The sequence below is a fragment of the Streptomyces sp. NPDC091649 genome (assembly GCF_044756785.1).
Taxonomy (GTDB): domain Bacteria; phylum Actinomycetota; class Actinomycetes; order Streptomycetales; family Streptomycetaceae; genus Streptomyces.
Window position 1 is genome coordinate 196,856 of the sequence record NZ_JBIVTR010000005.1, and the last position, 56,868, is coordinate 253,723.

Genomic DNA, 56,868 nt, shown 5'->3' on the forward strand with positions numbered 1-56,868 from the left:
GGCTCAAGCTCGACCGGCAGAAGCACATGCAGCCGATCTGGGGCCTCGGCGACGTCGAGGAGGGCGACCTGATCCGCTTCGTCGCCGAGGAGGCGGGCGTCGACGCCGAGGACGTCACCGGCTGGGACCTGATGCCCCACGCCATCGAACCGCCCTCCTACCTGGGCCGGGACCGGGAGCTGGTGGCCGGTCCCCGGATGGACAACCTGCTCTCGGTCCACGCGGCGACCGCCGCCCTGGCCGCCGTCTCCGGGCAGCCCGACGCCGACATCCCGTACATCCCGGTCCTCGCGGCCTTCGACCACGAGGAGAACGGCTCCCAGTCCGACACCGGGGCCGACGGGCCGCTGCTGGGCTCGGTGCTGGAGCGTTCGGTGTTCGCGCGCGGCGGGACGTACGAGGACCGGGCCCGCGCCTTCGCCGGCACGGTCTGCCTCTCCTCCGACACCGGCCACGCCGTGCACCCCAACTACGCCGAGCGGCACGACCCGACGCACCACCCGGTCGCCAACGGCGGGCCGATCCTCAAGGTCAACGTCAACATGCGGTACGCCACCGACGGCAGCGGGCGTGCGGTGTTCGCCGCCGCCTGCGAGAAGGCGGGCGTGCCGTGGCAGAGCTTCGTGTCCAACAACGCGATGCCCTGCGGCACCACGATCGGACCGATCACCGCGGCCCGGCACGGCATCCAGACCGTGGACATCGGCGTGGCGATCCTCTCGATGCACAGCGCGCGTGAGCTGTGCGGCGCCGACGACCCGTACCTGCTGGCGAACGCGCTCACCTCGTTCCTCGCGGGCTGATCCGCCGCCCAACCGCTCCCCCGCACATGGTTGTTGCCGGGCCGGGTACGCGACCCGTACACCGGCCCGGACGCACCGGGCGGTCGAGGAGGCTGGATTCATGGGACTCGGAGGATGCATTCTCCTGATCGGGGCGGGCGCGATCCTGGCGTTCGCCACCGACTGGCAGATGGACACCGTCAACGTCGACCTGGTCGGCTGGATCATGATGCTCGTCGGCCTCGTGGGGGTCTTCGTCTACATGAGCATCGCGCGGCGCCGCCGGATGGTCGTGCCGCCCACCACCACCGTCGTCCAGGAGGACGAACAGCGCTACCGCTGAGGGCGCCCGGCGCACCGGACGGCGCCGCCGTCGACGGTGGACGCGCGAGAGTTGCGCGGCCCCGCCGTTGACGCCCGCACGACGGGCCACGGCCCCCTGGACGACCGCCACGACGGGCAAGACCACCGTCGACGTCCACGTCGAGCGACGGTCACCGGGACGACCCGCGACGACGGCCGACGTCCGCAACGGCCGGATGCCGCCGCCGGCACGGCCGCACCGCACCGGGCCCCCGATATTCTGGGACGGATCCCGCGCCCCCCACCATGGACGCGTCCCGCCCGGAAGGGGAGCCGCTCATGGAGTTCCGGCTGCTTGGCACGGTCTCGGTCGAAGCACACACCGGACCGCTGCCGCTCGGTCCCGCCAAACGGCGCAGTCTGCTCGCCGCCCTGCTGCTGTCCGCCAACACGCCCGTCTCACTGGGCCGGCTGACGGACTCCCTGTGGGACGACACACCGCCGCTGCACGCCCGGAGCGTCATCCAGGGGCATGTGTCGCGGCTGCGCGCCCTGCTGCTCGGCGCGGACGCCGAGGCGTACGGGGTGGAGCTGGTCACCCTGGGCGACGCCTATCTGCTGCGAGTGCCGGAGACCCTGCTGGATTCACAGCGGTTCGAGGAGCTGCTGATGCTGGCCCGGGAACAGCGCGACCCCGCCGACACCGTGCTGATGCTCAAGGAGGCCCTGTCGCTGTGGCAGGGCCCGGCGCTCAGCGGGGCCTTCGCCGGTCCGCCGCTCCGGGCCGCCGCGCACTCGCTGGAGGAATCGCGGCTGGCGACGGTCGAGCACCTGGCCCGCGCCTACGGGACGCTCGGTGAACACCACCGCGCCGCGGCCCTGCTGGCGTCGGAGGCGGCGGCGCATCCGCTGCGCGAGCCGCTGGCCGCGGAGCTGATGCTCGCGCTGTACCGGGCGGGCCGTCAGTCGGAGGCGCTGGACCGCTTCCACCGTACGAGGCGGCTCCTCGCCGACGAGCTCGGGATCGACCCGGGGCATGAGCTGGCCGACGCGTACGCCCTCATCCTGCGCGGATACACCGCGGCGCAGGAGGGGCCTGCGCGACCGGCCGACGCCCCCCGGACAGCCCCGGCCGCGTCCGCCGCCGCCCTCGCGCTACCCGCGCCGGCCCTCGTCGAGTCCGTGGAGGCCGCTGACGCCGCCCTCGTGGACAGCGGTACCGCGAAGGCCCCGGCCGCCGCGCCGCCGCGTCCGCTGCCCGTACCGCCGCCGGCCGGCGAACCGCGCTCCGCCGATCTGCTGCCCCGCGCCCCCCGGGGCTTCCACGGACGCACCGCCGAGCTGGCCGCGCTCACCCGGGCGGCGGCGGGCGAGGCGCCCGTCTGCCTGGTCACCGGGCCGGCCGGGGTCGGCAAGACGGCGCTGGCGCTCCAGTGGGCGCACCGCAGTCCCGCACTCTTCCCGGACGGGCGCCTCTTCGCCGATCTGCGCGGGTTCAGCGAGGCCGGGGAACCCGCGCTCATCGACGTACTGCGGGAGTTCCTGCTCGCGCTCGGCGTCCCGCCACGGCGTGTCCCGGAGTCCGTGTCCGCCGCCGCCGCGCTCTTCCGATCGCTGACGGACCGGCGCGGGCTGCTGGTCGTCCTCGACAACGCCCGTGACTCCGCCACCGTGCGGCCGCTGCTCCCGGGCGGCACGGACTGCGTCACGCTGGTCACCAGCCGCCACCGGCTGGAGGGGCTCATCGCCTCGGACGCCGCCCGGCCCGTCCCGCTGGACACGCTTCCGGCCGACGACGGCATCGCCCTGCTCTCCGGCGTCCTGGGAGAGGAACGGGTCCTCGCCGAGCCCGTGGCGGCCCGCCGGCTCGCGGATCTCTGCGGCGGGCTGCCGCTCGCCCTGCGCGTCACCGCCGCCCGGCTGGCCGGGCGGCCCCACTGGACGCTCGCCGCGTTCGCCGGCGAACTGGCCGACGAACGGGGCCGACTGGCCTGTCTGGACGTGGACGACACCGGTGTGGCGGCCGCGCTGCGGCTGACCGTCCAGCACCTGCCGCCCGAGGCCGTCCACCAGCTCGCCCGCCTCGGGCACCACCCCGGCGGCCATGTCGACCCGTACACGGCCGCCGCGCTCGCCGGGACCGGCCCGGCCGTCGCGGCGGCGGCCCTGGAGCGGCTGGCGGCCGCCCACCTCGTCACCGAGACGGCCCCCGGCCGCTGGATCCTGCACGACCTGGTGCGCCTCTACGCCCGCGGCCTGGACCCGGCTGCCGGGCGCGAGGCCCTCGTCGGCGTCCTCGACCACTACATCGCCACGGCCCTGGCCGCCGCCGACACCGCGGAGCCCGGCGGGGAGCCCTGCTTCGTGCTCCCGGACGACTACCGGCGGCCCGCCGCCGTACGGGAGTTCACCGGCCGCCCCGAGGCGATGCGGTGGCTGGCGGCCGAGCGCGAGGATCTGACGCTGGCCGCGGTCGCGGCCCGGGACGCGGGGCTGGACGACCGGGCCTGGCGGATCATCCTGCTCCAGTGGCCGCAGGTGGTGTACCGGGTCCGGGACAGCTGGTCGCCGCTGCTCGAACTGGCCCTGGAATCGGCCCGCGCCGGGAAGGACGCGTACGCCGAGTCGCGGGTTCTCACGCTGCTGGGCTGGGTGCTGGCCGAAGAGGGCCGGACCGCCGAGGCGGCGGCCCTGCTGGAGCCCTCGCCCGCCCTCGCCCGGGACGCCGGCGATCCGCTGGGCGAGGCGACCGCGCTGGTCAACCTGGCCGTCGTCCAGGCCGAACTGGGCGACCTGGGCACCGCGTCGGAGGGGTGTCTCCGGGCCGTGGAGCTGTCCCGCCGGGAGGGCGACCGGCACACCGAGATGCTGGCCCTCCAGCACCTGGCGCGGCTCCAGCTCACCGCGCACCGGCCGGCGGACGCCCTCGCCTCCGCCGGCGCCGCCCTGGCCCTGGGCCCCGAGCACGAGGAGGCGGCGCGCCGCTCGCTGTTGCTGGCCGTCTGCGGTGAGGCCCACCTGGCGCTCGGTGACGAGGAGAGAGGCATCGGGCTGCTGGACCGGGCCGCGCGGGAGGCGGAGGACGCCGGCTACGACGAAGGGGCCGTACGCGCGCTGGAGGCGCTGATGCGGGTGACGGCCCGGACGGAGTACCGGCGACGCTACGACCAGGCCCTCCGCCGGCTCTCGGACGACGGCTGAGCACGGTCGGGGCCGGCCCCCGCCCGAGAGCGGGGCCCCGGCCGTCCGGCGGCCTCGGGAGGCGCCGGGCCCGCCGCCGGACTCGGCAGCGCGCTCCCGGCCGGTCCGGCACGGCGTCAGCGCGACGTCAGCGGGACAGCAGGGATACGTGAGCGGCGGCGGACAGAGTCGTCCCTGTCAGCAAGTTCAGGGGCGGCCGTCTTGACCGGGCGTCGGCCTCACCGTCTCTCCCGGGGGAGTCTCCGTGCGTACCTTCCGCAACCGCACCACCGTCCTGGCCGCCACGACCACGGCCGTTCTCGCTCTCGCTCTCACCGCCTGCGGTGACGACGGTACCGGCACCAGGTCGGCCGGCTCCCCGCCGAGCGGCTCCACGGCGGCCGTCGCACCGGAGACGGCGGGGCAGGACACCGATGACGCGAAGGACACGGGAACCGACCGGAGCACCGCTACCGACACGGGCACCGCGCAGACTGCCGGCGAGCCCAAGGGCTCCGGCACGGCCGGCGGCTCCGCCACGGTGAAGAAGGCCCCCGGGGCCGCGCCCGCCTCGGCGCGACTGTGCGCCGTCAAGGACGTCGCCGTCAGCGCCGCCCGCCAGGACGGCCCGCCCTACACCCACCTCGTGCTGACCGCGAAGAACACCTCGGGCACGAGCTGCCGGATCGGCGGCTACCCCCGGATCCAGTTCCTGGAGAGCCACCGCGAGGACGTTCCCGCGGTCGCCAAGAGCAGGCCGGAGGCGCCCATCGTGCTCGCCCCTGGTGCTCCCGCCCACGCGCTGGTCCGGCTCTCGGACGGCGGGGTCGACGAGGACGACGAGGTGGTGACGGACTTCTCGGTGATGCTGGAGGGCGGCGACGGCCAGGCCGCGGTGAGGGCGCCGGGCAAGGGCGGCATCGCCGTCGACCCGGCGAAGTGGGCGACCGGCTACTGGACGTACGAGCTGCGCAACGGCGCCGACGACTTCTGATCCGCCCGTCGGGCGACGCCCCGGCGGCCCGCCGCCGGGAGCGCCTCCGCCCATCGGGCGACGCCCCGGCCGGGACCGCCGCTCGGCGGCCGGTCCGGCCGCCGCCGTCCTCAGCCCTGCTCGTCCATGCCCGCCAGCACCAGCGGCAGCCGGGGCGTTCCCTGCGCGGTCACGCGGACGGGAACGCCCCAGTCCTGTTGGTGCATGTGGCAGGCCGGGTACTCGTTGGCCGGATCGTCGTCGCAGGACGCCGCCATCGCGGAGACGTGCAGCACGCCCTCGGTGACCCCGTCCGCGAGGACCAGGTCGCGCCCCAGGTCCGTACCGGTTCCGGCCCCCTCCGCCAGCAGCTCCGGCGGGGTGGCGGAGACCTGTAGCCGGGTCGAGGGGCCGTAGCGGGTGTCCAGCTTCTGGCCGGCGGGCGCCTGGAAGACGACGTCGAGCCGGAGGGTGCCCGGGGCGATCTCGGTGGCCGCGCGCCGGGTGCGGTGCGCCTGGTCGGCGACCCGGACCGCCTCTTCGGGCAGCCGGAGCCGGGTCAGCCGGTGGCGGGCGGACTCGACGACGACGAGATCGCCGTCCGCCAGCACCGCGTCGCTGGGCTCGCGGAGGTCGGTGGCCAGGGTGGTGACCTCGCCGGAGACCGGGTCGTACCGGCGCAGGGCGTGGTTGTAGGTGTCGCTGACCGCGACGGAACCGTCAGGCAGCGCGGTCACGCCGAGCGGGTGCTGCAGGAGCGCCTGGGAGGCGGCCCCGTCGCGGTGCCCGAAGTCGAAGAGGCCGGTGCCGACGGCGGTGTGCACATGCTCGTCGCGGTCCAGGTAGCGCAGCGAGGACGTCTCGGAGTCGGCGACCCAGAGCCGCTCCCCGTCGGCGGAGACGGCGAGACCGGACGGCTGGGCGAACCACGCCTCGGCGGCCGGCCCGTCGACGAGGCCCTCGTTGGTGGTCCCGGCGGCGACGCGCACGGTCCCGTTCTCCGGGTCGTACGTCCACAGTTGGTGCACGCCCGCCATGGCGATCCAGAGCCGGTCGCCGAACCAGGCGAGGTCCCACGGCGAGGAGAGTTCCACCTCGTGGGCCGGGCCGCTGGTCGGGTTTCCCTGCCACCACTGGCGGCCGGTCCCGGCGAGGGTGCTGGTCACCCCGGTCGTGAGGTCGAGCGCGCGGATCGCGTGGTTGACGGTGTCCGCGACGGCGACCCGGCCGTCCGGGAGCACCGCGAGCCCCTGCGGTTCACTGAACCGGGCCGTCTCCGGTCCGCCGTCGGCCAGGCCGCGTTCCCCCGTGCCGAAGTGGCGCCGTACGGTCTCGCCGTCGGCGTCCAGCTCGACGAGGCGGTGGCGGGTGGTGTCGGAGACGAGGAAGCCGCCGTCCGGCAGCAACAGCGCCTTGCCCGGGAAGCGCAGATGCGTGGCGACGGGTTCGGGCGCGACATAGGGGCCGTCGCCCCGGCGGAGCGTGCCCTTGGCGGCGTGTTCCGCCTCCAGCTCCTCGACGAGCTTCTCGATGGCGTGGGCGTGGCCCTCGCCCGCGTGCTGGGCGACGACATAGCCCTCGGGGTCGATCACGACGAGCGTCGGCCAGGCGCGTACGGCGTACTGCTTCCAGGTGGCCAGCTCGGGGTCGTCGAGGACGGGGTGGTGGACCTCGTAGCGTTCGACGGCGTCGACGACGGCCTGGTGCTCGGCCTCGTGGACGAACTTCGGCGAGTGGACGCCGATGATCACCACGGTGTCGCGGTGCTTCTCCTCCAGCTCGCGCAGCTCGTCCAGGACATGCAGACAGTTCACACAGCAGAAGGTCCAGAAGTCGAGGATGACGATGCGTCCTCGCAGGTCAGCGAGGGTGTACTGCTGGTCGCCTGTATTGAGCCAGCCGCCCTTGCCGATGAGTTCGGGGGCGCGGACCCGTGCACGTGTTGCCATGACACCAGTCAACACCGCAACCGCCTGCACGCATTCCGCCGGACCCCGGGGGAACCTGGGGCGCATGAGACTTCTCGTACGTGAGCGGCTGTTCGCCATCGGCGACGACTACTGGATCGAGGACGACGGGGGCCGCAAGGTCTTCCTGGTCGACGGCAAGGCGATGCGGCTGCGCGACACCTTCGAGCTGAAGGACTCCGACGGCCGCGTCCTGGTCGAGCTGCGGCAGAAGCTGATCAGCCTGCGCGACACGATGCTCATCGAGCGGGGCGGCGAGGAACTGGCCGAGGTCAAGCGCAAGCGGCTGTCGCTGCTCCGCAACCACTACCGGGTGACCCTGTTGGACGGCACGGAGCTGGATGTCAGCGGCAGGATCCTGGACCGCGAGTTCGCGATCGAGTACGACGGCGAACTGCTGGCCCAGATCTCGCGCCGCTGGCTGACCATCCGGGACACCTACGGCATCGACGTCGTCCGGGACGACGTCGATACCGCGCTGCTCATCGCGGTGGCGATGTCCGTGATCGTGCTGGCGGACAAGGAGAACGAGGACTGAGCGCCTGTCCGCGCCCGCGTGCCCCGTACCTGCCCGTGGGCGGGAGTTCGTTGTTTCACGTGAAACGTGGATGCGGCGCTGCTCTGTGCAGCCAGGGCGCTCACCGTGGACAGGGCTTCCCGACCGTCCGCACGGGCAGCTCTCAGAGCGGCGGCGCGAGCCCCAGGCGGCGGTCCTTCAGGGCCGGGAACTGGTCCCGGGTCGCGCGCACCTTCGCCGGGTCCAGCTCGACGGTCAGAATCTCCTCGTCCGCGCCCGCCCTGGCCAGTACCTCGCCCCACGGGTCGACGACGACGCTGTGCCCGGCCTGCTGGACATCGGCGTGGGTGCCCGCCGTCCCGACGGCCAGGACGTACGCCTGGTTCTCCACGGCACGGGCCTGCGCCAGGAGCGTCCAGTGGGCGCGGCGGCGCTCGGGCCAGCCCGCCGCGACGACCAGCGTCTCCGCGCCTGCGTCGACGAGCCCCCGGAACTGTTCGGGGAAGCGCAGGTCGTAACAGGTGGCGAGGCCGAGGGTGGTGTCCGGCAGGGCGACGGTCACCAATTCCTCGCCCGCGCCCATCATGACCGCCTCGCCCCGGTCGAAGCCGAAGCGGTGAATCTTGCGGTAGACGGCCGTGCGCTCGCCCCGGGGTGAGAAGACCAGGCTGGTGTTGTAGAGGGTGCCGTCATCCGCCCGTTCGACGAAAGATCCGGCGTGCAGCCAGGTCCCGGCCTCGGCGGCGGCCTTCGCCATCACCTCGTGCGTGGGGCCCTCAAGCGGCTCGGCCTCCGCCTCGAAGGCGGTGTAGGCGAATGCTCCAACTGGCCAGAGTTCAGGGAGAACCACCAGGTCAACACCTCGCTGGGCGACCACCAAGGAGGCCGCGCGCACCCTGCGGGCATCGACGGATTCGTCCGGGTCCACTGCGATCTGGATGAGGGAGGCGCGCACACTACCACCGTCCTGGCATTCGAGCCGTCAACACGGGCCTACGATCGTCACACGAAAGCACTGCCGGGGTGCCTGCTCGCAGCGTAACTTGGAACCACCGGCGATTGGGGGGTGGGAGAAGAAGCGGGGCTGGGTGCGTGCGGCTGCAAGGCGGAGGATTGAGGCATGGCGGAGCCATGGTGATTGACGACAACGCCGCGGACGCGCGTGCCCAGCCCCGTGACGCCGCCCCCCAATCGCCGGTGGGTCCACCGGTCGAACCTCCCACGCAGCCCGCCGACAGCGCCGTCAGTGCCGGCCCACCCGCCGGTACTCCCTGCTCTCCAGCCCATGCACCGCAGAACCGCACGAGGGGTCCCGTGACCGTCCATCCCAGCCTCCAGCCCTATACCGACGCCGCGACCCACTCCATCGAGGCGATAGCCGAGCTGGTGAAGCCCCTCGCCGAGGGCGAGTGGAACCGCCGTACGCCCTGCCCGGGATGGTCGGTGCGCGACATCGTGTCGCATGTCATCGGCATGGAGTGCGAGATGCTCGGCGACCCCCGGCCGATCCACACCCTGCCCCGCGACCTCTACCACGTACAGACCGATTTCGCCCGCTACATGGAGATGCAGGTCGACGTCCGGCGGCACCACACCGCCCCGGAGATCACCTCCGAGCTGGAGTACGTCCTCATCCGCCGGGCCCGGCAGCTCCGCAACGAGTCCCGCGGCCCCGAGACCAAGGTCCGCGCGCCGCTGGGCACCGAGCAGACCCTCGAAACGGCGCTGAACCTGCGGGCCTTCGACGTCTGGGTGCACGAACAGGACCTGCGCGCCACGCTCGGGCAGCCCGGCAACCTGGACTCCCCCGGCGCCCTGATCACCCGGGACATGCTGCTCGCCGGGCTGCCGAAGGTCGTCGCCAAGGGGGCCGGCGCACCCGCGAATTCGGCGGTCGTCTTCGACGTGCACGGGCCGGTGGAGTTCCTCCGGACCGTGCGGGTCGACGCGGAGGGCCGCGGTTCGGTGGACGGCGCGCCCTCGCTGGGCCCCGCGGTGACGCTGTCGCTGGACTGGGAGACGTATGTACGCCTGGCCTGCGGACGGGTGCGTCACACGGCCGTCGCCGACCGGATCAAGGTCGAGGGCGACCAGGAGCTGGCCACCGCGATCCTGGACAACTTCGCCGTCACCCCGTAACACCCGGCTCCGCGCCCCGGCGGCGTCCGTCCCGCTCCGTGGGCGACGGGCGCGCCGCCGAGCGCGAGCGGGAAGGGGCGCGGCTGAGTCCGGGGACTACGCGGGCACGTGCACGGCCTCCACACGGCTGACCACGTGGTGCTCGCGTTCCCTGAGCGCCGCACGACGGCGCAGCCGCAGGATCTGTGTGACGCCGAACGCCTCCAGGACGAAGACCGAGGCGAACGCGACGCGGTAGTTGTCGCCCGTGGCGTCGAGCAGGACCCCGACGGCGAACAGGGTGGTCATCGAGGCGATGAACCCGCCCATGTTGACGATGCCCGAGGCGGTGCCCTGACGCTCGGGCGGGTTGGCCGGGCGGGCGAAGTCGAAGCCGACCATCGACGCCGGCCCGCAGGCGCCGAGCACGACGCACAGGACGACCAGCAGCCACATCGGCGTGTGGTCGGCCGGGTAGAAGATCGCGGACGCCCAGAGCAGCGCCGTCGCCGCCACCGTGCCCAGCGCGATGGGGACCCGGGCCTCGTGGTGGCGGGCGATGATCTGCCCGTAGACGAGTCCCACCACCATGTTGGACAGCACGACCAGGGTGAGCAGCGTGCCGGCCGTCCCCCGGCTCAGCCCCTGCGCCTCGACCAGGAACGGCATCCCCCACAGCAGCAGGAACACCATCGCCGGGAACTGGGTGGTGAAGTGCACCCACATCCCGAGCCGGGTGCCGGGCTCCCGCCAGGCGGCGGCGATCTGCCGGCGGACGTACGCGCCCCCGGCGTGCTCGGCCGGCGGCGGCGCGTGGCCCTCGGGGTGGTCCTTGAGGAACAGCAGGAGCGGCACCAGCACCACGACGCCGGCCAGCGAGCTGCCGACGAACGTCGTGGTCCAGCCGTAGCTGTGCAGCGCCCGTGCGATGAACAGGGTCGAGACGAGGTTGCCCGCCATCCCGAACAGCGCCGCCACCTGGCCGATCAGCGGGCCGCGCCGGGCCGGGAACCAGCGGCTGCCGAGCCGCAGCACGCTGATGAACGTCATCGCGTCACCGCAGCCGAGCAGCGCCCGCGCCGCCAGCGCCGTCCCGTACGAGGGGGAGAGCGCGAAGCCGAGCTGCCCCGCGGTGAACAGGACGACCCCGATGGTGAGGACCTTCTTGGTGCCGAGCCGGTCGACCATCAGGCCGACGGGTATCTGCATGCCCGCGTAGACGAGGAGCTGGAGGATGGAGAACGTGGAGAGGGCGGAGGCGTTGACGTCGAACCGGTCGGCGGCGTCGAGTCCGGCGACGCCCAGGCTCGTGCGGAAGGTGATGGCGACGAAGTAGACGGCCACGCCGATGCCCCACACCCAGGCGGCCCGACGGCCGCCGGGTGGGTCACCGGGCAGCGACAGGGTGGGGGCGGCGGCCGAACTCACCGTTCCTCACCCCGCACCAGCACGCGCACCCGTCCGACGTGGCGGCGCACGACGTGCGCGGCCCCTTCGGCGTCCCCGGCCCGGATCGCCTCCAGCAGCTCGCTGTGCTCGGTGATGTTGGCCTCGATCCTGCCGGGGTGGGCCTCCATCACCGCGACGCCCATCCGCAGTTGACGGTCGCGCAGCTGGTCGTAAAGGCGCGAGAGGATCTCGTTGCCGGCGTGTCTGACGATCTCGGCGTGGAAGCTGCGGTCCTTGACCGCCACGGCGGCCAGGTCCCCGTCCTCCGCGAGCCGCCGCTGCTCCTGGAGGAGCTGTTCGAGCCGCGCGATCAACTGCGGCGACGCGGGCACGGCCTTGCGCGCCGCGAACTCCTCGACCAGCAGCCGGGTCTCCACGACGTCCTTGATCTCCTGGGCGGAGACGGCGAGGACGAGCGCGCCCTTCTTCGGGTAGAGCTTGATCAGCCCTTCGACCTCCAGCCGCAGCAGCGCCTCGCGCACAGGCGTCCGGGAGACGCCGACCGCGTCGGCCAGGTCCCCCTCGGTGAGCAGCGTCCCTCCCTCGTAACGGCGGTCCAGGACCGCTTCCTTGATGTGCGTGTAGACGCGCTCGGCGGCGGGCGGGCGCTTCAGGGAGGAGGTCGGCGACTGTACGGGGGCGGAGGGCGCGGCAGGCATGCGCACAGCATAGATACAACATGCACGCATCGGGGCCTCCGTCCGGATTCTGGACCTCCGGAACGAACACCTGACAGTTCAGGCTTTCCTGAATTCACGCATCGCTGTACTGTCATGCCATGCTGACCGTCGCTTCCGACATCGAGGTGCTCGCGCGGTTCGGCCGCGCGCTCGCCGACCCGACCCGCTGCCGCCTCCTGCTCGCGCTCCGCGAAGCCCCGGCGTACCCCTCCGACCTGGCCGATTCCCTGGGGATCTCGCGCACCCGGCTGTCCAACCACCTGGCCTGTCTGCGCGACTGCGGCCTGGTCGTCACCGTGCCGGACGGCCGCCGCACGCGGTACGAACTGGCGGACGCGCGCCTCGGCAGCGCGCTGGACGACCTGCGCGCCGCCGTGGTGGCCGTCGAGACCGACCGCACCTGCGCGGACGCGGAGACCGAGGGCTGCTGCTGATGACCACGCTCTCCCTCGGCCCCTCGCCGGCCCGCGGGGACGCGCTCGCCCGCCGGATACGGCTGCTGGTGGCGGCGACCATCGCCTACAACGTGGTCGAGGCGGCCGTCGCCCTCACCGCGGGGACCCTCGCGTCGTCCACCGCACTGATCGGTTTCGGCCTCGACTCCGTCGTCGAGGTCTCCTCCGCCGCCGCGGTCGCCTGGCAGTTCTCCGCCCGCGAGCACGCGGTGCGCCAGGCCAGGGAGCGGACCGCCCTGCGGGTCATCGCCCTGTCGTTCTTCGCCCTCGCCGCCTACGTCGCCGTCGACGCGGTCCGGGCGATGACCGGGACCGGCGAGGCCGAACCGTCCCCGCTCGGCATCGCCATCGCCGCGCTCTCCCTGGCGATCATGCCCTTCCTGTCGGCCGCCCAACGCCGGGCGGGCCGCGAGCTCGGGTCCGCCTCCGCCGTCGCGGACTCGAAGCAGACCCTGCTGTGCACCTACCTCTCCGCCGTCCTGCTGATCGGGCTGGTTCTCAACGCCGCACTCGGCTGGTCCTGGGCCGACCCGGTCGCCGCCCTCGCCATCGCCGTCATCGCGGCCAAGGAGGGCCGGGACGCCTGGCGGGGCAAGGGCTGCTGCGCCCCGGCGGCGGCGGACGCGGAGGGCTGCGGGCGCTGACCCCAAGGGGCGGATCGTGCCCGATGTCCGACATCAGGGCCGATCCCGCGCACATTCACCCGTTCGACAACACATCCATTGCCCCTCCCCAGGAGTCTCATCTTCGAGCGGCACCCTTATGTAGCCGCATATCAGGGGCATTTGGAGCGTTCAGTTGAAACTCGGCATCAAGCGCATCAATCGCGTCACCATCACGGCCACCGTGACGCTCACCGCCGGCGCCGTGCTCGCCGGCAGCGCCTTCGCCTCCACGGCACACGCCGCCACGCCGCCGACTCCGAAGATCGTCGCCAAGGGCGGCTTCGTGATGAACAACGGCACCGGAAAGACCCTCTTCACCAAGTCCGCGGACACCCGCCGTTCCACGGGCTCCACCACCAAGATCATGACGGCCCTGGTAGTCCTGTCGCAGAAGAACGTGAACCTGAAGTCCAAGGTCACGATCCATAAGGCGTACAGCGACTACATCGTCAAGAAGAACGCCTCGTCCGCCCGGCTCATCGTCGGCGACAAGGTCACCGTGGGCCAGCTCCTCTACGGCCTGATGCTCCCCTCCGGCTGCGACGCCGCGTACGCCCTGGCCGACAAGTTCGGCTCCGGCAAGACCCGCGCGGCCCGCGTGAAGTCGTTCATCGGCAAGATGAACTCCACGGCGAAGAGCCTCAAGCTCAAGAACACCCGCTTCGACTCGTTCGACGGCATAGGGGGCGGCAACAACTACTCCACCCCCCGTGACCTGACGAAGATCGCCAGCAAGGCGATGAAGAACTCCACGTTCCGCTCGATCGTCAAGACCAAGTCGACGAAGCAGAAGGTGACCACGAAGAGCGGTGGCTACCGCTACATGGCGTGGAGCAACACCAACAAGATGCTGAGCAGCTACAGCGGCGACATCGGCGTCAAGACCGGCTCCGGCCCGACCGCCAAGTACTGCCTGGTCTTCGCCGCGACCCGCAAGGGCAAGACGGTCATCGGCACGGTGCTGACGTCGTCCTCCGAGGCGAACCGCACCGCCGACGCGAAGAAGCTGATGGACTACGGCTTCAAGAAGTAGCCCGCACGCGCGCGTAGCAGGCGAAGGGGCCCGGCCAGCACGGTGTGTGCGGGCCGGGCCCCTTCGCCGTTTCACCGGTCTACGGCTGCCGGCGGCGCAGGGCGGCCGTGAAGGCGTCCCAGGCGGCGGGCGCGAGGGTGAGGACGGGGCCGCCGAGACGATGCCGACCGCCACGTCAGACTCTTCGACCGGAGCACACGGCCGGGTCTCGCTCAGTATCGCTCTCCAGCCAGAGCGTGCTCGATGCCGTATCCATGTGAACCACGTCGAGCCGCGCGCGGTCGGCAAGACGGTGTACGCCGAACTCGCCGTACGGTGAGGGCCGGACATGCCGGTGGGCCCGTACGGAGAAACGCACGGGCCCACCGGGAGAACGCGTTACGCCCAGGTGATCAGGCGCTTCGGCTGCTCCAGGACGGCCGCCACGTCGGCCAGCACCTTGGAGCCCAGCTCGCCGTCGACCAGGCGGTGGTCGAACGACAGGGCCAGCGTGGTGACCTGACGCGGCTTCACCTTGCCCTTGTGGACCCACGGCTGGAGCTTGATCGCGCCGACCGCCAGGATCGCGGACTCGCCCGGGTTGAGGATCGGCGTACCGGTGTCGACGCCGAAGACGCCGACGTTGGTGATGGTCACCGTGCCGCCCGCCATCGCCGCCGGGGAGGTCTTGCCGTCCCGGGCCGTGGAGACCAGCTCGCCCAGGGCCTCCGCGAGCTGCGGCAGCGTCTTGTCCTGAGCGTCCTTGATGTTCGGCACGATCAGGCCGCGCGGGGTGGCCGCCGCGATGCCCAGGTTCACGTAGTGCTTCCGCACGATCTCCTGGTTGGCCTCGTCCCAGGCGGCGTTGACCTCGGGATTCCGCTTGATCGCGACGAGGAGGGCCTTGGCGATGATCAGGAGCGGGTTGACCCGCACCCCCGCCATGTCCTTGTCCTCCTTCAGCTCGGCCACGAGCTTCATCGTGCGCGTCACGTCGACCGTGACGAACTCGGTGACGTGCGGCGCGGTGAACGCGCTGCCCACCATCGCCTGCGCGATGGCCTTGCGGACGCCCTTGACCGGGATACGGGTCTCCCGGGCGGAGGCGGACACGCCGGCCTCGGGAGCCTCGGCGATCGCCGGCTCGGACACCGGCGGGGCCGTGGCCGTCGCGGGGGCCTCGGCGGCGACCGGAGCCGCCGCCGCGTGGACGTCCTCGCGGGTGATGACGCCGTCCTTGCCGGTCGGCACCACCGAAGCGAGGTCGATGCCCAGGTCCTTGGCGAGCTTGCGGACCGGGGGCTTGGCGAGCGGACGGCCGCCGGCCGGAGCTCCGGCCGGCGCGGGAGCAGCCGCGGGGGCGGGCGCCGCGGCCCCGTTCAGCTCGGCCTGCACCGCCGCCGCCGCGGCGGCGGCCTCCGGAGCGGCCGACGCCCCCTTGCGCGGGCGGCGCTTGGTGGAGGACTCGGCGACCCCGTAGCCCACCAGGACCGGTGTACGGCCCTTCGGCTCGGCTTCCGCCTCGGGCTCCTCCACCGGCTCCTGGACCGGAGCGGCGGCCGGTGCGGGGGCGTCGCCGCTGTCCGGGGCCACGTCGACCGTGATGATCACCTGGCCCACGTCGACGGTCGTGCCCTCGGGGAAGCGCAGCTCGTGCACCACGCCGTCGAAGGGAATCGGCAGCTCGACGGCCGCCTTCGCGGTCTCGACCTCGCACACGACCTGTCCGTCGGTGACGGTGTCGCCGGGCTGGACGAACCACTTGAGGATCTCGGCCTCGGTCAGTCCTTCGCCCACGTCGGGCATCTTGAACTCACGGAAACGAGCAGACGTTTCGGTCATCGTCGTCACGAACCCTCTCCTCAGAACGCCAGCGAGCGGTCGACGGCGTCGAGCACCCGGTCCAGGCCGGGCAGATACTCGTCCTCCAGCCGGGCCGGCGGGTAGGGGACGTGGTAGCCACCGACCCGCAGCACGGGGGCTTCGAGGTGGTAGAAGCAGCGCTCGGTGATCCGGGCCGCGATCTCCGCGCCGGAGCCGTAGAAGACGGGCGCCTCGTGGACGACCACGACGCGGCCGGTCTTCTCGGCCGACGTCTGGATGGCGTCGAAGTCGATCGGGGACATCGAGCGCAGGTCCAGGACCTCGATCGACTTGCCCTCCTCCTGGGCGGCCGCGGCCGCCTCCAGGCAGACCTTCACCATCGGCCCGTACGTGACGAGCGTGAGGTCACCGCCCTCGCGGACGGTGGCGGCCCGGTGCAGCGGGCCGGGGATGGCCTCGGTGTCGACCGCGCCCTTGTCCCAGTAGCGCCGCTTGGGCTCGAAGAAGATGATCGGGTCGTCGCTCTGGACGGCCTGCTGCATCATCCAGTAGGCGTCGCTCGCGTTGGACGGCGAGACCACCTTCAATCCCGCGACGTGTGCGAAGAGCGCCTCGGGGGACTCGCTGTGGTGCTCGACCGCGCCGATGCCGCCGCCGTACGGAATGCGCACGACGACCGGCAGCTTGACCTTGCCGAGCGCGCGGGCGTGCATCTTGGCGAGCTGCGTGACGATCTGGTCGTACGCGGGGAAGACGAAGCCGTCGAACTGGATCTCGACGATCGGGCGGTAGCCGCGCAGGGCCAGGCCGATCGCCGTGCCGACGATGCCGGACTCGGCGAGCGGGGTGTCGATCACCCGGTCCTCGCCGAAGTCCTTCTGGAGCCCGTCGGTGATCCGAAAGACGCCGCCGAGCTTACCGACGTCCTCACCCATGATGAGGACCTTCGGGTCGTTGTCGAGGGCGAGGCGGAGCGACTCGTTGAGCGCTTTCGCGATGGACATCTTTTCCACGGCCATGGCTACTTGCCCTCCTCGGCAGAGTCGGCGAACGATGCCTGGTAGGCGGCGAACTGGGCGCGCTCCTCGTCGACGAGGGAGCTGCCGTCCGCGTAGCCGTGCTCGAACAGGGCCATCGGGTCCGGGTCGGGCATCGCGCGCACCGCCTCCCGTACCCGCTTGCCGAGGGTCTCGCTCTCCTCGTCCAGGGCGGTGAAGAATCCCTCGTCCGCGAGCTCCGCCTTCTCCAGGTAGGTGCGCAGCCGCTGGATCGGGTCCTTGGCCTCCCAGGCGGCCCGCTCCTCGTCGGCCCGGTACTTCGTCGGGTCGTCGGAGGTGGTGTGCGCGCCCATCCGGTAGGTGAACGCCTCGACCAGCGTCGGGCCCTCGCCCCGGCGGGCCCGCTCCAGCGCGGAGCGGGTGACGGCCAGGCACGCGAGGACGTCGTTGCCGTCGACGCGGACGCCGGGGAAGCCGTAGCCCTGGGCGCGCTGGTAGAGCGGCACGCGGGTCTGGCGCTCGGTGGGCTCGGAGATGGCCCACTGGTTGTTCTGGCAGAAGAACACGACCGGGGCGTTGTAGACCGCGGAGAAGGTGAAGGACTCGGCGACGTCGCCCTGGCTGGAGGCCCCGTCACCGAAGTACGCGATCACGGCCGAATCCGCGCCGTCCTTGGCGACGCCCATGGCGTAGCCGGTGGCGTGCAGCGTCTGCGAGCCGATGACGATCGTGTACAGGTGGAAGTTGTTGGTGTTCGGGTCCCAGCCGCCGTGGTTCACCCCGCGGAACATGCCGAGGAGGTTGGTCGGATCGACGCCGCGGCACCAGGCGACCCCGTGCTCCCGGTAGGTCGGGAAGACGTAGTCGTCGTCCCGCAGCGCCCGGCCGCTGCCGATCTGTGCGGCCTCCTGGCCGAGCAGCGAAGCCCACAGGCCCAGCTCGCCCTGACGCTGGAGGGCGGTCGCCTCGGCGTCGAAGCGGCGGGTGAGCACCATGTCCCGGTACAGACCGCGCAGCTCGTCGGCGCTCAGGTCGATGCTGTAGTCCGGGTGCTCGACGCGCTCGCCCTCGGGCGTCAGCAGCTGTACGAGCTGGGGTTCGGAACTCTGCGGCTTCTTCGCGGCGCTGGTCCGCTTGCTGGCGCGTCGCGGTTTACGCGCGGCGGCAGTGCTCTCCACGGTCACGTGCGTGCTCCTCCGTCGGTCCGGCCCCCGGGGTCTGCCGGGAACCAGTGCGGCTCGCCTGAATCCGGCAACCGTGCACGGGGTGGGTGCCGGTCGGCCGGGATCAGGCGGGACAGGTGCCCCGGCGAGCGCCCTGTCATAGGCACGTTACCCAGTGCGTCGCATAACTGCGAAACCCTATCTGACCTGCGATTTTGCTTGGATTTCCAAGTAAATCGAAAAAATCGCGAAGCTCTGCTGGTCAGGGCACTGGAAACAGCCTTGCAGGCCGCCGGAACAACGGCACGTTATCCCGAGGATCAGCCCCAGGGAAGAGCGGAGGGGAGGCGAGTGTGTGAGACTGCGATCGTGCGCGAAGATGGAAAAATCACCGTATTTCTGCTCGATGATCACGAGGTCGTTCGGCGCGGCGTCCATGAGCTGCTGTCCGTCGAGGCGGACATCGAGGTGGTCGGCGAGGCCGGTACGGCCGCGGACGCCCTGGCGCGTATCCCGGCGACGCGGCCCGACGTGGCGGTGCTCGACGTACGGCTGCCGGACGGCAGCGGTGTCGAGGTGTGCCGGGAGGTCCGCTCCCAGGACGAGAACGTCAAATGCCTGATGCTCACCTCGTACGCCGATGACGAGGCCCTTTTCGACGCGATCATGGCGGGCGCGTCGGGATATGTGCTGAAGGCGATCCGCGGCAGTGAACTGCTGAATGCCGTGCGGGACGTGGCCGCCGGAAAATCCCTGCTGGACCCGGCGGCCACCGCCCGCGTCCTGGAGCGGCTGCGCGACGGCGGCAGCGGCAAGGGAGGCGACAAGCTCGCCGGCCTCACCGAACAGGAACGCAGAATCCTGGACCTGATCGGCGAGGGTCTGACCAACCGGGTCATCGGGGAGCGCCTGCACCTCGCCGAGAAGACCATCAAGAACTACGTCTCCAGCCTGCTGTCCAAGCTGGGCATGGAGCGGCGTTCGCAGGCCGCCGCGTACGTCGCGCGACTCCAGGCCGAACGCCGCTGAATCACCCGTGCGAGGCCGGGCGACCGGGACTTAGGTCCCGCGCCACCCGGGGCCGGCGACTCTTACGCCGTCCCTACCGTCGGCGGACAGTGGAAGCCATGTCCTTCGACGAACTCTCCGCGACCGGGACGCTCCGGCGGGTCGTGACCGGCTCCCGCGACCGGAGCGGCCCGATCGAGCTGCTCGGCCGGGTCGCGTACGGCCGCCTCGCGACCAGCGTGCGGGCCCTGCCGTTCCTCGCGGTGGCCCGTCACATCGTGAGCGACGGCCGCATCCTGCTGCGGATGCACAGCGGCTTCGGTCACCACGAGGCGTGCGACGGAAGCGTCGTGGCCTACGGGGCGGACAACTACAACGACGCGGCCTCCCGCACCGGCGACGCGCTGTGGTCGGTGCAGTTCACCGGTCCCGCCGAGATCGTGCGCCCCTGCCCCGAGCAGGAGAAACGGTTCGGGGCGGCCCCCGCCACCGTCAACGGGGAGCCCTTCGCGCCGGCCTACCTCCGGGTCTACCCGCACTTCGTCACGCAGCACACGCTGGACTTCTGAGGCAGTCGGAGTCCGGGACCGGTTCCGGGGCCCCGACCGGCTCCGTGCCCGGTCCCGCCGGTCGCCTAGCGCATCGGGCGGCGTGACCGCAAGTCCGCAGAGCGGCCACACAGAGTGATCTAACATCTGGTAAGTGCCGCGCTCATATGTCACCCGTCCACCTGTTCCCCCGGTCGGCGAGGTGCTGCGCCGCTACCCGGGCGTGGGCGAGCCGCTCGCCTGCGAGCCGATCACCAAGGGCTTGCTGAACCACGGATACCGCGTCTCCACCACGAGCGGCTCCTACTTCCTCAAGCACCATCTCGACAAGAAGCACCTGGACGACACCAGCGGCGAACGCGCCGCGATCGTGCGCCAGCACCGCGCCACCCAGCGCCTTCAGTCGCTCGGCGTGCCCGTCGTGCCACCCCTCGCGGACACCCGCGGCGACACCGTCACCGTGATCGGCGAACGGTGCTACGCCCTGCACCCCTGGGTCGACGGCCTCCACCGGGTCGGCTCCCAGCTGACCCCCGTGCAGTCGCGCCGGCTCGGGACCCTGCTGGGCACCGTGCACACCGGCCTGGAGCAGGTGATGGCACCGCGCGACGGCCCGCCTCCGGCGAGTCCGCCCTCCCGGCCGGGCCACCGCAGCCCGGACGCCGCCGACACCTTCGCGCTGATCGAAGACCTGCTGGCCGCCGCGCTCGGGGAAGACGGCCGGGGGACCCCCCGCGACGCCTTCGACGAGCTCGCCGTGCACCGGCTCGTGGAGCGTCGCGCCCTGCTCGAACGGCACGCCCACCGTCGCCCGCCCACCCCCGACGGCCCCGCCACCGGCTGGGTGCACGGGGACTTCCACCCGCTGAATCTGCTCTACCGGGGCGCCGACCCCGTCGCGATCGTGGACTGGGACCGGCTGGACGTCCAGCCGCGCGCCGAGGAGGCGGTCCGGGCGGCGGCGATCTTCTTCGTCCGGCCGACCGGGCAGCTGGACCTCGCGAAGGTACGGGCGTACGCCCGCGCGTACCGGCGAGCCGCCGGGGCGGCGCCCGCGGAGCTGGCCGCCGCGGTGCACCGGGTGTGGTGGGAGCGGCTCAACGACTTCTGGATACTCCGCTGGCGCTACCGCCTCGACGACCGCAGGGCCGACCCGCAGTTCCCCGCGGTGTCGGCCCTGGCGGTGTGGTGGACGCGGGAGTACGAGGCGGTGTGCGCGGCCTTCACGGGGTGAGCGGGGGCACGCGGCGGTCGCAGGACGGTGCAGCGCGGCTCAAGAGGGCGCGGCGGCATGGCGAAGGTGGTGCACGGCCAGGGCGGCGCGCACGGGCACGGAGGGGCGTACAACGACCGGGCGGCACGCATGGGCACGGAAGGGCGCACGGCCCCGGCGCGAGGCGCGGCCCCCAGCCCCGGTGCACGCCTCCCGACTCCGTGCGCACCACCGCAGGAGCCCGGCGCGCGCCACGAAGGCGCACGCCGGGCTCAGGAGGTGGTGCGGGTGGTGCCGGGGGCTACGGCGTGGCGTTGCCGCCGCCCGTCGGGTCGCCGGGCGTGGTCCCCGTACCGCCGTCGTCCTCCCCGGCCCCGCCGTCGTCGCCGGCTCCGCCCGGGGTGCCCGGGTCGGTGGCCGTGTCGGTGGGGTCGCCGGTGGGCTCGCCGCTGCCGCCCTCGTTGGTGTTGCCGTCGGACGTGCCCGGGTCCGTGCCGGTCTGGGTCGGGGCCGGGCTGAAGGAGGGCCGGCTCGGGGTCGGGTCCGCGGACCACGGCGGCGGGTTCGGCTGCGTCCGACCGCCGCCGGAGGTGTCCGGCTCCTCCGGCTCGTCGCTCTCCTCCTCCTCGGACGGCTCCTCCGAGGGCTTCGTCGCGGAAGGGCTGGCCGAGGTGGACGGCGTGACCGGGTTCTTCTTCCCGCCGTCGTCCTGCGCGGCGTTCACGGCGAAGGCGACCCCCGCGCCGATCGCGACCAGCGCGAGCAGGACGAAGAGCCACATCTTGCCGCGCCCGGAGCCGGGCCGCCGCTGCCCTCCGCCGTCGTAACCCCCGTCGTCCGGGTTGAACGGCGGCAGGATCGGGCCCTGCGAGGTGTCCCCGTGCATCGGGTGGCCCATCGCGCGGGTGGAGCCGGACAGCCCGTGCGGCGGCGTGTGACCGCCCTCGTTCAGCGCGACCGGGCCGGTGTTCCACGTGCCCGTGTGACCGCCCTGCACCTGGAGCATCTGCAGGCTGTACTGGACGAGCCCGCGCATCTCCTCGGCGCTCTGGAACCGGTCGTCCGGGTCCTTCGCCAGCGCCCGCATGGCCATGCCGTCCAGCTCCGGCGGCACCGCGTCCGAGACCTCGGACGGCGGCACCGGAATGTCCTGAACGTGCTGGTAGACCACCGAGAGCGGGGTCTCACCGGTGAACGGGGGCCGCAGCGCCAGCAGCTCGTAGAGCAGGCAGCCGGTGGCGTACAGGTCGGACCGGTGGTCGACGGCCTTGCCGAGCGCCTGCTCGGGGGAGAGGTACTGCGGGGTGCCCATGACCATGCCGGTCTGGGTCATCGTCGACTGCGCGCCGTGCAGCGCGCGGGCGATGCCGAAGTCCATCACCTTGACCGCGCCGGACTCCGTGATGATCACGTTGGCGGGCTTGATGTCGCGGTGCACGATGTTGTGCTGGTGCGAGTACGCGAGGGCTTCGAGCACCCCCGAGACGATGATCAGCGCCTGCTCGGGCGGCGGGGCCTCCGCGGTCAGGAGCAGGTCACGGATGGTGCGGCCCTCGACCAGCTCCATCACGATGTACGGAACGGTCTGACCGCCCACGACGTCCTCGCCGGAGTCGTACACGGCGACGATCGCGTGGTGGTTGAGACCCGCGACGGACTGTGCCTCGCGGGTGAACCGGGCCTTGGACACCGGGTCCTCGGCCAGGTCGGAGCGGAGCAGCTTCACCGCGACCGTACGTCCGAGCCGGACGTCCTCCGCCGCGTAGACCTCCGCCATGCCGCCCCGGCCGAGCCGGTAGGTCATCCGGTAGCGTCCGTCACCGACGACGCCACCGATACCCCAGGCGTCGGAACCATCCGAAACTCCGCCGCCGTTTGCTTCGGAATCGGGTGCCATCAGTCCTCGCCGTCGTATCTGTCCGCGCGTCCGCGGGTTTTCACGGTGCCTTGCTGCATTGCCACGTCACGCTACAGGCTTCGCCGGACACCAAGGTTCCGCTCCGGCAGGATCACCGCTCTCCCCGGCGCGTCCTCCACCCGGTACCGACGCGTTTCCTGTAACGCTTCCGAGAAGCTTCTTGTGCGTAGGGTCACGGAACGGGCACCCGGCTTGACGTGTCGGACCCCTGGGGCAGACTTGGCGCGTAATCGCGTTGTACGGAACCGCGTCGCACGCAACGACGTCAGACAGGAAAGACCGCGTGCGACCGCGCGCCGCCGAGGGGGATGCAAGTCATGAGCCAGGACGGCGCACAGGGCCGCTACGCGGGCGGGGCGGTCGCGGGCGGCCGCTACCAGCTGCGCGACCTGCTCGGCGAGGGCGGGATGGCGTCCGTCTACCTCGCCTACGACTCCGCACTGGACCGGCAGGTCGCGATCAAGACCCTGCACACCGAGCTCGGCCGCGAGCAGTCCTTCCGCGAGCGCTTCCGGCGTGAGGCGCAGGCCGTCGCCAAGCTCCAGCACACCAACATCGTCTCCGTCTTCGACACCGGCGAGGACGAGCTCGGCGGTGCGCTGATGCCGTACATCGTCATGGAGTACGTCGAGGGGCAGCCGCTCGGCTCGGTACTGGCCGCCGACATCCGCAGTCACGGCGCCATGCCGGCCGAGAAGGCCCTCAAGGTGACGGCGGACGTGCTCGCCGCGCTGGAGACCAGCCACGAGATGGGCCTGGTCCACCGCGACATCAAGCCCGGCAACGTGATGATGACCAAGCGCGGCATCGTCAAGGTCATGGACTTCGGCATCGCCCGCGCCATGCAGTCCGGCGTCACCTCCATGACGCAGACCGGCATGGTCGTCGGCACCCCGCAGTACCTCTCCCCCGAGCAGGCCCTCGGCCGCGGCGTCGACGCCCGGTCCGACCTCTACTCGGTCGGCATCATGCTCTTCCAGCTGCTCACCGGCCGGATCCCGTTCGACGCGGACTCCCCGCTGGCCATCGCGTACGCGCATGTGCAGGAGGAGCCGGTCGCACCGTCGAGCATCAACCGGTCGGTCACCCCGGCGATGGACGCCCTCGTGGCCCGCGCGCTCAAGAAGAACCCGAACGAGCGCTTCCCGAGCGCAGCCGCGATGCGCGACGAGATCGCCCGCGTGCTGAACGCCTCCGGGGGCCAGACCGGCGCCCCGGTGATCGTGGCCGGGGGCGGACCCGCCAACAGCGGTTCCGGTGTCGGCTCGGCGGTGTTCCCCCCGGTCGACCAGGGCGCGCCGGCGCCCCAGAGCGTCCAGACGCCGTACCAGCCGCATCCGCACCAGCAGCCCCAGCAGCCCGGCCCGTACAGCCAGCCGACCCCGGCGCCCGCCCCGAGCTACGGCTACCCGCAGGCCGCACAGGCCCAGGGCTACCCGGCCCCGGGCCCCCTGGCCCACCAGACCCCGCCCCCCTACTCGCTCAACCCGCAGCACTCCACGGCCGTCGGCACCGTCGACCGCGGCGGCTCGAAGCGGAACATGCCGGTCGTCGTCGGCGCGATCGTCGTCGCGCTGCTGGCCGTCGGCGGCCTGGTCACCGCGATCGCCCTCCAGGGCGGCAAGGACGACGAGGCGGGCAAGGACGGCGACCCCGGTACCGGCGAGGTCGAGGGATACCGCCCGCCGGAGCGCAACCGGACGATGAAGGAAACGGAGTGCTCGAACGCCTCCGAGGACTCCAACGACCCGAAGAAGGTCCGCGCACCGAGCTTCATCTACAAGGACATCCTGTCGGCGAAGGCGTGCGCGGCCGCCGCCGGCTGGACGGTCAAGGAGATCGAGGAGCCGGGCAACACGTATGCCGAGGGCCAGGTCGTGGGCCAGTTCCCGTCCTCCGGCGCTGCGGTGTCCGAGCGCGGCGCCCACTTCGAGCTGAAGGTCTCCACCGGCAAGCCCTCCTGAGCCGACGGACCCGGTCCGCCGGGCCGGAGGGGCATTGACCCGGCCCGAAGGACCGGCGGCATCGGACCCGAACTGCCGGGCCGGAGGCATCGCGCCCGGGCTGCCGGACCGGAGGCATCGCGCCGGAGCTGCCGGACCCGAGCCGTGCGAGCGCCCCGGCCGGTCCTGGGCCCTACCTCAGCGCAATCGTTCCGATCATCCGACCGGTGACCGTATCGTCCAAAGGTGACCGTTGCGGGTCCACGGAGGGCCACGGATCTTCGTCCCGGACCGGCAGGGGTGCCCGGATGTCCGGATACGGCGTCCGGGATGCCGGATGAGGGGGCCCGTGTGACGCTGATCTCATGGCTCCAGGACTTCCGGCCGCATGGTCGTCGAGGTGTGCGGTCTGTCTGATGGCGGCGGCCGGAGCGGCGCTGGTCCCACTGGGCGGCTCCGCCCACGCCTCATCGGCGCCCGAGCCCCGGGCCCTCACCGCCGTGCCGCCCGGGGTGTCGAGCCCCTCCGCCACGGTGTCCGCCGCCCCGCCCGCCCCGGCCCCGTCCGGGCCTGCCCCGTCGGGCCCCTCCGCGTCGCCCTCGGGGCTTCCCCCGGCCCTTCCCTTGATGTCCGGCGCCCCCGTTCCCGGAGCGTCGGGGGCCGTCCCGACCCCGCCTTCCCCGGCAGCGGCCGGGCTGGACGCCCAGGCCCCGGCGGGGCTCCGGGAGGACATGCCCGAACCCTCCGCCTCCCCTTCCGCTTCGCCCGGCGTATCCGGGTCCACCGCCCCCCTGGCCGGGCGCGAGGCCGGGGCCGGGAAGGCGCGGCCCGGGCGTTCGCTGTCGCCGCTGGACACGGCGCGGGCCGAGACGCCCGTCGAGGAGGGCGAACCCGAGGTGGACCTGGTGGACCCCGTTGACCTGCCCGTTTCCAGCCCGCCGCCCGGCGCCTTCACCGATCCGGGGCAGCGGACCGGGCAGGCGCTGGACGCCGCGGCCGTACGCCGCGTGCAGCAGGTCTCGCTCGGCACGGGGATCGCCCTGGTCGGACTGGGGCTCGGCTTCCTCGCGTTCCGTATGCGCCGGACGAACTGAGCGTCGCGAGCCCCCGCTCAGCGCTCCGACGAAACTTGCCAGGACGAACATACTCGGTATACATACTCAGTATGTCCATTCGCCACGGCCTGCTGGCCCTGCTGGAGCAAGGCCCCCGCTACGGCTCCCAGCTCCGCACCGAGTTCGAGTCGCGCACCGGCTCCACCTGGCCGCTGAACGTCGGCCAGGTCTACACGACGCTCAGCCGCCTGGAACGTGACGGCATGATCGTCCAGGACGGCTCGGACGACGCCGGGCACGACCTCTACGTCATCACCGACGACGGCCGCACCGAACTGCGCACCTGGTTCGGGACCCCGGTCGACCGCACCAGCCCGCCCCGCGACGAACTGGCGATCAAGCTCGCCATGGCCGTGGGGACACCGGGCGTCGACATCCGGGACGTCATCCAGTCCCAGCGCCACCACACGCTCAAGGCGATGCAGGACTACACCCGGCTCAAGGCCCAGGCGCTGGCCGACGTCCCGGCCAACCGGGACGAGGTCGCCTGGCTCCTCGTCGTGGAGCAGCTGATCTTCCAGGCGGAGGCCGAGGCCCGCTGGCTCGACCACTGCGAGTCCCGGCTCGTCCGCCTCGCCGAGGCCGCCGCCACCGAACCCGCCGTCGAGCCCGGCCCCGCCGCCACCCGCGGCCCGGCCCGCTCCCCGGCCGGCCGGGCCCGGTCCAAGCGCTGACGCGGACGCCCGCGGCTCGCTGCGGCGCCGGCCCGGTACCGCAGCCCTTCCCGAACCACATCTGTTCCTAGGGGGAACCACCCGCCATGCCCTCGTCCGCCACACCCCCGCCGCCCTCCGGGACGCCCGGCGGCGGTCCCGTGCTCGAACTGCGGGCCCTGACCCGTACCCATGGCTCCGGCATCGCCGAGGTGCACGCCCTGCGCGGAATCCAGCTCTCCGTGTACCCGGGCGAACTGGTCGCCGTGATGGGCCCCTCCGGCTCCGGCAAGTCCACCCTGCTGACCCTGGCCGGCGGGCTCGACACGGCCACGAGCGGCCAGGTGATCATCGAGGGCCAGGACATCGCCGCCCTCGGCCCCAAGGGGATGGCCGCCCTGCGGCGCCGCAGCGTCGGCTACGTCTTCCAGGACTACAACCTCATTCCCGCCCTGACCGCCGCCGAGAACATCGCGCTGCCCCGCGAACTCGACGGCGTCTCCGTGCGCAAGGCCCGCAAGGAGGCCATCGCCGCGCTGGCCGAGATGAAGCTGGAGGAGATCGCCGACCGCTTCCCCGACGAGATGTCCGGCGGCCAGCAGCAGCGCGTCGCCATCGCCCGCGCCCTCGTCGGCGACCGGCGCCTCGTGCTCGCCGACGAGCCGACCGGAGCGCTCGACTCCGAGACCGGCGAGGCCGTCCTCGCCCTGCTGCGCACCCGCTGCGACCAGGGCGCGGCCGGCGTCATGGTCACCCATGAGCCCCGGTACGCGGCCTGGGCCGACCGGGTCGTCTTCCTCCGGGACGGCTCGATCGTCGACCAGACGCTGACCACCGGAGCCGACTCCCTCCTCTCCGCCGGAACCGCCGGAACCGCCGGAACCGCCGGATCCACCGAGGCCGCCACGTGAGCCCCTTCTCCGGTTGGCGCGCCGCCTTCCGCATAGCCCGGCGAGACGCCGCACGGGCCAAGGGCCGCAGCGCCCTGGTCGTCGCGATGATCGCCCTGCCGGTTCTCGGTGTGACCGCCGCCGACCTCACCTACCGCAGCGCCCTGCCCACCAAGGCCGAGGAGCTGACCGGTGAACTGGGGGCGGCCGACGCCCGGTTCTCCGCCACGAGCATGGGGCCGGTGAAGCTCCAGCAGATGCCCGACGGCGTCAACTGGAACCCGCCCGAGGGCGCCCCGGACCCGACGCCCGAGGAGCAGGAGAGGCCGGTCGACGTGGTCGCGACCTTCCCCGAGGGCTCGCGGCACCTCACCGAGCGGAGCGTGCCCGCGTCGGTGACCACCCGCCACGGCATCACCGACACCGAGATCACCGAACTGCACATCGCCGACCCGATGCTGCGCGGCCGGATCGAGCTGACCGCCGGCGCGTACCCCCGGACCAAGAACGAGATCGCGGCGACCGAGGACTTCATCGAGGCGTCCGGGCTGTCCATCGGCGACCGCGTCACCGTGCGCGGCCCCGAGCAGTCCTACACCCTCACCGGCGCGGTCGAACTCCCCGCCGACCTGCGGGCGGACGCCCTGTACGCGCTCCCCGGCTCGGTCATCGCCCCCTGGCAGAAGACCGCCGACGGCGACAAGGACATCCTCCCGCCCCAGGCGAGCGACCCGAAGTGGCTCGTCCAGGGCCCGCCCGGCGCGGGTGTGACCTGGCAGGACATCCTCGCCGCCAACGAGAAGGGCGTGGTGGTCAAGTCCCGCCAGGTGGCCCTGAACCCGCCGCCGGACTCCGAAGTCCCGATGGCCGGGATGAGCAACGCGTACGACACGGACACAGAAATGACCGCGGCGGTCCTCACCGTGGTCGCCATGGCGGTCCTGGAGATCGTGCTGCTGGCCGGACCGGCGTTCGCCGTGGGCGCCCGCCGCTCACGGCGACAGCTGGGCCTGGTCGGCTCGTGCGGCGGCAGCCGGGGCCAGGTCCGGGCCGTGGTGCTCGCGGGCGGCGCGGTGCTCGGCGGGGTCGGCGCGGTGGCCGGAGTCGGCGCCGGGTTCGGTCTGACCGCCCTGTTCCGTCCGATGATCGAGGACTACACGGGCAGCCGCTTCGGCGAACTGACCGTAAGGCCCTGGGAGATTCTCGGCATCGCCGTGCTCGGCCTGGTCACCGGCGTCCTCGCCGCGCTCGCCCCGGCGATCGTCGCGGGCCGCCAGTCCGTCCTGGAGTCGCTCACCGGCCGGCGAGGCACCCGCCGCAGCTCGCGCGTGCTGCCCGTCATCGGTGTCGTCGCGCTCACGGTCGGCGTCGCGATCGCGGTGTACGGCGGGCTGGCCGGCGACACCGCCCTCGTCGCCGGCGGATCCGTGCTCGCCGAACTGGGCGTCCTCGGCTGCATCCCGGTGATCGTCGGCTTCCTCGGCCGGCTCGGCCGACGGCTCCCGCTGACGCCCCGCATCGCCCTGCGCGACGCGGCCCGCAACCGGGGCCGTACCGCACCCGCCGTCGCCGCCGTGATGGCGGCCGTCGCGGGCAGCGTCGCCATCGCCACGTACACCAGCAGCCACGCCGCCGAGCAGGCGTACGACTACTCGCCCAACCTGACCCCGGGCACCGTCGCGCTGATGGACTCCGGCGTCGGTGACGACACCGATCTGGCGCGTTCCCGGGCCGCCGTCGAGCAGAGCTTCCCGGTCAGCGGCGGGCGCGCCGACTTCGGCCGCGTCTGGGCAGGCAGCGACTGCTCGGTCTATTACGAGGAGGAGGCCGGCTGCGGCACCCTCGAACTCGTCAAGCCCACCGGCAAGGACCACTCCTGCCCGCTGAAGGGCAAGGACGCCAAGGAGCTCGCCCTGCGGATCTCGGCCGACGAGCACAAGCGGCTGATGAACTCCCCGGCCTGCATGGACGAGAACTACACCATGACCGCGTTCGGCACCGACGACGACAAGATCGTCATCGGGGGCGCGGACGTGCTCGACTCGTACGTGAAGCTGGAGGACCCGGCGGCGGCGAAGGCCCTGGCCGACGGCGTTCCGGTCCTGCTGAACTCGGCGTACGCGAAGAACGGCGAGGTCACCCTCAAGGCCACCCACACCTACAACGACCGCGACGAGAAGAACCGGGCCCTGCACCCCGGCAAGGCCCGGACCACCACGGACCGGCTGAAGGTGTACGTCGCGCCGGACCGGTTCGCGGCGACGCCGGGCATCCGGATGGTCCTGCCGAAGAAGACCGCTGAGCGGCTCGGCCTGCACGTCGAGGACTACGGCAGCTTCTACACGCTCACCCGTGATGCCACGGACGCCGAGACCCAGGCCGCCTACGCGGCGCTCCAACAGGCCGGGGACCGCGCGTACCTGATGACGTCGAACGAGATGTTCCGGACGCAGGACGACACGATCCTGCTCATCCTCGCCCTCTTCGCCGGTGTGGTGACCCTGGGCGCGGCGGCCATCACGACCGGGCTGTCCAAGGCCGACGCGGAGGCCGACCTCACCACGCTCAGCGCGGTGGGCGCGCCCCCGGGCGTACGACGGTCGCTGTCCGGCTTCCAGTGCCTGGTCGTCGCCCTGACCGGAGTGCTCCTGGGGACGGCGGCAGGGCTCGTACCGGCGGTCGCTCTGCGGCTGACCGACCTGCGCGCGGCGCTGGCGGACATGCGCGCGGACCCGATGGAGTCGGCCTACACGCCGATCGTGATGCCGTGGGAGACCGTCGGACTGCTGGCCCTGGTCGTCCCGGTGCTCGCCGGACTGCTGGCCGCCGCCCTCACCAGCTCCCGGCTGACGCTGGCCCGCCGGGCGGGGTGAAAGGCCCCTTCCGGCGCTCCCGGAAGGCTTCCGGTGCCCCCGAGGACGGTGGATCATCCGTTCCCGGGGGCACCAACGTGGTGTACGGCACGTGTGCGAGACAATGGCGGCATGGAAATGCCGAGGAATGACCGGTCGCAGGAGCACCCGCAGGTCCTTGTCGTGGGCCAGGACGGAATGGCTATCGGCGGCGGTGCCAGTGACGACGAGTCGCGCGAGGTCCCGGTGACGGAAATGGTGGAACAGCCCGCGAAGGTCATGCGCATCGGCAGCATGATCAAGCAGCTTCTGGAGGAGGTCAGGGCGGCTCCTCTCGACGAGGCGAGCCGCGTCAGGCTCAAGGAGATCCATGCCAGCTCCGTGAAGGAGCTGGAGGACGGTCTGGCACCCGAGCTGGTCGAGGAGCTGGAGCGGCTCTCCCTGCCGTTCACCGAGGAGTCGGTGCCCTCCGAGGCCGAGTTGCGGATCGCCCAGGCACAGCTCGTGGGCTGGCTGGAGGGCCTTTTCCACGGCATCCAGACGGCGCTGTTCGCCCAGCAGATGGCGGCCCGCGCCCAGCTGGAGCAGATGCGCCGCGCCCTGCCGCCCGGCACGGGCGGCGAGGACGAGGAAGGCGGCGCGGACCCGCACGGACCGATCCGCTCGGGCCCGTACCTGTAACCCGTCCACTCCTGGAGACCGACGACCGAGAGGGGCCCGGCGCACATCGCGGTGTGCGCCGGGCCCCTCGTGGTGGGCACGGAGTCTACGGGGCAGCCCCGGGGGCCGGGGGCCAGGGGCTCGGCGTGACCGGTGGCTCCGGGTCAGGCACCGGCCGCCACCGGAGGCGGCGACCAGGGGAGCCAGCCCGCCGAGGGGCCGGTGGCTCCGGATCAGACACGGGCGTCGCCGGGGGCCGGTGACTCCCGGTCAGGCACCGGCCGCCGGGGTGGTCAGCAGGATCTTGCCGATGTGCGCGCTGGACTCCAGCACTCGGTGCGCCTCGGCGGCATCCGCCATGGGCAGCGTCCGGTCCACCACCGGCCGGACCACCCCGTCGCCGATCAACGGCCACACGTGTTCGCGTACGGCGGCGACGATGGCGGCCTTCTCGCGGAGCGGGCGGCCCCGGAGGGAGGTCGCGGTGACGGCGGCGCGCTTGGTGAGCAGGGCGCCGAGGTTCAGCTCGCCCTTGGCGCCGCCCTGGAGCCCGATGATCGCTAGGCGGCCGTTGACGGCGAGGGCCTGCACGTTCCGGTCCAGGTACTTGGCGCCGATGAGGTCCAGGATGACGTCGGCCCCCGCCCCGGCGGTGTTCTCCCGCAGCTCCTCCACGAAGTCCTGCTCGCGGTAGTTGATGAGGATGTCCGCCCCCAGCTCGGCGCACCGGGCGAGCTTCTCCGGGCTGCCCGCCGTGACCGCCACCCGGGCGCCGACCGCCTTCGCCAACTGGATGGCCATCGTGCCGATGCCGCTGGACCCGCCGTGCACCAGGAAGGTCTCACCGGGGCGGAGGTGGGACACCATGAAGACGTTGGACCACACCGTCGCGGTGACCTCGGGCAGCGCCGCGGCCTCCACCAGGCCCACGCCCTCCGGTACGGGCAGGAGCTGGCCCGCCGGCACGGCGACCTTCTCGGCGTAACCGCCGCCCGCCAGCAGCGCGCACACGGCGTCGCCGACCGCCCAGCCGGTCACCCCCGGGCCGAGTGCGAGGACACGGCCGGCGCACTCCAGGCCGGGGTAGGGGGACGCGCCGGGCGGCGGGTTGTAGAAGCCCTGCCGCTGGAGCACGTCGGCGCGGTTCACGGCGCCGGCGACGACCTCTACGAGGACCTCGCCGTCGCCGGGTACGGGATCGGGCACCTCGGCCCACACGAGCGCCTCGGGGCCGCCTGGTTCGGGAATCGTGATCGCATGCATGGCCGCGAGGCTACTCCGGAGCGGCGTGCGTTCGAGCGTGCCGTCAGGGGCGCGGCGGCAGCGAGTTGTTCTGCACGGAGGTGGAGCTGGGGCTCTTGCGCACGATGGTGATGACCCGGTCCGTCAGTTGCAGGGGGCTGGCCGCCGGATCGTCGTAACCGAGCAGCCGGTGACCGCGCAGGACACTGACGACGAGGTCGTCCGTCTCCCGTACGTTCTTGCCCACCTCGGCCTTTATGACCGGCCGTTCCACCAGGTCGAGGCCGCTGCCCTGCTGGATCAGGTCCTCCATCACCGTGCCCGCGCTGGGGCTGAGGACGGAGAGGCCGAGCAGCCGCCCGGCGGCGCTGGCGCTGGTGATGACGGCGTCGGCACCGGACTGCCGCAGGAGAGGCGCGTTCTCCTCCTCCCGTACGGCGGCCACGATCTTCGCCGCACGGTTCAGCTGGCGTGCGGTCAGGGCCACCAGGACGGCGGTGTCGTCGCGCTGGGTGGCGATGATGATCTGACGCGCCTTCTGGAGCTCGGCGCGCAGCAGGACATCGCTGCGGGTGGCGTCGCCGAGCACGCCGGTGAAGCCTTCGGCGTTGGCGGCCTCGATCACCTTGGAGGCCGGGTCGACGACGACGATCTGGTCCTTCCGCAGGCCCGTGGAGATGAGGGTCAGGATCGCCGAGCGGCCCTTCGTACCGAAGCCGACGACGACGGTGTGGTCACGCAAGTTGGATCTCCAACGCTTCAGCCGGAAGTCTTCCCGGGTCCGTTCCGTGAGGACTTCGAGAGTGGTACCGACCAGGATGATCAGGAAGAGGACACGCAGCGGCGTCACGAGCACCACGTTGATCAGCCTGGCCCCGTCGCTGAACGGCGTGATGTCGCCGTACCCCGTGGTGGAGAGGGTGACCGTCGCGTAGTAGATCGCGTCGAGCAGGTCGACCTTGCCGTCGGCCGTGTCGTTGTAGCCGCCGCGGTCGAGCCAGACGATCAAGACGGTGGCGGTCAGCACGAGCAGCGCCATCAACAGCCGCTTGCCCACTTGGCGGGCCGGGCCGTCGACGACCCGGCGGGGGAGCAACACCCGGGTCGGCACGACGGTCTCGTCCGCTCGCCTGGCCATCGCATCGTGGCCGGGAAGTTTCACGTGAAACACCCTTCTGTCCACGGCGTCGCCGGGGCCCATGGCAGATCCAGAATCTCCACCTCGGTGCCGGACCGTACCCCGCCCGGCGGTACGACGGCCAGCCCGTCCGCCGCGGCGATCCCGCGCAGCATCGCGGGCCCGTTGTAACGCAGCGGCGCGACATGGTCCCGGCCGCCCGCCCGGCCCGCGCGGTGAGCCACGGGGACGAGGCGGGTGTCGTGCGGATGCCCGTGCACGTCGGCGTGGACGAGTGCCCGGTACGCGCCCCGGTCGGGGCGGCCCGCGATCCCCGCGAGCAACGGTTCCGCGAGCGTCAGCAGACCCGATACGGCCGCGAGCGGATTGCCGGGCAGCCCGACCAGGTACGGCCCGTCCGACCGTCCCGAGGCCGGCAGCCTCGCCAGCAGCATGGGGTGGCCGGGGCGGACCGCCACCCCGTCCACCAGAAGCTCGGCCCCGAGGGCGTCGAGGACCGGATGCACATGATCGACCGGGCCGGAGGCGGTCCCGCCGGTGGTGACGATCAGGTCGGCGTCGGAGTCGGCGAGGGCGTCACGCAGCGCCCCGGCGTCGTCCCCGAGGCGGCGGGGCCCGGACACCTCGGCGCCCAGGGCTCGCAGCCAGGGGCCGAGCATGGGCCCGAGAGCGTCACGGATCAGTCCGTCGTGCGGCAGACCGGCGGTGAGCAGTTCGTCGCCGAGGACGAGGACGTCGACGCGCGGGCGGGGCACGGCGGGCAGCGCGTCGTACCCGGCTGCGGCGGCGAGACCCAGTACGGCCGGGGTCACGACCGCCCCGGCCGGGACGAGCCGCGCACCGGAGCGGCACTCCTGGCCCCGGAGCCTGATGTCCTGCCCGGGCGCCACGGACCGCAGGGCGTACAGCAGCCCCTTGGCCTCGTCCACGCGCGCGTGCTCGGTGCGGATGACCGCTGTGGTGTCGGGAGGGACGCGGGCACCGGTGGCGATCCGTACGGCGGTGCCGTCGGGCAGCGCGGTGGCCGGACTCAGCCCGGCGAGGAGCCCTGCCCCGGCCTCGAACGCCCAGGGCCCCGGCCCGGCGACCGCCCAGCCGTCCATGGCCGAGGTGTCGAAGGACGGCAGGTCGGTGAGCGCACCGAGCGCCTCGGCCAGCACGTGCCCCGACGCCCGGTCGAGCGGCAACCGGACCGCCGAGAGCGGCCCGGCCCGCCCGGCCCTCGACGCGACGGCCCGCGCCCGGTCCCAGGACACGGGCGGGGCGGAGTTCCGCACACGACGCTCGGGCCGGTCCTGCGGGGCGGCGGGCCGGTTCTCGGTCCCGGGTCCTTCCGGCGGGGGGAAGGGGCCGGCGTGCGGCAAGGTCGCTCCCGGCGGGCCTCCCCGGGCGGAGGGCTCCGGCGGGCCGCCCGCCGGGCGTTCCGGGGAGGCGCGGCCGGGCAGGGGCCGCCGCTGGCCCGCGGACGCCTGGGCGGTGGCGTGACGGTCGCCGTCCGGACCACGGCTCCGGCCGGGACCGCCCAGGTCCGCGCTCGGGCCCACGCCTGGGGCATCCCCACGGCGGCCCGGGGCCGGGCTCGCACCTTGACCGTGGGTCGGGCTCGGGCTCGGGGGCGAGGGCGGGGCCGAGGCCGGGCTCTCCCGCCCGCTCTGGGTCCGGCTCGGGCTATGGCTCCGGGCCGGGCTCTGGCTCTGGTTCCGGGTCGATCCGAGCTTTACCCCACCGACCAGCGCGAGCGCCTGCTCGACGGCCCGATCTTCCTCCGCGCGTGCGAGTTCGGCACGTGCGAGTTCGGCACGTGCGAGTGCCCCGCGTGCGGCGGTGTCCTCTTGCGTGAGCCGCTCGGACGCGGCGTCGTCGGGCGCGGCGCCCCCACGGGTGGGGGCGAAGCTGGTGCGGTCGGGCCGGGAGCGGCTGGGGTCGGCGAGGTCCGCAGGGGCGGCGGGGTCGGTGGGGTCGGTGTAGTCGGAACCAAGGGGATCGAAACTGGTCGGGTCGATGCCGATGGGGTCGGGGCCGGTGCGACCGGGTCCGGTGGGATCGGAGCCGGTGCGACCGGGTCCGGTGGGATCGGAACCAGCGGGATCGAGGCCGGTCACGGTGTGCCGGTCCCCTCGCGGCCCGCGTCGGGCTTCGCCCCGCCCGCCGGCCCGGTAGGCGACCCGCCGCCCGCCGCCCCGTCCCCCGCGCCGGCCTCCGCCTCCCAGCGCAGAGCGAGGGCGGCGGCCTTGCGAGCGGCCTCCGCGACCGCCGCGGCGGCCTCGTCGGGCCCCGCACCGGCGCTCGCCCTGGCTGCCGCGTACCCGACCAGGAAGGTCGTGAGCGGGGCAGCGGGCCGGGCGACTCCGTGCGCCGCGTCACGGGCGAGGTCGAGCAGGGCGTCGGTGTCGACGTCCAGTTCGATGCCCAGTTCGTTCTTGACCGAGGTGATCCATTCGTCCAGCACGGCCCCATGCTCCCTGATCCGGGCCCTGGCGGCAGCGATGTCCTCCCAAGTGTCGCAATCGAAGGAGGCGTCGGGGCCCGCGTCGACCCGGGCGAGGTCGAGTTCCGCCGTCAGGAGGCGGAGCGGCAGTCCGGCGAGCCCCCCGTACTCGGTGGCCACCAGGGCCAGTTCCCGACGCAGCGGCTCGGCTCGGTAGACCGCCACGAGCGGCTGGTCGCGCCCGCCGGGGTCGGTGCACAGGGCCCCCTCCCGGCCGGGCTGCCCGGCGGCGTCGAGCAGCGCGTCCACTGTCCCCGGTCCGAGGAACGGAAGGTCGGCGGAGAGGACGAGGACCCGCTCCGCCGTCGTCAGCCGCAGCCCCGCGCCCAGCGCCGCCAAGGGGCCGCCGCCCTGGGGCACTTCCCGGGCCCAGGTGACCGGCCTGGCCGTGGCACGACGACCGCCCACCACGACGGTGACGGCCGCGTCGGCGCACGCCGCGAGGACCCGGTCGAGCAGCGCGCGGCCGCCCACCCGGACTCCGGGCTTGTCGGCGCCGCCGAGCCGCTTCGCGGCTCCACCGGCAAGGACGATCACGTCATAGGCGGTCATGCGTCGAGTATGGGCGGCCCTTCGGGACGGCGCCCCCGCCGGGGTGCCCGCAACAGCCGGGCGTCCCCACCCGGGGCGACCGGACACCCCGGCCGGAGGGAGCACGTCCGCAAAGGCACCGGGTGCTCGGCTACAGGGTGCGCAGCAGCACCGTCGGCTGTTCCACACAGTCCGCCACGTACCGGAGGAAACCGCCCGCCGTTCCGCCGTCGCACACCCGATGGTCGAAGGTGAGGGACAGCTGAACGACCTGGCGTACGGCCAATTCCCCTTGGTGCACCCAGGGCTTGGGCACGATTCGGCCGACGCCGAGCATCGCCGCTTCCGGATGGTTGATGATCGGCGTGGAACCGTCGACTCCGAACACCCCGTAGTTGTTCAGCGTGAACGTGCCCCCGGTCAGCTGGGCCGGGCTCAGCTTTCCGGTCCGCGCCAGTTCGGTCAGACGGACGATCTCGGCGCCGATCGACTCGACGTCACGGACGTGTGCGTCCCGGACGACCGGGACCACGAGGCCCCGCTCGGTCTGAGCGGCGAACCCGAGGTGCACGCCGGGCAGCCGGACGATCTCCCGTGCCTCCGCGTTCACAGTGGAGTTGAGCTCGGGGAACCGGGCCAGCGCCGCCGCGCAGATCCTCGCCAGCAGGGCCAGGACCGACACCTTCGGCCCGGCGGACGGGCCCGTGGCGGCGTTCATCGCGGCCCTGGCCGCCATCAGCTCGGTGGCGTCGGCGTCGACCCAGCAGGTGGCGTCCGGGATCTCGGTCCGGCTGCGCGACAACTTGTCGGCGACCGCGCCCCGCACCCCGCGCAGCGGAATCCGTTCAGCGGCCGGAGCGGCCGAGGGAACGGAAGCCGCCGCCTTCGAAGCCGGGGAGACGCCGGCGGGGACCGGGGAAACGTCAGCGCGGACGGCGGATGTGGCAGACACGTGGGCCGTACGCGCCTTCTCCGTCGCGGTCACCTCCGCCTTCCGAATCGCACCGTCGACGTCGGCGCGCAGGATCAGCCCGTCGGGGCCCGAACCCACCAGCCGGCGCAAGTCGATGTCGTGCTGCCGGGCCAACCGGCGTACCAGCGGAGAAACCACCGGCACGGGCCCCTGCCCGTCCGCCGCGGTCATCTGAGCGGGCATCGGGGCGGGGGCCGTCACGGATGCCGCAGCCCGGACGGGCGCCAGGACATCGGATACCGGGGTCTCCGCCGCCGGAGCGTCCGGCACCGACGCCTCGGGCACCGCCGCCTCGGGCACCGCCCGGCCGAGCCGGTCCGGCCGGATGCGCCGACGCCGGGCGGCCGGTGCGCCCGTCCCGTACCCCACGAGCACGTTCCCCGAGCCGCCGGAGGACTCCGCGGCGGCGGAAGGACTGGAGGACGGCCCGGACGCACGGGAGGCCCCCGCACCGCTCCGGGCGTTCGGCCCCGAGGAGGCGGGGCCCGAGGTCTCCGGCTCCCCCGGCGCACCGACGGCAACCGTCAGCAGGGGTGCGCCGACCGGGAGTTCCGTGCCCTCCTCGCCGAACCGGGCGGTCACCACACCCCCGTAGGGGCAGGGCACCTCCACCATGGCCTTGGCCGTCTCGACCTCGACGACGGGCTGGTCGATCGCTACGACATCGCCGACCTCCACCAGCCAACGGACGATCTCCGCCTCGGTCAGTCCCTCACCGAGATCCGGCAGTTTGAATTCCAGTACCCGGGCCATCAGCTGTCCGCCTCCCACTGCAAGCGGGCCACCGCGTCGAGGACCCGGTCCACTCCCGGCAGATGGTGCCGCTCCAGCATGGGCGGCGGGTAGGGGATGTCGAACCCGGCCACCCGCAGCACCGGAGCCTCCAGATGGTGGAAGCAGCGCTCCGTGATCCGAGCCGCGATCTCACCGCCGGGCCCACCGAAGCCGGGGGACTCATGGACGACGACCGCACGCCCGGTGCGCCGGACCGACGCGGCCACCGTCGCGTCGTCGAACGGCACGAGGGACCGCACATCCACCACTTCGAGGTCCCAGCCCTCGCCGACCGCCGCTTCGGCGGCCTCCATACAGACCGGCAGGGAGGGCCCGTACGTGATGAGCGTGGCGCTGCGGCCGGAACGGCGCACCACGGCCCTGCCGATCGGCTCGACCGCGGCCGGAGCCTCGGGTGACCAGTCGGCCTTGGACCAGTAGAGACGCTTCGGCTCCAGGAAGACCACCGGGTCGTCCGAGGCGATCGACTCCCGCAGCAGCCCGTACGCGTCATCGACCGTGGCCGGGGTGACGACGTGCAGGCCGGGGGTGGCCATGTAGTACGCCTCGGAGGAGTCGCTGTGGTGCTCGACCCCGCCGATCCCACCGCCGTACGGCACCCGCACGGTGATGGGCAGCGGCATGGCCCCGCCGGTGCGGTTGCGCATCTTGGCGACATGGCTCATCAGCTGCTCGAACGCCGGATAGGCGAACGCGTCGAACTGCATCTCCACCACGGGCCGCAGCCCGTACATCGCCATGCCGACGGCCGCGCCGAGGATCCCCGCCTCGGCCAGCGGTGTATCGGTGCAGCGGTCGTCGCCGAACTCCCTCGCCAGTCCGTCCGTGATGCGGAAGACACCGCCGAGCGTGCCCACGTCCTCGCCCAGCACATGGACGGTGGGGTCCTCGGCCATCGAGTCCCGGAGCGCGCGCCCGAGGGCCTGCGCCATCGTGGCCGGTTTCGCCTTCGCCCGGTGTCCGTCGGCCGTCACTGCCGCAGTGGTCATCGCCCTGCCTCCGCGCCGTGCTCGTGGTGGTCCTGCTCGGCGTCCAGCTCGGCGCGCAGGGCGGCGGCCTGCTCCCGGAGCTGGCCGGTCTGCTCGGCGTAGACATGGGCGAACAGCTCCATCGGAGCCAGCTCCGGATCGGCGTTCATCCGGTCGCGCAGCGTGGCTGCCATGCGTTCCGCGGCCTCCTTGGCATGCTCGATGCCCTCGTCGTCCAGCAGTCCGCGCCCCGTGAGCTCACGCTCCAGCAGCCGGACCGGGTCGTGCGCCCGCCACGCCTCGACCTCGCTGTCGACCCGGTACCGGGTGGCGTCATCGGCGTTGGTGTGGGCTTCCATGCGGTAGGTGATCGCCTCGACCAGGGTCGGTCCCTCGCCCCGTCGGGCCCGTGCCACGGCCTCGGTGAGCACCTGGTGCACCGCGGCGGCGTCGTTGCCGTCGACGAGACGGCCCGGCATCCCGTATCCGACGGCCTTGTGGGCGAGGGAGGGGGCGGCGGTCTGCTTGGCCAGCGGCACGGAGATCGCGAAGCCGTTGTTCTGCACGAAGAAGACGACCGGCGCCTTCCAGACGGCCGCGAAGTTCAGCGCCTCGTGGAAGTCGCCCTCGCTGGTGCCGCCGTCACCGACCATGGCGAGCGCCACCACGTCGTCGCCCTTGAGCCGGGCGGCGTGCGCGAGCCCCACGGCGTGCGGGAGCTGGGTGGCCAGAGGAGTGCAGAGCGGGGCGATGCGGTGCTCGCGCGGGTCGTAGCCGGTGTGCCGGTCGCCGCGCAGCAGCGTCAGTGCCTCGACCGGGTCCAGGCCGCGCGCGACGGCGGCCAGCGTGTCGCGGTAACTCGGGAAGAGCCAGTCCCGCTCCTCCAGGACCAGGGCCGCGGCGATCTCGCACGCCTCCTGGCCGGTGCTCGACGGGTAGACGGCCAGCCGGCCCTGCTTCGTCAGCGCGGTGGCCTGGGCGTTGTAGCGGCGCCCTCGGACCAGCTCGGCGTGGAGCCGGAGCAACAGCTCGGGGTCGATGTCGGCGACCGCGTCCGTGCCGAGCACCCGGTAGGGCTCCGGGTCCGGGAGCAGCGGGGCGGGGTCGGTGATCGGCTTCCAGGCCGGGGGCGGCGTGGGCCGGTAGGCGGCCGCGCCGGGCAGCTCTTGGACCGTCATGAAAAGCACCTCCTGGCATCGAGGGAGATCGAGGGGTGGCGACCGGAAGCGTCGACAGGGAGCGGGACGTCGAGGTGGGCGGGGCACGGATGTGGCGTGCCTCACCTACCGATTGTTCGGTCGCGAGGGCATTTTGGCTACAGCCGCCGTCAGCCTGTGGACAAACGGTTCTCCACAGCCTGGGATAGGGACAGGTCGTCCACCACAGGAAGGCGCGGGCAGATGGCAGCTGAACAAATGGCCGACGTGGGCGGAGAGCCGGACCAGGTCCTGCCCGCGGTCCCGCCGCCGGCCGTGCCCGGGGGCCCGGTGGCGGAAGCCCCGGTTCCGCCCGCGCGGCCGCTGGACGCCGTCGACCGCGACATCCTGCGCATCCTCCGGACGGACGGCCGCGCCTCGATACGCTCCGTGGCCGAACGGGTCCATGTCTCGCGCGCCAACGCCTACGCCCGTATCAACCGGCTCGTCGAGGACGGAGTGATCCGCGGCTTCGGCGCCCGGGTCGACCACGAGCGGGCGGGCCAGGGGGCGTCCGCGTACATCACGCTCAAGATCGTGCAGAACTCCTGGCGCACCGTGCGCGAGCAGTTGCAGGCCCTGCCCGGGGCCACGCACATCGCTCTGGTGAGCGGCGACTTCGACGTACTGCTCCTGGTTCACACACCGGACAACCGGGCGCTGCGCGAGCTGGTCCTCACCCGGATCCAGTCGATCCCCGAGGTGCTCTCGACGCGCACCTTGCTGGTGTTCGAGGAAACGGACCTCGACCCGCGCCCGGACCGGCCGGCGGAACTCGGCTGAGCGCCCCTTCGCACGGGGGCGCGGCCCGCACCGGGGCTCAGCGGCCGTTCGCCCGCAGCCCCTCGAAGGCCAGCTGGACGACCGTGTCCGCGAGCTGCTCCTCCCCCGGGAAACCGCCCGGCTGCGGCCGGTACCACTCGACCAGCGAGTTCACCATGCCGAACAGCAACCGGGTCGCCAGCCGTATGTCCACATCGGCCCGGAGGTCGCCCTCGGAGACCGCCGCCTGGAGCAGCTCCGCCACCCGCTGGTCGAACTCGCGGCGGCGCTCCAGCGCCCAGCGCTCCGTCTTCGTGTTGCCGCGCACCCGCAGCAGCAGGGTGACGTAGGGGACCTCGGCCATCAGCACGTCGACGGTACGGCGCGTGACGTACTCGACCCGCTCGACCGCGCGCCCGCGCAGCGCCCCCGGCTCGTCGAGGATGGCGAAGAGCCCGTCGAGCGCCCGGCTCACGGCCCGGCGCAGCAGTTCCTCCTTGCCCGCCACATGGTGGTAGATGGAGGACTTGGAGATGCCCGCCGCCCGGGAGAGGTGCTCCATGGACGTACCGTCGTAGCCGCGCTCGTTGAAGACACGGACGGCGACGGTGAGCAGGGTCTCCGGTGTGTACGTGTCCCGCTTGGCCGTGGTCATGTCCGCGATCCTCCCCCATGAGTTGTCCACAGGTTGCCCGGGGCCCCTTGTCCCGACCGATCGTTCGGTTACTCTAACTCCGTCCGTACGTCCCCGCCCGGCTCGATGAGGAGTTGGTCCGCCATGGCCGCGCTCACCCCCCAGCAGCTGTCCGAGACCCACCGGCCCACGCTCGACCAGGCGCTCGACGTGATCAGTAGCCGCGCGTACTGGTCACCGCACCCGGAGCACCCCAAGGCGTACGGAGAGGGCGGCGCCCCGGGCAGTCTCGGAGCCGCCGAGGGCAAGGCCGCTTTCGACGCCCTGCTGGGCACCCGGCTCGACCTCGGGCAGCCGGGCACCGACGGCTGGGCCGGCGGCGAGGTCTCGCCGTACGGGCCGGAGCTCGGCGTCGAGTATCCGCACGCCGATCCGGACGTCCTGCTTCCGGCGATGAAGGCCGGCACGGGCGCCTGGCGGGCGGCCGGTCCGGAGATCCGGGCCCTGGTGTGTCTGGAGATCCTGGCGCGGATCAGCGCCCGCACCCATGAACTGGCCCATGCCGTGATGCACACGAGCGGCCAAGCCTTCATGATGGCGTTCCAGGCGGGCGGACCGCACGCCCAGGACCGTGGTCTGGAGGCCGTGGCATACGCCTACCGGGAGCAGGTCCGCACCCCGGAGACCGCCGACTGGTCCAAGCCGCAGGGCAAGCGCGATCCGCTGAAGCTGCACAAGTCGTTCATCACCTCCGGCCGCGGCATCTCGCTGCTCATCGGCTGCAACACGTTCCCCACGTGGAACGGCTACTCCGGCCTCTTCGCCTCCCTCGCCACGGGCAACCCGGTGCTGGTCAAGCCGCATCCGCGCGCCGTGCTTCCGCTGGCCCTCACGGTGTCCATCGCCCGCGAGGTGCTGAGCGAGGCGGGCTTCGACCCGAATCTCGTCGCGCTGGCCGCCGAGCGGCCCGGCGAGGGCATCGCCAAGACTCTCGCCGTCCGCCCCGAGATCCGGATCATCGACTACACCGGCTCCACCGCCTTCGGTGACTGGCTGGAGGAGAACGCCCGCCAGGCCCAGGTCTACACGGAGAAGGCCGGGGTCAACACGATCGTCGTCGACTCCACCGACGACTACCGGGGCATGCTCGCCAACCTGGCGTTCTCCCTCTCGCTGTACAGCGGCCAGATGTGCACCACTCCGCAGAACCTGCTGATCCCCCGGGACGGCATCGCCACCGACGACGGCGCCAAGTCCTACGACGACGTGGTCGCCGACATCGCGGCGGCCGTCACCGGGCTGCTCGGTGACGACGCCCGCGCGTCGGCTCTGCTCGGCGCGCTGGTCAACCCGGACGTCAGGGCCCGGGTGGAGGCGGCCGGACAGCTCGGCGAGGTGGCGCTGGATTCGCGGGCGGTCGTGAACGCCGAATTCCCCGACGCGGTCGTCCGTACGCCGGTCATCGTGAAGCTCGACGGCACCAAGACCGACGACGGCGCTGCCCACCTCTCGGAGTGCTTCGGACCGGTGTCCTTCGCCGTAGCCGTGGAGTCGACGTCCGCAGCCCTGGACCTGCTGCGCCGCACGATCCGCGACAAGGGAGCGATGACGGTCGGCGCCTACACCACCTCCCCCGAGGTGGAGCGTGCGATCGAGGACGTCTGCCTGGACGAGTCGGCCCAGCTCTCGCTGAACCTGACCGGCGGCGTCTACGTCAACCAGACCGCCGCCTTCTCCGACTTCCACGGCTCCGGCGGCAACCCCGCCGCGAACGCGGCCCTGTGCGACGGCGCCTTCGTCGCCAACCGCTTCCGCGTGGTGGAGGTGCGCCGCCAGGCGTAGACGCCGCACAGGGAGGGCCCAGGGCGTGCCAGGAGTCGCGGACCCGGCCCTGATCCGCCCGGGCACGCCCTAGCGGCGGGGATCGGGGACGTCGGCGTAGCGCTGCACCCACGCGTGCATCGCGATGGCCGCGGCGGCCCCGGCGTTGATCGACCGGGTCGAGCCGAACTGCGCGATCGAGCACACCATCGAGGCGTGCTCGCGTGCTTCCTCGGTCAGACCCGGGCCCTCCTGCCCGAACAACAGGACGCACCGGCGCGGCAGCTCCGTGCGCTCCAGCGGCACCGCGCCGGGGAGGTTGTCGATCCCGATGATCGGCAGCCCCTCGGCTGCCGCCCAGGCGGTCAGGTCGGCGGTGTCGGGGTGGTGGCGCACGTGCTGGTAGCGGTCGGTGACCATGGCGCCTCGCCGGTTCCAGCGCCGGCGGCCCACGATGTGGATCTCCTTGGCCAGGAAGGCGTTGGCGGTCCGCACCACCGAGCCGATGTTGAAGTCGTGGCCCCAGTTCTCCACGGCCACGTGGAAGTCGTGCCGCCGCAGATCGAGATCGGCGATGATCGCCTCCCGCGTCCAGTAGCGGTACGCGTCACCGACGTTGCGCCGGTCGCCCTGGGCCAGCAGCTCGGGGTCGTAGTGCTCGCCCTCGGGCCAGGGCAGCGGGTGCGGCCCGACGCCGATCGTCTGGCCGTAGCCGTCGTCGTACTGAAGGGGCTCCTCCTGGACGGTGCCCACTTGGAGGGGGCCCTCCTGGGCGGAGCCCGCCTGGTCCGCCGGGAGGGGTTCCGTCGCTGCTGGGGGCTGTTGGGCGCTGCCGGTCTCACTGCTCACCCGACGAGCGTATGGCCCCCGCCGCCGTCCTGGAGCCGGGGCTCCTCCGTACCGCCGTGGCCGCCCTTCGCCGGAGCGGGCCCCGGCGGGTCCGCAGGTCCGTGCGCGGCGCCGGGCACCCCGGGTTCGCCGGGCTTCCGCCACCGGCCGGGCAGCGCGGAGAGCAACCGCCGCCTCCCGGTCGTGACCCGGGCGCCCAGCCACATGAGGAAGACCGTCGGCAGGAACACCGCGTCGGCCGCGATCATCGCCATGGAGAAGAAAGGCAGCCCGAGCAGCAGGGCGATCCCCGCGTGCTCACAGATCATCGCGATCAGCAGGATGTTCTTGACGCGCCGGTTGAACAGCGTGAAGGGGAAGGCGACCTGCACGATGACCGTGCCGTACGTCAGCACCATCACCATCAGCCCGCTCGCGCCCAGGATGTCCGACAGGGCGGGCCACGGGGAGAAGTAGTCGAGGTTGAGCGGGTAGTAGAGCGCGGTGCCGTCCTGCCAGCGCGATCCCTGGATCTTGTACCAGCCGGCGGTCGCGTAGATCAGACAGACCTCGGCCATGATCACGGCGAGCGTGGCGTTGTGCGCGAGGTTGGCTAGCACGTCGAGCAGCGTGCGGGGCTCGCCGTGCGGCACGTAACGGTTCACGGCCCACCAGGCGGCGGCGGAGAGCCAGATCGTCCACAGCAGAGCGGGGAGCCACCAGGTGCCGCCGAGACCTTCCATCAGGGTGGCCGCCACGAGGACGGCGCCGAGGACCACCCAGAGCACCGGGCCCACGACGTCCCGGGGCGGCGCCAGTCCCGCCGCGGCGCGTTGGGCGCCGCGCACCGCGCGCCGGGCGTCCAGCGACCAGACCTGGGCACAGCGCGTCAGCACCAGATAGATCGCCATGAGGTGGACGACGTTGTCGCCGCCGTCGCCCATGAAGATGCTGCGGTTCTGCACCGAGAGCACGCCGACCATGAAGAGGACCGACATGGTCCGGGTCCGCCAGCCGAGCATCAGTGCCGCCGCGGACAGCAGGGTCAGGACGTACACGGCCTCGAACCAGACCGTGCTGTCCGTCCACATCAGGACGGAGAAAGCCTCGTTGCCGTCCGTGAGCCGACGGGCCAGGTCCCAGTGCCACGGGCTGTCCGGGCCGTACAGCTCGTGGCGGTTCGGCAGCTCGCGGAGGAGGAAGCAGAGGTAGGTGGCGGCGAAGCCGATCCGGACGACGGCGCTCTGGTAGGGGCCGAGGGCCGAGGCGGTGACGCGCTGGAGGGCACGAGCGGGACCGCCCGGACCGCCGGGGCGGGTCTCGACCTGCCGACCGCCTCCGGGCTGTTCGGCCGAGTTCCGTGCGGACGCGTTCGGCGGCGACGCGTTCTCCGGAGGCGTTTTCTGTGGGGACGTTTTCCGTGGGGGCGTGTTCTGTGGGGGCGTGTTCTGTGGAGACGCGGGCGAGGGGATGGTCACTGGCTCTCCTCCACGCCGTGAGCCTCGTCCGTGCCCTGCACGGCGCGGGACTCCTCCCGGTTCGGCTCCGCGTCACGCGCGGGAAGATCGTCCGGAGTCACGGTCCACCAGGGGAGTACCCGGTAGACGGGCCGGGTGCTGATCTTCTCGTCGCTCCAGGGGGGCGGGGCGATGGAACTGGTGGCGGAGCGGAGCTGGATGCGCTCGATGGTGCCGCCGTAGTCGCGCTCGCTCAGCCGCAGCATCGCGATGCGCCGCACGTAGCGCTCGGAGAGGTCTCCGCGCAGACCGTTGGGACGGTTCTCGCCGTCGTGGGAATTGATGTAGAAGTCCCAGCCCCGGCGGAGCTCGTTCTGGTCCACATGGCTGGGGAAGAGGCTGCCGCGTACCCCTTTGCCGTCCTCGTGGGTCAGATTCATCCACCTCGTGGTGCGGCGTCCGTCGACCCCCACCACGTCGGCCCGCACATGGACGGCGACGTTCTGCTGAAGCGGATTGGGCGCGAAGAGCTTCCAGTTCTGCTCGAACTCCGGGTAGATCCAGCGGTCGATCGTCTTCCCGTGCTGTTTGGACAGCGTGTTGGACGGGGCGACGTGCAGGAAGACCATGGCCACCTGCGTGCAGGCGAGCAGGCCGATCAGGGACAGCGCCAGGGCCGCGACCACCTGGTAGGGGAGGGAGAGCCCGGCTATGCCCCGGCCCGTGGGCGGAGGCGCCCCCGCCGGCGGCGATGGCGTCCGCGGTATGGCTCCGGCGGTTTCCGGCGCCTGTGCGGGCCGGTTCAGAGACTGCGGCCAGGCGTCCTTCCGCCCGCTCACGGAACTCCCGTCGTGGTCCGAATCCATCCCGCCCCGCCCACCGTCGATCGCCACTCAGTTATCCACAGGGTTGACACCCTACGGGCCTCCGACTCACCATTGAAGCAAGGAACCGAACGATCGGTCGGTAGGGAGCCCGGAATGGCGGCAGTGACTGCGGACCAGACGACGCAGAAGGCGCTCGGCACCGCTGAGGCGGCGAACGCGGTGGACCCGATGGACGCGGAGCGCATCGCCGCCTTCGACGCCGCCGTGGCGGCGGACGAGCGAATCGAGCCGCGTGACTGGATGCCCGACGCCTACCGGGCGACACTCGTCCGCCAGATGGCCCAGCACGCCCACTCGGAGATCATCGGCATGCAGCCCGAGGCCAACTGGATCACCCGGGCGCCCTCGCTGCGCCGCAAGGCGATCCTCATGGCCAAGGTGCAGGACGAGGCAGGCCATGGTCTGTATCTCTACAGCGCCGCCGAGACTCTGGGCACCAGCCGCGAGGAGCTGCTCGACAAGCTCCACGCGGGCCGCCAGCGCTATTCGTCGATCTTCAACTACCCCACGCTGACCTGGGCCGACGTCGGCGCGATCGGCTGGCTGGTGGACGGGGCGGCGATCACCAACCAGGTGCCGCTCTGCCGCTGCTCCTACGGCCCCTACGCGCGCGCGATGGTCCGGATCTGCAAGGAGGAGTCCTTCCACCAACGCCAGGGGTACGAGCTGCTGCTCGCGCTCAGCCGCGGCACCGAGGCCCAGCACGCCATGGCCCAGGACGCGGTGAACCGCTGGTGGTGGCCCTCCTTGATGATGTTCGGCCCGCCCGACGACGCCTCGTCGCACTCCGAGCAGTCCATGGCGTGGAAGATCAAACGGCACTCCAACGACGAGCTGCGCCGGCGCTTCGTGGACATCTGCGTGCCCCAGGCCGAGGCGCTGGGCCTGGAGCTCCCGGACCCCGACATCCGGTGGAACGAAGAACTCGGCCGGCACGACTTCGGAGCGATCGACTGGGACGAGTTCCAGGCGGTCCTCAAGGGCAACGGCCCGTGCAACGAACAGCGGATCACCCAGCGGCGCAGGGCCCATGAAGAGGGCGCCTGGGTCCGGGACGCCGCGACCGCGTACGCCGCCAAGCACCCTCCGGCGGCAGCGGCCGCCCCGTCCGTCCAGGCACCGCCCCGGACCCCGGCATCGGCATCGGCATCGGCATCGGCATCGGCATCGGCATCGGCATCGGCACAGAACAGCGCGCCCGCGCGGCTCGGGGAGGAGACGGCATGAGCAGCTCGACCGACTGGCCTCTGTGGGAGGTGTTCGTGCGCTCGCGGCGCGGACTGTCCCACACCCATGCGGGCAGCCTGCACGCGCCGGACGCCGAGATGGCCCTGCGCAACGCCCGCGACCTCTACACCCGCCGATCGGAAGGCGTCTCGATCTGGGTGGTCCCGTCCACCGGGATCACCGCCTCCTCACCCGACGAGAAGGACTCCTTCTTCGAGCCGGCCGGCGACAAGCCCTACCGCCACCCGACGTTCTACGAGATCCCGGACGGGGTGAAGCACCTGTGAGCGCCGCACTCGCCCTCGGCGACGACGCGCTGGTGCTCTCGCACCGGCTGGGGGAGTGGGCCGGCCACGCCCCCGTCCTGGAGGAGGAAGTGGCCCTGGCCAACATCGCCCTCGACCTGCTGGGACAGGCCCGGGTGCTGCTCTCCCTCGTCGGCGACGAGGACGAGCTGGCCTACCTCCGCGAGGAGCGGGACTTCCGCAACCTCCAGCTGGTCGAGCAGCCGAACGGGGACTTCGCCCACACCATCGCCCGGCAGCTCTACTTCTCGGTCTACCAGCACCTGTTGTACGAGCGACTGGCGGCCGGGGACGGCGAGTTCACCGGCCTCGCCGGCAAGGCCGTCAAGGAGGTGGCCTACCACCGTGACCACGCCGAACAATGGGTCCTGAGGCTCGGTGACGGCACGGAGGAAAGCCACGTCCGGATGCAGAACGGCCTGGACGCGCTGTGGCGGTTCACCGGGGAGATGTTCCAGCCGGTCGAAGGACTCGACTCCCCGGAGTCCGGTGTCGACTGGGGTGCGCTGCGGAGCAGTTGGCTCGCCGCCGTCACCGATGTCGTCGAGCGTGCGGGTCTGGCCCTCCCGGCGGGCCCGCAATCCGGGGGCTGGGCGGCGGGCGCGGGCCGCCAAGGTCTGCACACGGAGCCGTTCGGCCGCATGATCGCCGAGATGCAGCACCTGCACCGCAGCCATCCGGGCGCGTCATGGTGACCGACACCCGGCTGGAGGCGGAGCTGCGTGGCCTCGCCGGCTCCGTGCCCGACCCCGAGCTCCCCGTACTGTCCCTGGCGGAGCTCGGCGTTCTGCGGGACGTGCGGGTGGAGGGCACGGGCCGGGTGACCGTGCATCTCACCCCCACCTACACCGGCTGCCCGGCGATCGAGGCCATGTCCGCCGACATCGAGCGGATACTGCACGACCACGGCGTACCGGAGGTCTCCGTGGTCACGGTCCTGGCGCCGGCCTGGTCGACGGACGACATCAGCGCCGAAGGGCGGCGCAAGCTCGCCGCGTTCGGCATCGCTCCGCCGCGCCCCCAGGGCCCCGACGGAGGCCCCGTGCCGCTGACTCTGTCGGTGCGCTGCCCGCACTGCGGCTCCACGGACACGGAGCTGCTCAGCCGGTTCTCCTCCACGGCGTGCAAGGCCCTGCGCCGCTGCGTCGCCTGCCGTGAGCCGTTCGACCATTTCAAGGAGTTGTAGATGTTCCATCCGCTCCGGGTCAGCGCGATCGAACGGATCACGGACGACGCGGTGGCCGTCACCCTCGCCGTGCCCGCCGAGTTGCGCGAGACCTTCCGCCACACTCCCGGTCAGCATCTGAACGTGCGCTACACCGTGGACGGCCAGGAGATCCGCCGCTCGTACTCGATCTGCGCACCGGCCACCGAGCGACCCGGCGACCCGGTGCTGCGCGTGGGCATCCGCAGGGTCGAGGGCGGTTCGTTCTCCACGTACGCCCTGAAGGAACTGGCCGTCGGGGACCAGGTGGAGGCCATGCCGCCGATGGGCCGCTTCGTCCTGAAGCCGCGCCCGGGCCTGTTCGCGGCCGTGGTCGGCGGCAGCGGCATCACCCCGGTGCTGTCGATGGCGGCAACGCTGCTCGACCGGGAGCCGGAGGCGCGGTTCTGCCTGATCCGCAGTGACCGTACGGCAGCCTCGACGATGTTCCTCGACGAGGTGGCCGACCTCAAGGACCGGCATCCGGACCGCTTCCAGCTGGTCACCGCCCTCTCCCGGGAGGATCAGTCAGCGGGGCTCCCCTCCGGGCGACTGGACGCCGACCGGCTCACCGGCCTGCTGCCCGCTCTGCTTCCGGTGCCCGAGGTGGACGGCTGGTTCCTGTGCGGGCCGCTCGGCCTCGTACGGGGCGCGGAGAAGGCTTTGCGCGCGCTCGGCGTCGACCGTTCCCGGGTCCATCAGGAGATCTTCCACGTCGACGAAGCTCCCGCCGACGTGCCGGTGGCCGACGTCGCCACCCCCTCCGACTCCGTGCTGACGGCCACCCTGCACGGCCGCTCGGGCAGTTGGCCCGTACAGGACTCCGAATCCCTGCTGGAGACGGTGCTGCGGAGACGTTCGGACGCTCCGTACGCCTGCAAGGGCGGGGTGTGCGGGACCTGCCGGGCATTCCTCGTGTCGGGCGAGGTCCGCATGGACCGCAACTTCGCGCTGGAGCCGGAGGAGACCGGGGCGGGCTTCGTACTGGCCTGTCAGTCGCATCCGCTCACCCCGGAGGTGGAGCTGGACTTCGACCGCTGAGGCCACCGGGTCCGCTCGACCGCCGAGGTCACCGTTCGGACCGCTGAGGCCATGGGCGCGTTCCGACCTGAGGCTGTCCAAGCCGGGCCGCCGCCCGGAGCCGCCGGCACTGCCGAGGCCGCCGATGGCCGCCAGCGGCCGCCAGCGGCTGCCCGCGGCTGCCCGTGGTCGCCCGTGGTCGCCGATGGAGGCCGTACCCCCGGCGCTGTTCCCTTCTTGTAGAACGTGTTCTATCTTGACTGCCGCCGGCGAGCCAACGTGCAAACGGGAGGCAAGGGCAGTGGACTTCGCCTTCACCGAGGAACAGCAGGCGGCGGTCGAGGCTGCCAGGGCGGTCTTCTCGGATATCGCACCCGACCGAGCTCCCAGCCCCGCCCTGACCCGGGGCGCCGTGGCGGAGGACATCGACCGGCAGCTGTGGAACGAGCTGGCGCGCACGGACCTGCTCGGACTCACTCTGTCGCCGGACCACGGGGGCGCGGGCCTCGACCCCATCGCGCTCTGCCTGGTCCTGCGGGAGTCGGCCAAAGTGCTGGCCAGGGTCCCGCTGCTGGAGAGCTGCGCCGTCGCGATGGCGGTGCAGCGGTACGGCGGAGGCGACCTAGCTGCGGACCTGCTTCCCCGGGCGGGGCGGGGCGAACTGATCCTGACGGTCGGCGCCAACGGGCGCAGCGGTCACGATCCGGCCGAACTCGCCGTGAGGGCACGGCCGTACGGGCAGGGCGACGGAGAGGCCGACGCTCCGGTAGAGGGCTCCGGCTGGGTGCTCGACGGGGTGCAGTCCGCGGTCCCCTGGGCCCAGGCGGCCGACTGGATCGCCATTCCCGCGCACACCGCCGGGGGCGGGCCGGTCCTGGCCCTCGTGCGCCGTACCCGCGAGGGCGTCACCCTGGCGGGCCAGGTCTTTACCAGCGGTGAACGCCTGGCCGAGGTCCGGCTCGACGCGGTGCGCGTGGAGGCGCGCGAGCTGATCGATATACGGCGGGCTGCTGGGAGTGGTTGCGTTCCCTGCTCATCACGGGAACCTGCGCGCTCGCGCTCGGGCTGGGCGAGCGGGTGCTCGCGATGACCGCCGACTACACCGGCAGGCGCGAACAGTTCGGGTTCCCGGTCGCCACCTTCCAGGCGGTGGCGGTCCAGGCGGCCGACCGGTACACCGATCTGCGGGCGATGGAGGCGACGCTCTGGCAGGCGGCCTGGCGGATATCGGCCGAAGCCGGGGGCCCGCTGCCCGTCGCGGGCGATGTCGCCGTGGCGAGGATCTGGGCCTCCGACGGCGTCCGCCGCGTCGTACAGACCGCACAGCATCTGCACGGCGGCTTCGGCGCGGACACGGACTACCCGCTGCACCGCTTCCACGCCTGGGCGAAACAGATCGAGCTCTCCCTCGGCCCGGCCGCCGCCCACGAGGAGGCCCTGGGCGACTTGTTGGCCGCGCACCCCCTCGGCTGACGCCAGCCGCCGAGCCGCGACCGACGGACCTCGGCGGAGTTCGCGGAGTTCGCGGAGTTCGGCGGGCGGGGCGTCGCCGGGCGGGAGGGCTCGGCTCAGAGGACGAAGGCGGGCGTCCCGTTGTCCGTGACCATCGGGCGTCCGGCGCCGTCCCACGCCTGCATGCCGCCGTCGACGTTCACCGCGTCGATGCCCTGCTGGACCAGGTACTGGGTGACCTGGGCCGACCGGCCCCCGACCCGGCACATCACGTGTACCCGCCGGTCGTCCCCGGCGGCCTCGGTCAGCTCGCCGAACCGGCCCACGAAGTCGCTCATCGGAATGTGCAGCGCCCCCTCGACGTGACCGGCTGCCCACTCGTCGTTCTCACGGACGTCCAGGACGAAGCCGTCCGACGGCACCGCCGCGGCGTCCACGGAGGGCAGCGGGGCGAAGTTCATGGGTCATGCCTTCTCTCGTGCGGTCTTGGGCCTCGTACATACGCGGCGGGGTCACCCGGAACGCTACTGCACCATCTCCGCGAGCTCGGCCTCCCGCCGGGACACCTCGCCCAGCAGTTGCTCAGCGATGTCCTCCAGCAGCTGGTCGGGGTCGTCCGGGGCCATCCGCAGCATCGAGCCGATCGCACCCTCCTCCAGCTCCTTGGCGAGCACGGTCAGCAGTTCCTTGCGCCGGCTGAGCCACTCCAGCCGGGCGTAGAGCTCCTCGCTCTCGCTCAGCGGGCTCAGGGGCTGCGCCGGGCCGGCCGCCCACTCCGCCACGAGCTCCTTGAGCAGTTCGACGTCGCCCCGCCCGTAGGCGGCGTTCACCCGGGCGATGAATTCGTCCCGGCGCTGCCGCTCCGGCTCGTCCTGGGCGAGGTCCGGGTGCGCCTTGCGGGCCAGCTCCCGGTAGAGCTTGCGCGCCTCCTCGCTCGGCCTGACCCGCTTCGGCGGCCGGACCTGCTGCTCGGTGAGCATGGCCGCTGCTTCGGGAGACAGCCCGTCGCTGTCCATCCAGTCGTGGAACATCTCGTCGACCCCGGGCATCGGCATGACGACCGCCCGCGCCTCCCGCGCCCTGCGCTCGTCCTCCGGGTCCCCGGTCCTGGCGGCCCGAGCCTCGGCGATCAGCGCGTCCAGCTCGTCGAGGCGGGTGTACATCGGGCCGAGCCTCTGATGGTGCAGCCGGGAGAAGTTCTCGACCTCCACCCGGAAGGTCTCCACCGCGATCTCGAACTCGATCAACGCCTGCTCGGCGACCTGCACCGCCCTGGCCAGGCGCGCCTCGGGGCGCGGCGCGGCATCCTCGGGCCCGGCGTGCTCCCCGGCCGCGGCCGCCCCACCGGAACGGTCCGGTGTCTCCGGTGCGTCCGGCTCCGGCACGTCCGGCGCGCCGGGTTCGGCCCGGGGCGGTTCCGGCCGGGTGTGGTCCTGCCGGTGGTGGTCCTGCCGGTCTTCGTCGTTCCGGGTGGTCGGCACCCCGGCGGCTTCGTCGGTCACCCGTCCAGCGTATGGCCCCGGCCCGGCGGCCCCGCACACCCGGTGGACCCGGGCCCGGGGCCACCACCTCACCAACCGGTCATATACCGAACTCGGCGGTCAGCCTGCCCGCCCTGATCGCCCGCACCAGTTCGGCGTGATCCGCCTCCGTACGGTCGGCGTACGTCACCGCGAAGGCGGCCACCGCCCCGTCGAGCTCCTCGTTCTTGCCGCAGTAGCCCGCCAGCAGGCGGGGGTCGGCGCTGTGCGCGTGCGCCCGGGCGAGCAGCGCGCCGGTCATCCGCCCGTAGTCGTCCACCTGGTCGGCGGCGAGCGCGGCGGGGTCCACGCTGCCCTTGCGGTTCCTGAACTGCCGGACCTGGAACTGCCTGCCGTCGACGTCCGCCCACCCGAGCAGGATGTCGCTGACGACCTGCATCCGCTTCTGCCCGAGCACCACCCGGCGGCCCTCGTGCGCCACCTCCGGCACATCGAAACCGACCGCGGGCAGATAGGGGGCGAGCACCGAGGGGCGGGCCTCCTTCACCTGGAGGACCAGCGGCTCGCCTCGGTGGTCGAGCAGCAGCACCACGTACGACCGCGTCCCCACGCTGCCGGTTCCGACCACGCGGAAGGCGACGTCGTGGATCGCGTACCGGGCCAGGAGCGGCGTCCGGTCCTCGGAGACGGTGGCGAGATAGTCACCGAGCCCGGCGGCCACGGCCGCGGCCTCGGCGTCCGGCACCCGGCGCAGCACGGGCCGGGAGTCGACGAAGCGCCGGCCGCCGTCGGGGCACTCCTCGGTCGAGCGGGCGGCGAAGCGGGCGCTGGTGTTGTTGCGGGCCTTCTCCGAGACCCGCTCCAGGGTGCCGACCAGGTCACGTGCGTCCGTGTGCGAGACGAGTTCCTCGTCCGCGATGGCGTTCCAGGCGTCGAGGGCGGGCAGCCGGGCCAGCAGCCGCATCGTGCGCCGGTAGGCGCCGACGGCGTCGTACGCGCCCCGGAGGCACGTGTCCTCGTCGGCGCCGGCGGCACGGCCCGCGAGCACGAGGGAGGTCGCGAGGCGCTTGAGGTCCCACTCCCACGGCCCGAAAGCGGTCTCGTCGAAGTCGTTCAGATCGATGACCAGGCTGCCCCGGGCATCGCCGTAGAGGCCGAAGTTGGCCGCGTGCGCGTCGCCGCAGAGCTGCGCGCCCACCCCGGTGACGGGGCTGCCCGACAGGTCATGGGCCATCAGTCCGGCCGCACCCCGCAGGAAGGCGAACGGGGTGGCCGCCATCCGGCCCACCCGTATCGGTGTCAGGCCCGGCACCCGCCCGCGGTTCGACTCCTCGACGGCCCGCACCGCGTCGGGCCGTCCCGGAGGCAGGACCAGCGAGGCGTGCGAGGAGCGCGGCACGCGGGCGCGGAGCGCCTTGCCCGCCGCCTTCGGCGAACTCGCGGCCCCACGCCGGGCGAACCCGGGCACGACAGGAATGCGCAGATCATCCCCCGCAGCCCGCCGCTCAGTCGTCGTCGCCCCGGTTCCGCTCATGGAGCGTCGCCTCCCCCGCCTCGTACCGCTTCCAGCTGCCCGGCCGTCCGGCCGTCCAGCGGCCCTGTCCACCAGCGACCGGGCACGACGGTACCGCCGATGCCCGCATCACCGCCGGGCCTGTGGACAATCAGCCTCGCACCCTGTGGACGACTGCGGAGGACCACGGTCCGGTCAGACGCCGACCGCCTCCTCCAGCTCTTCCTCCATGTCCTTTTCGGAGGTCCGCACCGCCGCCTCGGGCGACGCACCCTCGCCGGACGACTCGGCCCGCCCGCGGGACTCGGCCAGGCCGGCGAGGCCCAGCACCGCCAGCCCCGCGACGAACCAGAGGGCCAGGACGAGCACATGTCCGCCGAGCGCATGGCCGCCGAAGTAGACATGGCTGCGCACTCCCTCGATGAAGCCCGCGCCGTTCCAGAACGAGTGCAGCCAGCCGAAGAATCCGGGCTGCAGCTCGGGTCGGAAGATGCCGCCGGAGCTCGTGAAGTTGAGCATGACGAACAGGACCATCACTCCGAGCGTCGTCCACCGCTTCAAGAAGGTGTGCAGCCCGACGCCGATCAGCAGGATGCCCGCGCAGTAGAGCCAGGCCAGCGCCCACAGCCCGGCCAGGCCGTGATCGACCAGACCGAACAGCGGACCCGCGAACGCCGCGCCGATCAGGCTGACCACGAGCGAGGCGCCGGCCACCAGGGCGGCCCTGATCCGCAGCGGCAGTACACCGCCCGCACCGCCGATCACGGCGACCGAGGCGTACGAACCGATGCTGATCGCGACCAGCAGGAAGAAGATGCCCTGCCCGGTCGGATCGCCGTCCGCGGTCGGCGTCACGTTCGTCACCTTCAGCGGAGCGCCCTGTTCCGCCGCGACCCGAGTGAAGACCTTCTCGACGACGGTGGCGCTGGTGTCCGACGAGGCGGTGGCCACGACCAGTTCGGGGCTCCCGCCGGGCAGGTACGCCCCGTAGCTGGCCTGCGTCCTGAGGTGCTCCACGGCCGTGGAGCGGTCCGCCACCGTCCGTACGCTCAGCGCCCCGTCCGCCTGGTCCTGCAGGTTCTGGGCCAGCACCTGCGCGCTCGCGCCCGAGCCGACGACGTCCACCCGCAGATCGTGCGGCTGCGGGGCGTGGAAGGCCCCCAGATAGGCGAGCCCCATGCCGACGCACATCAACAGAGGCGTGAGGAGGTGACCCAGCACATGGCGCAGCGCCCCGGCGGTGGACCCGGAAGCGGTACGAGAGCCTGCGGACATCCGAACGATCTCCTATGGTTGGCTTTTACAACTACCGACTCGTTGTATTCTACAACTTGAATCCGGGAAAACAATCCGACTCCGGGAGCGGATCCGTGTCGAACACCACCAGCGGAAGCGAGCGCGAGGAAGCGCTTGAGGTCATCCAGCGCGAGCTGACCGCTTTCGCGCGCCGGGCGCGGGCCGCGGCGGCGCGGATGCATCCGGCGCTGCCCCTGGTCTCCTACACACTGCTGGCGCACATCGACGACCGGCACGGCTGCCGGGCCACCGACCTGGCGACGCACTACATGCTGGACAAGTCGACGGTCAGCCGGCAGATCTCGAACCTGGAGAAGCTCGGCTTGATCGAGCGCCACCCGGACCCCGCCGACCACCGCATCCAGGTCCTGCACCCCACCGAGGCAGGCACCCGCGCCCTGACCGCCACCCAGGCGAGCCGCCGGGCCGCGTATCAGGAGCGACTGGCCGACTGGACGGCCGAGGACCTGGCCCGCTTCGCGGACTACCTGCTGCGGTACAACGGCTCCGGAACCCCGGACCTCCGCTAGTCATCCGCCGGCGGCCACGACGGAGCGCCGGCGGCCCGTTCAGCAGCCCGTTTCGGTGTCCGGCGCCAGATAGGCGTCCGCCCACCGCCCGAGCTCCTTGAGCGCGGGCTCCATCGCGGCACCGGCTTCGGTGAGGCGGTAGGCGACGCGCAGGGGCGGGCCCTCGTCTACCTCGCGGAGCACCAGACCGGCCGCACCGAGTTCGGTCAGCCGGTCCGAGAGCATGCGCTCGCT

The 56,868-nt window shown here is 72.5% G+C and carries 50 protein-coding genes and 1 pseudogene (2 of these 51 only partly in view); 27 read left to right on the plus strand and 24 right to left on the minus strand.

The features are described from left to right. From ACIQMU_RS12470 to ACIQMU_RS12485, 4 genes are all read left to right on the plus strand, one after another. A protein-coding gene (locus tag ACIQMU_RS12470; protein ID WP_352239309.1) for a M18 family aminopeptidase crosses the window boundary here: on the plus strand, positions 1-803 show its 3' portion. The gene continues 496 nt to the left of window position 1, outside the view; the window shows 803 of its 1,299 coding nt (coding positions 497-1,299); its start codon lies off the left edge, out of view; it ends in the stop codon at positions 801-803. Between the two features lie 100 nt (positions 804-903). Next, positions 904-1,125 (plus strand): DUF6458 family protein, encoded by a 222-nt coding sequence (locus tag ACIQMU_RS12475; protein WP_352239308.1) that lies wholly within the window; start codon positions 904-906, stop codon positions 1,123-1,125. A 299-nt stretch (positions 1,126-1,424) separates the two neighbouring features. After that, a complete protein-coding gene (locus ACIQMU_RS12480) occupies positions 1,425-4,286 on the plus strand; it encodes a BTAD domain-containing putative transcriptional regulator (protein ID WP_402688823.1) in 2,862 nt (953 codons plus the stop codon). Positions 4,287-4,530: 244 nt separating this feature from the next. Then, positions 4,531-5,259 carry a DUF4232 domain-containing protein gene (locus ACIQMU_RS12485; protein WP_352239306.1) on the plus strand — a complete coding sequence of 243 codons (729 nt, stop codon included), beginning with the start codon at positions 4,531-4,533 and terminating at the stop codon, positions 5,257-5,259. Between the two features lie 110 nt (positions 5,260-5,369). On the opposite strand, the gene ACIQMU_RS12490 is transcribed toward ACIQMU_RS12485, so the two are convergent. After that, a complete protein-coding gene (locus ACIQMU_RS12490; protein ID WP_402688824.1) occupies positions 5,370-7,187 on the minus strand; it encodes an NHL domain-containing thioredoxin family protein in 1,818 nt (605 codons plus the stop codon). 64 nt (positions 7,188-7,251) lie between these two features. On the opposite strand from ACIQMU_RS12490, the gene ACIQMU_RS12495 reads away from it, so the two are divergent. Next, on the plus strand, positions 7,252-7,743 hold the full coding sequence (locus ACIQMU_RS12495; RefSeq protein ID WP_402688825.1) for an LURP-one-related/scramblase family protein: 492 nt from the start codon (positions 7,252-7,254) through the stop codon (positions 7,741-7,743). 142 nt (positions 7,744-7,885) lie between these two features. On the opposite strand, the gene ACIQMU_RS12500 is transcribed toward ACIQMU_RS12495, so the two are convergent. Then, positions 7,886-8,677 (minus strand): carbon-nitrogen family hydrolase, encoded by a 792-nt coding sequence (locus tag ACIQMU_RS12500; protein WP_402688826.1) that lies wholly within the window; start codon positions 8,675-8,677, stop codon positions 7,886-7,888. Between the two features lie 359 nt (positions 8,678-9,036). On the opposite strand from ACIQMU_RS12500, the gene ACIQMU_RS12505 reads away from it, so the two are divergent. Next, on the plus strand, positions 9,037-9,861 hold the full coding sequence (locus ACIQMU_RS12505) for a maleylpyruvate isomerase family mycothiol-dependent enzyme (RefSeq protein ID WP_352239302.1): 825 nt from the start codon (positions 9,037-9,039) through the stop codon (positions 9,859-9,861). 96 nt (positions 9,862-9,957) lie between these two features. Here ACIQMU_RS12505 and ACIQMU_RS12510 read toward each other — a convergent pair whose 3' ends face one another. Then, positions 9,958-11,268, minus strand: coding sequence for an MFS transporter (locus ACIQMU_RS12510; RefSeq protein WP_352239301.1), 1,311 nt, complete (start codon positions 11,266-11,268; stop codon positions 9,958-9,960). Beyond that, on the minus strand, positions 11,265-11,948 hold the full coding sequence (locus tag ACIQMU_RS12515; protein ID WP_352239300.1) for a GntR family transcriptional regulator: 684 nt from the start codon (positions 11,946-11,948) through the stop codon (positions 11,265-11,267). The genes ACIQMU_RS12510 and ACIQMU_RS12515 overlap by 4 nt, the downstream gene beginning before the upstream one ends. 119 nt (positions 11,949-12,067) lie before the next feature. On the opposite strand from ACIQMU_RS12515, the gene ACIQMU_RS12520 reads away from it, so the two are divergent. The 3 genes from ACIQMU_RS12520 (at position 12,068) to ACIQMU_RS12530 (ending at position 14,122) form a co-directional block, all read left to right on the plus strand. Beyond that, positions 12,068-12,403, plus strand: coding sequence for a metalloregulator ArsR/SmtB family transcription factor (locus ACIQMU_RS12520; protein WP_356726813.1), 336 nt, complete (start codon positions 12,068-12,070; stop codon positions 12,401-12,403). Continuing rightward, on the plus strand, positions 12,403-13,068 hold the full coding sequence (locus tag ACIQMU_RS12525) for a cation transporter (protein ID WP_352239298.1): 666 nt from the start codon (positions 12,403-12,405) through the stop codon (positions 13,066-13,068). Before ACIQMU_RS12520 ends, ACIQMU_RS12525 begins: the two co-directional genes overlap by 1 nt. A gap of 154 nt (positions 13,069-13,222) precedes the next feature. Beyond that, complete coding sequence (locus ACIQMU_RS12530; protein WP_352239297.1) at positions 13,223-14,122, plus strand: serine hydrolase; 900 nt, start codon at positions 13,223-13,225, stop codon at positions 14,120-14,122. Positions 14,123-14,500: 378 nt separating this feature from the next. Here the strand turns inward: ACIQMU_RS12530 and ACIQMU_RS12535 are convergent, their stop codons facing one another. Genes ACIQMU_RS12535 through pdhA (ACIQMU_RS12545) form a run of 3 tightly spaced genes read right to left on the minus strand, consistent with a single transcriptional unit; the run spans position 14,501 to position 18,107 of the window. Beyond that, positions 14,501-15,952, minus strand: a complete 1,452-nt coding sequence (locus tag ACIQMU_RS12535) for a dihydrolipoamide acetyltransferase family protein (RefSeq protein ID WP_352239296.1) — start codon at positions 15,950-15,952, stop codon at positions 14,501-14,503. Positions 15,953-15,963: 11 nt separating this feature from the next. Continuing rightward, positions 15,964-16,944 (minus strand): alpha-ketoacid dehydrogenase subunit beta, encoded by a 981-nt coding sequence (locus ACIQMU_RS12540; protein WP_352239295.1) that lies wholly within the window; start codon positions 16,942-16,944, stop codon positions 15,964-15,966. 2 nt (positions 16,945-16,946) lie between these two features. Beyond that, on the minus strand, positions 16,947-18,107 hold the full coding sequence (gene pdhA, locus ACIQMU_RS12545; RefSeq protein WP_352239294.1) for a pyruvate dehydrogenase (acetyl-transferring) E1 component subunit alpha: 1,161 nt from the start codon (positions 18,105-18,107) through the stop codon (positions 16,947-16,949). Between the two features lie 348 nt (positions 18,108-18,455). Between pdhA (ACIQMU_RS12545) and ACIQMU_RS12550 the strand changes: the two genes are divergently transcribed. From ACIQMU_RS12550 to ACIQMU_RS12560, 3 genes are all read left to right on the plus strand, one after another. Continuing rightward, on the plus strand, positions 18,456-19,115 hold the full coding sequence (locus ACIQMU_RS12550; protein WP_402688827.1) for a response regulator: 660 nt from the start codon (positions 18,456-18,458) through the stop codon (positions 19,113-19,115). A gap of 98 nt (positions 19,116-19,213) precedes the next feature. Next, a complete protein-coding gene (locus tag ACIQMU_RS12555) occupies positions 19,214-19,663 on the plus strand; it encodes a pyridoxamine 5'-phosphate oxidase family protein (RefSeq protein ID WP_402688828.1) in 450 nt (149 codons plus the stop codon). Between the two features lie 181 nt (positions 19,664-19,844). Beyond that, positions 19,845-20,876: a phosphotransferase gene (locus ACIQMU_RS12560; RefSeq protein WP_402688866.1), complete on the plus strand. Its 1,032-nt coding sequence runs from the start codon at positions 19,845-19,847 to the stop codon at positions 20,874-20,876. Positions 20,877-21,156: 280 nt separating this feature from the next. Here ACIQMU_RS12560 and ACIQMU_RS12565 read toward each other — a convergent pair whose 3' ends face one another. Next, on the minus strand, positions 21,157-22,752 hold the full coding sequence (locus ACIQMU_RS12565) for a protein kinase domain-containing protein (protein WP_352239291.1): 1,596 nt from the start codon (positions 22,750-22,752) through the stop codon (positions 21,157-21,159). A gap of 338 nt (positions 22,753-23,090) precedes the next feature. On the opposite strand from ACIQMU_RS12565, the gene ACIQMU_RS12570 reads away from it, so the two are divergent. The 6 genes from ACIQMU_RS12570 to ACIQMU_RS12595 all read left to right on the plus strand — a co-directional run bounded on the left by ACIQMU_RS12570 (position 23,091) and on the right by ACIQMU_RS12595 (position 30,907). Then, on the plus strand, positions 23,091-24,737 hold the full coding sequence (locus tag ACIQMU_RS12570; RefSeq protein ID WP_352239290.1) for a protein kinase domain-containing protein: 1,647 nt from the start codon (positions 23,091-23,093) through the stop codon (positions 24,735-24,737). Between the two features lie 344 nt (positions 24,738-25,081). Further along, on the plus strand, positions 25,082-25,810 hold the full coding sequence (locus ACIQMU_RS12575; RefSeq protein ID WP_402688829.1) for a hypothetical protein: 729 nt from the start codon (positions 25,082-25,084) through the stop codon (positions 25,808-25,810). Positions 25,811-25,881: 71 nt separating this feature from the next. Then, positions 25,882-26,505 carry a PadR family transcriptional regulator gene (locus tag ACIQMU_RS12580; protein WP_352239288.1) on the plus strand — a complete coding sequence of 208 codons (624 nt, stop codon included), beginning with the start codon at positions 25,882-25,884 and terminating at the stop codon, positions 26,503-26,505. Between the two features lie 86 nt (positions 26,506-26,591). Continuing rightward, positions 26,592-27,395, plus strand: coding sequence for an ABC transporter ATP-binding protein (locus tag ACIQMU_RS12585; RefSeq protein WP_402688830.1), 804 nt, complete (start codon positions 26,592-26,594; stop codon positions 27,393-27,395). Then, a complete protein-coding gene (locus ACIQMU_RS12590) occupies positions 27,392-30,247 on the plus strand; it encodes an FtsX-like permease family protein (RefSeq protein ID WP_402688831.1) in 2,856 nt (951 codons plus the stop codon). Before ACIQMU_RS12585 ends, ACIQMU_RS12590 begins: the two co-directional genes overlap by 4 nt. Positions 30,248-30,358: 111 nt before the next feature. Beyond that, positions 30,359-30,907: a bacterial proteasome activator family protein gene (locus ACIQMU_RS12595; RefSeq protein ID WP_352239285.1), complete on the plus strand. Its 549-nt coding sequence runs from the start codon at positions 30,359-30,361 to the stop codon at positions 30,905-30,907. Between the two features lie 249 nt (positions 30,908-31,156). Here ACIQMU_RS12595 and ACIQMU_RS12600 read toward each other — a convergent pair whose 3' ends face one another. The 7 genes from ACIQMU_RS12600 to pdhA (ACIQMU_RS12630) all read right to left on the minus strand — a co-directional run bounded on the left by ACIQMU_RS12600 (position 31,157) and on the right by pdhA (ACIQMU_RS12630) (position 40,199). Further along, the gene (locus tag ACIQMU_RS12600) at positions 31,157-32,149 is read right to left on the minus strand and encodes an NAD(P)H-quinone oxidoreductase (RefSeq protein WP_352239284.1); all 993 of its coding nucleotides are present in this window, start codon (positions 32,147-32,149) and stop codon (positions 31,157-31,159) included. 43 nt (positions 32,150-32,192) lie between these two features. After that, the gene (locus ACIQMU_RS12605) at positions 32,193-33,329 is read right to left on the minus strand and encodes a potassium channel family protein (RefSeq protein ID WP_402688832.1); all 1,137 of its coding nucleotides are present in this window, start codon (positions 33,327-33,329) and stop codon (positions 32,193-32,195) included. Continuing rightward, a complete protein-coding gene (locus ACIQMU_RS12610; protein WP_402688833.1) occupies positions 33,287-34,810 on the minus strand; it encodes a molybdopterin molybdotransferase MoeA in 1,524 nt (507 codons plus the stop codon). The genes ACIQMU_RS12605 and ACIQMU_RS12610 overlap by 43 nt, the downstream gene beginning before the upstream one ends. 554 nt (positions 34,811-35,364) lie before the next feature. Continuing rightward, the gene (locus ACIQMU_RS12615; RefSeq protein ID WP_352239281.1) at positions 35,365-36,306 is read right to left on the minus strand and encodes an NTP transferase domain-containing protein; all 942 of its coding nucleotides are present in this window, start codon (positions 36,304-36,306) and stop codon (positions 35,365-35,367) included. A gap of 130 nt (positions 36,307-36,436) precedes the next feature. Next, positions 36,437-38,011 (minus strand): dihydrolipoamide acetyltransferase family protein, encoded by a 1,575-nt coding sequence (locus ACIQMU_RS12620; RefSeq protein WP_402688834.1) that lies wholly within the window; start codon positions 38,009-38,011, stop codon positions 36,437-36,439. Further along, the gene (locus tag ACIQMU_RS12625; RefSeq protein WP_402688835.1) at positions 38,011-39,042 is read right to left on the minus strand and encodes an alpha-ketoacid dehydrogenase subunit beta; all 1,032 of its coding nucleotides are present in this window, start codon (positions 39,040-39,042) and stop codon (positions 38,011-38,013) included. Before ACIQMU_RS12625 ends, ACIQMU_RS12620 begins: the two co-directional genes overlap by 1 nt. Further along, positions 39,039-40,199: a pyruvate dehydrogenase (acetyl-transferring) E1 component subunit alpha gene (pdhA, locus tag ACIQMU_RS12630; protein WP_352239278.1), complete on the minus strand. Its 1,161-nt coding sequence runs from the start codon at positions 40,197-40,199 to the stop codon at positions 39,039-39,041. The genes ACIQMU_RS12625 and pdhA (ACIQMU_RS12630) overlap by 4 nt, the downstream gene beginning before the upstream one ends. 222 nt (positions 40,200-40,421) lie before the next feature. On the opposite strand from pdhA (ACIQMU_RS12630), the gene ACIQMU_RS12635 reads away from it, so the two are divergent. Beyond that, positions 40,422-41,000 (plus strand): Lrp/AsnC family transcriptional regulator, encoded by a 579-nt coding sequence (locus ACIQMU_RS12635; RefSeq protein WP_402688836.1) that lies wholly within the window; start codon positions 40,422-40,424, stop codon positions 40,998-41,000. Positions 41,001-41,037: 37 nt separating this feature from the next. Here the strand turns inward: ACIQMU_RS12635 and ACIQMU_RS12640 are convergent, their stop codons facing one another. After that, on the minus strand, positions 41,038-41,634 hold the full coding sequence (locus ACIQMU_RS12640) for a TetR/AcrR family transcriptional regulator (RefSeq protein ID WP_352239277.1): 597 nt from the start codon (positions 41,632-41,634) through the stop codon (positions 41,038-41,040). Positions 41,635-41,757: 123 nt separating this feature from the next. Here ACIQMU_RS12640 and paaN point away from each other — a divergent pair, with 123 nt between their 5' ends. Beyond that, entirely contained in the window at positions 41,758-43,455 is a 1,698-nt protein-coding gene (gene paaN / locus ACIQMU_RS12645) for a phenylacetic acid degradation protein PaaN (RefSeq protein ID WP_352239276.1), read from the plus strand. 69 nt (positions 43,456-43,524) lie between these two features. On the opposite strand, the gene ACIQMU_RS12650 is transcribed toward paaN, so the two are convergent. The 3 genes from ACIQMU_RS12650 to ACIQMU_RS12660 are packed head-to-tail and all read right to left on the minus strand — an operon-like array spanning position 43,525 to position 46,585. Further along, complete coding sequence (locus tag ACIQMU_RS12650) at positions 43,525-44,283, minus strand: TrmH family RNA methyltransferase (RefSeq protein WP_352239275.1); 759 nt, start codon at positions 44,281-44,283, stop codon at positions 43,525-43,527. Continuing rightward, entirely contained in the window at positions 44,280-45,740 is a 1,461-nt protein-coding gene (locus ACIQMU_RS12655) for an HTTM domain-containing protein (RefSeq protein WP_402688837.1), read from the minus strand. The genes ACIQMU_RS12650 and ACIQMU_RS12655 overlap by 4 nt, the downstream gene beginning before the upstream one ends. After that, the gene (locus ACIQMU_RS12660; protein WP_402688838.1) at positions 45,737-46,585 is read right to left on the minus strand and encodes a DUF5819 family protein; all 849 of its coding nucleotides are present in this window, start codon (positions 46,583-46,585) and stop codon (positions 45,737-45,739) included. The genes ACIQMU_RS12655 and ACIQMU_RS12660 overlap by 4 nt, the downstream gene beginning before the upstream one ends. A 114-nt stretch (positions 46,586-46,699) precedes the next feature. On the opposite strand from ACIQMU_RS12660, the gene paaA reads away from it, so the two are divergent. From paaA to ACIQMU_RS12690, 6 genes and pseudogenes are all read left to right on the plus strand, one after another. Further along, the gene (paaA, locus tag ACIQMU_RS12665; protein WP_402688839.1) at positions 46,700-47,833 is read left to right on the plus strand and encodes a 1,2-phenylacetyl-CoA epoxidase subunit PaaA; all 1,134 of its coding nucleotides are present in this window, start codon (positions 46,700-46,702) and stop codon (positions 47,831-47,833) included. Beyond that, the gene (gene paaB, locus ACIQMU_RS12670) at positions 47,830-48,120 is read left to right on the plus strand and encodes a 1,2-phenylacetyl-CoA epoxidase subunit PaaB (RefSeq protein WP_007447213.1); all 291 of its coding nucleotides are present in this window, start codon (positions 47,830-47,832) and stop codon (positions 48,118-48,120) included. Before paaA ends, paaB begins: the two co-directional genes overlap by 4 nt. Next, complete coding sequence (paaC, locus tag ACIQMU_RS12675; RefSeq protein ID WP_352239271.1) at positions 48,117-48,833, plus strand: 1,2-phenylacetyl-CoA epoxidase subunit PaaC; 717 nt, start codon at positions 48,117-48,119, stop codon at positions 48,831-48,833. Before paaB ends, paaC begins: the two co-directional genes overlap by 4 nt. Further along, a complete protein-coding gene (gene paaD / locus ACIQMU_RS12680) occupies positions 48,827-49,324 on the plus strand; it encodes a 1,2-phenylacetyl-CoA epoxidase subunit PaaD (RefSeq protein WP_352239270.1) in 498 nt (165 codons plus the stop codon). The genes paaC and paaD overlap by 7 nt, the downstream gene beginning before the upstream one ends. Continuing rightward, a complete protein-coding gene (locus tag ACIQMU_RS12685) occupies positions 49,325-50,383 on the plus strand; it encodes a 2Fe-2S iron-sulfur cluster-binding protein (protein ID WP_352239269.1) in 1,059 nt (352 codons plus the stop codon). Positions 50,384-50,663: 280 nt separating this feature from the next. After that, positions 50,664-51,835: pseudogene (locus tag ACIQMU_RS12690) on the plus strand (acyl-CoA dehydrogenase family protein). A 95-nt stretch (positions 51,836-51,930) separates the two neighbouring features. Here ACIQMU_RS12690 and ACIQMU_RS12695 read toward each other — a convergent pair. The 4 genes from ACIQMU_RS12695 to ACIQMU_RS12710 all read right to left on the minus strand — a co-directional run bounded on the left by ACIQMU_RS12695 (position 51,931) and on the right by ACIQMU_RS12710 (position 56,083). Beyond that, on the minus strand, positions 51,931-52,275 hold the full coding sequence (locus tag ACIQMU_RS12695; RefSeq protein WP_352239268.1) for a rhodanese-like domain-containing protein: 345 nt from the start codon (positions 52,273-52,275) through the stop codon (positions 51,931-51,933). A 63-nt stretch (positions 52,276-52,338) separates the two neighbouring features. Continuing rightward, positions 52,339-53,316, minus strand: a complete 978-nt coding sequence (locus ACIQMU_RS12700; RefSeq protein WP_402688840.1) for a J domain-containing protein — start codon at positions 53,314-53,316, stop codon at positions 52,339-52,341. A gap of 79 nt (positions 53,317-53,395) precedes the next feature. Then, positions 53,396-54,694, minus strand: coding sequence for a DUF2252 domain-containing protein (locus ACIQMU_RS12705; RefSeq protein WP_402688867.1), 1,299 nt, complete (start codon positions 54,692-54,694; stop codon positions 53,396-53,398). Between the two features lie 309 nt (positions 54,695-55,003). Next, complete coding sequence (locus ACIQMU_RS12710; protein WP_402688841.1) at positions 55,004-56,083, minus strand: hypothetical protein; 1,080 nt, start codon at positions 56,081-56,083, stop codon at positions 55,004-55,006. Between the two features lie 95 nt (positions 56,084-56,178). On the opposite strand from ACIQMU_RS12710, the gene ACIQMU_RS12715 reads away from it, so the two are divergent. Continuing rightward, the gene (locus ACIQMU_RS12715; protein WP_352239265.1) at positions 56,179-56,634 is read left to right on the plus strand and encodes a MarR family winged helix-turn-helix transcriptional regulator; all 456 of its coding nucleotides are present in this window, start codon (positions 56,179-56,181) and stop codon (positions 56,632-56,634) included. 39 nt (positions 56,635-56,673) lie between these two features. Here ACIQMU_RS12715 and ACIQMU_RS12720 read toward each other — a convergent pair whose 3' ends face one another. Next, on the minus strand, positions 56,674-56,868 hold the 3' portion of the coding sequence (locus ACIQMU_RS12720; RefSeq protein WP_352239264.1) for a helix-turn-helix domain-containing protein. Its footprint extends 156 nt past the window's final position; 195 of the gene's 351 nt are visible here — the last part of the coding sequence; its start codon lies beyond the right edge, outside the window; its stop codon occupies positions 56,674-56,676.

Bases quoted from the DNA above. Each gene is read 5' to 3' on its own strand.
- ACIQMU_RS12475 (WP_352239308.1), top strand. From the start codon at position 904: ATGGGACTCGGAGGATGCATTCTCCTGATCGGGGCGGGCGCGATCCTG.
- ACIQMU_RS12480 (WP_402688823.1), top strand. From the start codon at position 1,425: ATGGAGTTCCGGCTGCTTGGCACGGTCTCGGTCGAAGCACACACCGGA.
- ACIQMU_RS12490 (WP_402688824.1), bottom strand. From the start codon at position 7,187: ATGGCAACACGTGCACGGGTCCGCGCCCCCGAACTCATCGGCAAGGGC.
- ACIQMU_RS12495 (WP_402688825.1), top strand. From the start codon at position 7,252: ATGAGACTTCTCGTACGTGAGCGGCTGTTCGCCATCGGCGACGACTAC.
- ACIQMU_RS12515 (WP_352239300.1), bottom strand. From the start codon at position 11,948: ATGCCTGCCGCGCCCTCCGCCCCCGTACAGTCGCCGACCTCCTCCCTG.
- ACIQMU_RS12520 (WP_356726813.1), top strand. From the start codon at position 12,068: ATGCTGACCGTCGCTTCCGACATCGAGGTGCTCGCGCGGTTCGGCCGC.
- ACIQMU_RS12525 (WP_352239298.1), top strand. From the start codon at position 12,403: ATGACCACGCTCTCCCTCGGCCCCTCGCCGGCCCGCGGGGACGCGCTC.
- ACIQMU_RS12540 (WP_352239295.1), bottom strand. From the start codon at position 16,944: ATGGCCGTGGAAAAGATGTCCATCGCGAAAGCGCTCAACGAGTCGCTC.
- ACIQMU_RS12555 (WP_402688828.1), top strand. From the start codon at position 19,214: ATGTCCTTCGACGAACTCTCCGCGACCGGGACGCTCCGGCGGGTCGTG.
- ACIQMU_RS12565 (WP_352239291.1), bottom strand. From the start codon at position 22,752: ATGGCACCCGATTCCGAAGCAAACGGCGGCGGAGTTTCGGATGGTTCC.
- ACIQMU_RS12570 (WP_352239290.1), top strand. From the start codon at position 23,091: ATGAGCCAGGACGGCGCACAGGGCCGCTACGCGGGCGGGGCGGTCGCG.
- ACIQMU_RS12575 (WP_402688829.1), top strand. From the start codon at position 25,082: ATGGCTCCAGGACTTCCGGCCGCATGGTCGTCGAGGTGTGCGGTCTGT.
- ACIQMU_RS12580 (WP_352239288.1), top strand. From the start codon at position 25,882: ATGTCCATTCGCCACGGCCTGCTGGCCCTGCTGGAGCAAGGCCCCCGC.
- ACIQMU_RS12585 (WP_402688830.1), top strand. From the start codon at position 26,592: ATGCCCTCGTCCGCCACACCCCCGCCGCCCTCCGGGACGCCCGGCGGC.
- ACIQMU_RS12595 (WP_352239285.1), top strand. From the start codon at position 30,359: ATGGAAATGCCGAGGAATGACCGGTCGCAGGAGCACCCGCAGGTCCTT.
- ACIQMU_RS12600 (WP_352239284.1), bottom strand. From the start codon at position 32,149: ATGCATGCGATCACGATTCCCGAACCAGGCGGCCCCGAGGCGCTCGTG.
- ACIQMU_RS12605 (WP_402688832.1), bottom strand. From the start codon at position 33,329: ATGGGCCCCGGCGACGCCGTGGACAGAAGGGTGTTTCACGTGAAACTT.
- ACIQMU_RS12615 (WP_352239281.1), bottom strand. From the start codon at position 36,306: ATGACCGCCTATGACGTGATCGTCCTTGCCGGTGGAGCCGCGAAGCGG.
- ACIQMU_RS12620 (WP_402688834.1), bottom strand. From the start codon at position 38,011: ATGGCCCGGGTACTGGAATTCAAACTGCCGGATCTCGGTGAGGGACTG.
- ACIQMU_RS12625 (WP_402688835.1), bottom strand. From the start codon at position 39,042: ATGACCACTGCGGCAGTGACGGCCGACGGACACCGGGCGAAGGCGAAA.
- pdhA (WP_352239278.1), bottom strand. From the start codon at position 40,199: ATGACGGTCCAAGAGCTGCCCGGCGCGGCCGCCTACCGGCCCACGCCG.
- ACIQMU_RS12635 (WP_402688836.1), top strand. From the start codon at position 40,422: ATGGCAGCTGAACAAATGGCCGACGTGGGCGGAGAGCCGGACCAGGTC.
- ACIQMU_RS12640 (WP_352239277.1), bottom strand. From the start codon at position 41,634: ATGACCACGGCCAAGCGGGACACGTACACACCGGAGACCCTGCTCACC.
- paaN (WP_352239276.1), top strand. From the start codon at position 41,758: ATGGCCGCGCTCACCCCCCAGCAGCTGTCCGAGACCCACCGGCCCACG.
- ACIQMU_RS12660 (WP_402688838.1), bottom strand. From the start codon at position 46,585: ATGGATTCGGACCACGACGGGAGTTCCGTGAGCGGGCGGAAGGACGCC.
- paaA (WP_402688839.1), top strand. From the start codon at position 46,700: ATGGCGGCAGTGACTGCGGACCAGACGACGCAGAAGGCGCTCGGCACC.
- paaB (WP_007447213.1), top strand. From the start codon at position 47,830: ATGAGCAGCTCGACCGACTGGCCTCTGTGGGAGGTGTTCGTGCGCTCG.
- paaD (WP_352239270.1), top strand. From the start codon at position 48,827: ATGGTGACCGACACCCGGCTGGAGGCGGAGCTGCGTGGCCTCGCCGGC.
- ACIQMU_RS12685 (WP_352239269.1), top strand. From the start codon at position 49,325: ATGTTCCATCCGCTCCGGGTCAGCGCGATCGAACGGATCACGGACGAC.
- ACIQMU_RS12695 (WP_352239268.1), bottom strand. From the start codon at position 52,275: ATGAACTTCGCCCCGCTGCCCTCCGTGGACGCCGCGGCGGTGCCGTCG.
- ACIQMU_RS12710 (WP_402688841.1), bottom strand. From the start codon at position 56,083: ATGTCCGCAGGCTCTCGTACCGCTTCCGGGTCCACCGCCGGGGCGCTG.